Annotated in this window: 48 protein-coding genes and 1 pseudogene (2 of these 49 running past the window's edge); 29 read left to right on the top strand and 20 right to left on the bottom strand. The window is 59.8% G+C overall.

Translation table 11 applies throughout. The features are described from left to right. Positions 1-236 carry the 3' portion of an OprD family porin gene (locus tag JTJ32_RS19265; RefSeq protein ID WP_408004608.1) on the top strand. Its footprint begins 1,015 nt before the window's first position, so the window shows 236 of its 1,251 coding nt (coding positions 1,016-1,251); its start codon lies off the left edge, out of view; its stop codon occupies positions 234-236. A 69-nt stretch (positions 237-305) separates the two neighbouring features. On the opposite strand, the gene JTJ32_RS19260 is transcribed toward JTJ32_RS19265, so the two are convergent. After that, positions 306-1,757, bottom strand: coding sequence for an NCS1 family nucleobase:cation symporter-1 (locus JTJ32_RS19260; protein WP_210042968.1), 1,452 nt, complete (start codon positions 1,755-1,757; stop codon positions 306-308). Between the two features lie 346 nt (positions 1,758-2,103). Here JTJ32_RS19260 and JTJ32_RS19255 point away from each other — a divergent pair, with 346 nt between their 5' ends. Together JTJ32_RS19255 and JTJ32_RS19250 are read left to right on the top strand one after the other, a co-directional pair. Continuing rightward, positions 2,104-2,823: a GntR family transcriptional regulator gene (locus JTJ32_RS19255; RefSeq protein WP_210042967.1), complete on the top strand. Its 720-nt coding sequence runs from the start codon at positions 2,104-2,106 to the stop codon at positions 2,821-2,823. A 10-nt stretch (positions 2,824-2,833) separates the two neighbouring features. Further along, positions 2,834-3,565 carry an aspartate/glutamate racemase family protein gene (locus tag JTJ32_RS19250; RefSeq protein WP_210042966.1) on the top strand — a complete coding sequence of 244 codons (732 nt, stop codon included), beginning with the start codon at positions 2,834-2,836 and terminating at the stop codon, positions 3,563-3,565. A 129-nt stretch (positions 3,566-3,694) separates the two neighbouring features. Here the strand turns inward: JTJ32_RS19250 and JTJ32_RS19245 are convergent, their stop codons facing one another. Beyond that, positions 3,695-3,919 (bottom strand): PLD nuclease N-terminal domain-containing protein, encoded by a 225-nt coding sequence (locus JTJ32_RS19245; protein WP_210042965.1) that lies wholly within the window; start codon positions 3,917-3,919, stop codon positions 3,695-3,697. A gap of 21 nt (positions 3,920-3,940) precedes the next feature. After that, a complete protein-coding gene (locus JTJ32_RS19240; protein ID WP_099229113.1) occupies positions 3,941-5,161 on the bottom strand; it encodes a zinc-dependent alcohol dehydrogenase in 1,221 nt (406 codons plus the stop codon). Between the two features lie 262 nt (positions 5,162-5,423). On the opposite strand from JTJ32_RS19240, the gene JTJ32_RS19235 reads away from it, so the two are divergent. Beyond that, positions 5,424-5,939: a YciE/YciF ferroxidase family protein gene (locus JTJ32_RS19235; protein ID WP_099229112.1), complete on the top strand. Its 516-nt coding sequence runs from the start codon at positions 5,424-5,426 to the stop codon at positions 5,937-5,939. Between the two features lie 222 nt (positions 5,940-6,161). Here the strand turns inward: JTJ32_RS19235 and JTJ32_RS19230 are convergent, their stop codons facing one another. Continuing rightward, positions 6,162-7,067 (bottom strand): LysR family transcriptional regulator, encoded by a 906-nt coding sequence (locus JTJ32_RS19230; RefSeq protein ID WP_210042964.1) that lies wholly within the window; start codon positions 7,065-7,067, stop codon positions 6,162-6,164. 104 nt (positions 7,068-7,171) lie between these two features. On the opposite strand from JTJ32_RS19230, the gene epsC reads away from it, so the two are divergent. Genes epsC through JTJ32_RS19205 form a run of 5 tightly spaced genes read left to right on the top strand, consistent with a single transcriptional unit; the run spans position 7,172 to position 12,434 of the window. Then, a complete protein-coding gene (epsC, locus tag JTJ32_RS19225) occupies positions 7,172-7,936 on the top strand; it encodes a serine O-acetyltransferase EpsC (RefSeq protein ID WP_210042963.1) in 765 nt (254 codons plus the stop codon). A gap of 18 nt (positions 7,937-7,954) precedes the next feature. Beyond that, on the top strand, positions 7,955-8,845 hold the full coding sequence (locus JTJ32_RS19220; protein WP_210042962.1) for a VOC family protein: 891 nt from the start codon (positions 7,955-7,957) through the stop codon (positions 8,843-8,845). Positions 8,846-8,859: 14 nt separating this feature from the next. After that, positions 8,860-9,750: an NAD(P)-dependent oxidoreductase gene (locus JTJ32_RS19215; protein WP_210042961.1), complete on the top strand. Its 891-nt coding sequence runs from the start codon at positions 8,860-8,862 to the stop codon at positions 9,748-9,750. Positions 9,751-9,753: 3 nt separating this feature from the next. Next, entirely contained in the window at positions 9,754-11,271 is a 1,518-nt protein-coding gene (locus JTJ32_RS19210) for an aldehyde dehydrogenase family protein (protein ID WP_210042960.1), read from the top strand. Between the two features lie 5 nt (positions 11,272-11,276). Beyond that, a complete protein-coding gene (locus JTJ32_RS19205) occupies positions 11,277-12,434 on the top strand; it encodes a M20 aminoacylase family protein (RefSeq protein WP_099229106.1) in 1,158 nt (385 codons plus the stop codon). Between the two features lie 137 nt (positions 12,435-12,571). Here the strand turns inward: JTJ32_RS19205 and JTJ32_RS19200 are convergent, their stop codons facing one another. Then, positions 12,572-13,948 carry an L-serine ammonia-lyase gene (locus tag JTJ32_RS19200; RefSeq protein WP_025995110.1) on the bottom strand — a complete coding sequence of 459 codons (1,377 nt, stop codon included), beginning with the start codon at positions 13,946-13,948 and terminating at the stop codon, positions 12,572-12,574. Positions 13,949-14,075: 127 nt separating this feature from the next. On the opposite strand from JTJ32_RS19200, the gene JTJ32_RS19195 reads away from it, so the two are divergent. Further along, a complete protein-coding gene (locus JTJ32_RS19195; protein ID WP_099229105.1) occupies positions 14,076-14,981 on the top strand; it encodes a LysR substrate-binding domain-containing protein in 906 nt (301 codons plus the stop codon). A gap of 141 nt (positions 14,982-15,122) precedes the next feature. On the opposite strand, the gene JTJ32_RS19190 is transcribed toward JTJ32_RS19195, so the two are convergent. The 3 genes from JTJ32_RS19190 to JTJ32_RS19180 all read right to left on the bottom strand — a co-directional run bounded on the left by JTJ32_RS19190 (position 15,123) and on the right by JTJ32_RS19180 (position 19,577). Beyond that, complete coding sequence (locus JTJ32_RS19190; protein ID WP_099229104.1) at positions 15,123-16,451, bottom strand: DUF3100 domain-containing protein; 1,329 nt, start codon at positions 16,449-16,451, stop codon at positions 15,123-15,125. 419 nt (positions 16,452-16,870) lie between these two features. After that, entirely contained in the window at positions 16,871-18,283 is a 1,413-nt protein-coding gene (hglS, locus tag JTJ32_RS19185; RefSeq protein WP_210042959.1) for a 2-oxoadipate dioxygenase/decarboxylase HglS, read from the bottom strand. A 46-nt stretch (positions 18,284-18,329) separates the two neighbouring features. Beyond that, a complete protein-coding gene (locus JTJ32_RS19180) occupies positions 18,330-19,577 on the bottom strand; it encodes a 2-aminoadipate transaminase (RefSeq protein ID WP_210042958.1) in 1,248 nt (415 codons plus the stop codon). Between the two features lie 247 nt (positions 19,578-19,824). Here JTJ32_RS19180 and amaB point away from each other — a divergent pair, with 247 nt between their 5' ends. Then, the gene (gene amaB, locus JTJ32_RS19175) at positions 19,825-21,315 is read left to right on the top strand and encodes an L-piperidine-6-carboxylate dehydrogenase (protein WP_099229101.1); all 1,491 of its coding nucleotides are present in this window, start codon (positions 19,825-19,827) and stop codon (positions 21,313-21,315) included. 24 nt (positions 21,316-21,339) lie between these two features. Then, positions 21,340-22,626, top strand: a complete 1,287-nt coding sequence (amaA, locus tag JTJ32_RS19170; RefSeq protein ID WP_210042957.1) for an L-pipecolate oxidase — start codon at positions 21,340-21,342, stop codon at positions 22,624-22,626. Between the two features lie 9 nt (positions 22,627-22,635). Here the strand turns inward: amaA and JTJ32_RS19165 are convergent, their stop codons facing one another. Both JTJ32_RS19165 and JTJ32_RS19160 read right to left on the bottom strand, forming a co-directional pair. After that, on the bottom strand, positions 22,636-24,009 hold the full coding sequence (locus JTJ32_RS19165) for a sensor histidine kinase (RefSeq protein ID WP_099229099.1): 1,374 nt from the start codon (positions 24,007-24,009) through the stop codon (positions 22,636-22,638). Then, positions 24,006-24,668, bottom strand: coding sequence for a response regulator (locus JTJ32_RS19160; protein ID WP_099229098.1), 663 nt, complete (start codon positions 24,666-24,668; stop codon positions 24,006-24,008). Before JTJ32_RS19160 ends, JTJ32_RS19165 begins: the two co-directional genes overlap by 4 nt. Positions 24,669-24,838: 170 nt before the next feature. Here JTJ32_RS19160 and JTJ32_RS19155 point away from each other — a divergent pair, with 170 nt between their 5' ends. From JTJ32_RS19155 to JTJ32_RS19115, 9 genes are all read left to right on the top strand, one after another. Continuing rightward, the gene (locus JTJ32_RS19155) at positions 24,839-25,105 is read left to right on the top strand and encodes a PepSY domain-containing protein (protein ID WP_184320236.1); all 267 of its coding nucleotides are present in this window, start codon (positions 24,839-24,841) and stop codon (positions 25,103-25,105) included. Beyond that, positions 25,105-25,650, top strand: coding sequence for a cytochrome b/b6 domain-containing protein (locus tag JTJ32_RS19150; protein WP_184320233.1), 546 nt, complete (start codon positions 25,105-25,107; stop codon positions 25,648-25,650). Before JTJ32_RS19155 ends, JTJ32_RS19150 begins: the two co-directional genes overlap by 1 nt. Positions 25,651-25,717: 67 nt before the next feature. Beyond that, positions 25,718-27,016 carry a sialidase family protein gene (locus JTJ32_RS19145; protein WP_099229095.1) on the top strand — a complete coding sequence of 433 codons (1,299 nt, stop codon included), beginning with the start codon at positions 25,718-25,720 and terminating at the stop codon, positions 27,014-27,016. Further along, positions 27,013-27,633, top strand: a complete 621-nt coding sequence (locus tag JTJ32_RS19140) for a hypothetical protein (protein ID WP_099229094.1) — start codon at positions 27,013-27,015, stop codon at positions 27,631-27,633. Before JTJ32_RS19145 ends, JTJ32_RS19140 begins: the two co-directional genes overlap by 4 nt. A 10-nt stretch (positions 27,634-27,643) precedes the next feature. Continuing rightward, positions 27,644-29,677: an LTA synthase family protein gene (locus tag JTJ32_RS19135; protein WP_210042956.1), complete on the top strand. Its 2,034-nt coding sequence runs from the start codon at positions 27,644-27,646 to the stop codon at positions 29,675-29,677. A 95-nt stretch (positions 29,678-29,772) separates the two neighbouring features. Beyond that, complete coding sequence (locus JTJ32_RS19130) at positions 29,773-30,048, top strand: metal/formaldehyde-sensitive transcriptional repressor (protein ID WP_099229092.1); 276 nt, start codon at positions 29,773-29,775, stop codon at positions 30,046-30,048. 25 nt (positions 30,049-30,073) lie between these two features. Next, positions 30,074-31,021 (top strand): CDF family Co(II)/Ni(II) efflux transporter DmeF, encoded by a 948-nt coding sequence (dmeF, locus tag JTJ32_RS19125; protein WP_210042955.1) that lies wholly within the window; start codon positions 30,074-30,076, stop codon positions 31,019-31,021. Positions 31,022-31,216: 195 nt separating this feature from the next. Continuing rightward, complete coding sequence (locus JTJ32_RS19120; protein ID WP_184320222.1) at positions 31,217-31,831, top strand: biliverdin-producing heme oxygenase; 615 nt, start codon at positions 31,217-31,219, stop codon at positions 31,829-31,831. Next, positions 31,828-34,065, top strand: a complete 2,238-nt coding sequence (locus tag JTJ32_RS19115; protein WP_099229089.1) for an ATP-binding protein — start codon at positions 31,828-31,830, stop codon at positions 34,063-34,065. The genes JTJ32_RS19120 and JTJ32_RS19115 overlap by 4 nt, the downstream gene beginning before the upstream one ends. Positions 34,066-34,118: 53 nt before the next feature. On the opposite strand, the gene JTJ32_RS19110 is transcribed toward JTJ32_RS19115, so the two are convergent. The 8 genes and pseudogenes from JTJ32_RS19110 to pobA form a co-directional block, all read right to left on the bottom strand. Beyond that, positions 34,119-34,979 (bottom strand): hypothetical protein, encoded by an 861-nt coding sequence (locus tag JTJ32_RS19110; RefSeq protein ID WP_408004610.1) that lies wholly within the window; start codon positions 34,977-34,979, stop codon positions 34,119-34,121. Between the two features lie 163 nt (positions 34,980-35,142). Further along, complete coding sequence (locus JTJ32_RS19105; RefSeq protein ID WP_210042954.1) at positions 35,143-38,928, bottom strand: hypothetical protein; 3,786 nt, start codon at positions 38,926-38,928, stop codon at positions 35,143-35,145. A 248-nt stretch (positions 38,929-39,176) separates the two neighbouring features. Further along, positions 39,177-39,722: pseudogene (locus tag JTJ32_RS26625) on the bottom strand (DUF4123 domain-containing protein); the annotation flags it as partial. Next, positions 39,719-41,794 carry a type VI secretion system Vgr family protein gene (tssI, locus tag JTJ32_RS19095; protein ID WP_210042951.1) on the bottom strand — a complete coding sequence of 692 codons (2,076 nt, stop codon included), beginning with the start codon at positions 41,792-41,794 and terminating at the stop codon, positions 39,719-39,721. The pseudogene JTJ32_RS26625 and the gene tssI, both read right to left, overlap by 4 nt. A gap of 291 nt (positions 41,795-42,085) precedes the next feature. Next, positions 42,086-42,580 carry a DUF6644 family protein gene (locus JTJ32_RS19090; RefSeq protein WP_184323302.1) on the bottom strand — a complete coding sequence of 165 codons (495 nt, stop codon included), beginning with the start codon at positions 42,578-42,580 and terminating at the stop codon, positions 42,086-42,088. Then, complete coding sequence (locus JTJ32_RS19085) at positions 42,580-42,930, bottom strand: DUF6152 family protein (protein WP_099229084.1); 351 nt, start codon at positions 42,928-42,930, stop codon at positions 42,580-42,582. Before JTJ32_RS19085 ends, JTJ32_RS19090 begins: the two co-directional genes overlap by 1 nt. Positions 42,931-43,097: 167 nt before the next feature. Further along, positions 43,098-44,423, bottom strand: coding sequence for an MFS transporter (locus JTJ32_RS19080; protein ID WP_210042949.1), 1,326 nt, complete (start codon positions 44,421-44,423; stop codon positions 43,098-43,100). Positions 44,424-44,622: 199 nt separating this feature from the next. Beyond that, the gene (gene pobA / locus JTJ32_RS19075; protein WP_184323169.1) at positions 44,623-45,807 is read right to left on the bottom strand and encodes a 4-hydroxybenzoate 3-monooxygenase; all 1,185 of its coding nucleotides are present in this window, start codon (positions 45,805-45,807) and stop codon (positions 44,623-44,625) included. A gap of 151 nt (positions 45,808-45,958) precedes the next feature. Here pobA and JTJ32_RS19070 point away from each other — a divergent pair, with 151 nt between their 5' ends. Further along, positions 45,959-46,828 carry a helix-turn-helix domain-containing protein gene (locus tag JTJ32_RS19070; RefSeq protein WP_099229081.1) on the top strand — a complete coding sequence of 290 codons (870 nt, stop codon included), beginning with the start codon at positions 45,959-45,961 and terminating at the stop codon, positions 46,826-46,828. A 44-nt stretch (positions 46,829-46,872) separates the two neighbouring features. On the opposite strand, the gene ppnN is transcribed toward JTJ32_RS19070, so the two are convergent. After that, a complete protein-coding gene (gene ppnN, locus JTJ32_RS19065; protein ID WP_099229080.1) occupies positions 46,873-48,246 on the bottom strand; it encodes a nucleotide 5'-monophosphate nucleosidase PpnN in 1,374 nt (457 codons plus the stop codon). Between the two features lie 465 nt (positions 48,247-48,711). On the opposite strand from ppnN, the gene JTJ32_RS19060 reads away from it, so the two are divergent. From JTJ32_RS19060 to JTJ32_RS19030, 7 genes are all read left to right on the top strand, one after another. Beyond that, positions 48,712-49,386, top strand: a complete 675-nt coding sequence (locus JTJ32_RS19060) for a TIGR04211 family SH3 domain-containing protein (RefSeq protein ID WP_099229079.1) — start codon at positions 48,712-48,714, stop codon at positions 49,384-49,386. A 351-nt stretch (positions 49,387-49,737) separates the two neighbouring features. After that, the gene (locus JTJ32_RS19055) at positions 49,738-51,339 is read left to right on the top strand and encodes a tetratricopeptide repeat-containing response regulator (protein WP_210042946.1); all 1,602 of its coding nucleotides are present in this window, start codon (positions 49,738-49,740) and stop codon (positions 51,337-51,339) included. Next, positions 51,336-52,031: a sensor histidine kinase gene (locus JTJ32_RS19050; RefSeq protein WP_099229077.1), complete on the top strand. Its 696-nt coding sequence runs from the start codon at positions 51,336-51,338 to the stop codon at positions 52,029-52,031. The genes JTJ32_RS19055 and JTJ32_RS19050 overlap by 4 nt, the downstream gene beginning before the upstream one ends. Before the next feature lie 251 nt (positions 52,032-52,282). Next, a complete protein-coding gene (locus tag JTJ32_RS19045; RefSeq protein ID WP_210042945.1) occupies positions 52,283-52,492 on the top strand; it encodes a phosphopantetheine-binding protein in 210 nt (69 codons plus the stop codon). A 52-nt stretch (positions 52,493-52,544) separates the two neighbouring features. After that, the gene (locus tag JTJ32_RS19040; RefSeq protein WP_184323171.1) at positions 52,545-53,306 is read left to right on the top strand and encodes an SDR family NAD(P)-dependent oxidoreductase; all 762 of its coding nucleotides are present in this window, start codon (positions 52,545-52,547) and stop codon (positions 53,304-53,306) included. Then, positions 53,303-53,944: a dTDP-4-amino-4,6-dideoxy-D-glucose acetyltransferase VioB gene (gene vioB / locus JTJ32_RS19035; RefSeq protein ID WP_099229076.1), complete on the top strand. Its 642-nt coding sequence runs from the start codon at positions 53,303-53,305 to the stop codon at positions 53,942-53,944. Before JTJ32_RS19040 ends, vioB begins: the two co-directional genes overlap by 4 nt. Continuing rightward, positions 53,944-54,966 (top strand): ketoacyl-ACP synthase III, encoded by a 1,023-nt coding sequence (locus tag JTJ32_RS19030; RefSeq protein ID WP_184323172.1) that lies wholly within the window; start codon positions 53,944-53,946, stop codon positions 54,964-54,966. Before vioB ends, JTJ32_RS19030 begins: the two co-directional genes overlap by 1 nt. Before the next feature lie 89 nt (positions 54,967-55,055). Here JTJ32_RS19030 and JTJ32_RS19025 read toward each other — a convergent pair whose 3' ends face one another. After that, on the bottom strand, positions 55,056-57,671 hold the 3' portion of the coding sequence (locus JTJ32_RS19025) for a glycosyltransferase (protein WP_210042944.1). It continues 906 nt past the right edge of the window; 2,616 of the gene's 3,522 nt are visible here — the last part of the coding sequence; its start codon lies off the right edge, out of view; the stop codon is at positions 55,056-55,058.

Raw genomic sequence — 57,671 nt, 5'->3', positions numbered from 1 at the left:
GACTGGGCGCGCCGGGCCTGACGTTTTCCACGCGCTACTTGCGTGGTGACAATGAAAAGTCAGGTCCGGCGCAGTTACGTGAGTGGGAGCGTGACGCCGAGATTGCCTACGTGGTGCAAGGCGGCACTTTCAAAGGGCTGGGTGTGAAGCTGCGCAACTACGTGTACCGGTCCGATTTCGCCCGAGGGCGGGACAGCAACCGGCTGTATCTGACTTACGACGTAGCGCTCTGGTGAGCAAACCCTTGTCAGAAAAAGCACAATGCCTGGGCGAGCCAGGCATTGCTGTCTTCGTCGCAATCGTTGTCAGCCGTGGCTGGCGGTCGGGGCGAGGTTCGCAGCCTGTGCCGGTGAGCCTTTGGTCAGACCGTAATACAGCACGCCTCCCAGCATGCAGCCGGTGAACCAGGCAAAGTTGGCGATGGGCTTGAACCACGGAATGAAGGTGAAGCACAGGCCGACCAGCGCGGTCAGCACCAGGGCTTTCACGGCGACCCGGTTCACACCGTTGGTGTACCAGTAGCGCCCGCTCGGTGTGTCGTTGAACAGGGCATCGACGTCGATCTGCTGTTTCTTGATCAGGTAATAGTCCACCAACAGGATTCCGAACAACGGGCCGATGCAGGCAGCGAGTACGTCCAGGGTGTAGTGGATCACTTCCGGGTTGTTGAACAGGTTCCAGGGTGTAATGAAGATCGAGGCCACGGCGGCGATCATGCCGCCCGCACGCCAGCTGATGCGGCTCGGTGCCACGTTGGCGAAGTCGAACGCCGGGGACACGAAGTTGGCGACGATGTTGATGCCGATGGTCGCGGTGACGAACGTGAACGCACCCAGCAATACCGCGGTGGTGTTGTCGATGCGCGCCACGGTCGCAATCGGGTCGTGGATCATTTCACCGAAGATCGGCAGCGTGCCGGACACGATCACCACCGTCACCAGCGAAAATGCCAGGAAATTCACCGGCAGGCCCCAGAAGTTGCCACGGCGCACGTCCGCCATGCTGCGACAGTAGCGGCTGAAGTCGCCAAAATTCAGTGTCGGTCCGGAGAAGTACGAGACCACCAGCGCAATGGCCATGACCACCTGACCGAACGCCGCCCAGCCCGACAGTTCTTTTTCGGCCAGCGTGAAACTGATGTTGTCCCAGCCCGCGCGCCAGACGATCCAGCCCGCCAGCGCGAACATCACGGCGTACACGGCCGGGCCGGCCCAGTCGATGAAGCGTCTGATCGATTCCATGCCGGTCCAGAACACGGCGGCCTGAACCACCCACAGAGCCAGAAAGCCGAACCAGCCCAGCCATGACAGGCCGAGAAAGGTCACGTTCTGATAGGCGGCCAGTTCCGGGAAGAAACGCAGCACCACGATCACCAGTGCGCTGGATGCCAGGTAGGTCTGAATGCCATACCACGCGACCGCAATGAGGCCACGGATGATCGCCGGGATGTTGGCCCCGAAGACACCGAACGCCAGTCGGCAAATGACCGGGTAGGGCACCGCCGCCTGTTGGCTGGGCTTGGCCACCAGATTGGCGATCACCTGAATGATGCAGATGCCGACCAGCAGCGCGATCAACACCTGCCAGCTGGCCAGACCGAGGGCGAACAGGCTGGCGGCAAAGACGTAACCGCCGACGCTGTGCACGTCGCTCATCCAGAACGCCAGAATGTTGTACCAGGTCCATTTCTGCGGAACCGGTCCCAAATCATGGTTGTGCAGGCGCGGACTGTAGCCGGCCGGGCGTTGGTCTGTCATTGCGTTACTCCCTCGCTGAGTCGTGACGGGATCGGGGTACGATCGCTGATCTTTTTTGTATACGATTGTGTACGCAAGACATGTGCCATGCCTTGTTTTCGGGGTGCTGGATGGCTTGAACGCCTTGTCTTGATAAGCGTTTTTTCTGAAAAGCTGACGTAGTGGTCAACCCCGTACGGCGGATTGGCGTGCACGTAAACAGGGCGCTTTTGCGCGTTTTGGGTGCGAAGCCATTGAAGGCGGTGTGATGCCGATTCAACAGCGTCTTGCAGATAGCGCTATTCAGAACCAGGTTCATCGGGCACTATTCTTGTATACGATCTGCATGCCAAAGCGATGTGATGCCATGACCCGACCTTCCAGCGTTTCGCTGTTCATTGCTCCCGCTGCCGACGAAAAAGGCCGCGATGAGCAGATCTATCAGCACGTGCTGGAGGCCATCGTTGAGCATCGACTCGCCCCCGGCACGCGCTTGCCGGAGGACGCTCTGGCTGAGGTATTCGAGATCAGTCGTACCGGCATTCGCAAGGTGCTGCAGCGGCTGGCGCTGGAACGTCTGGTGACGTTGCGGCCCAAACGCGGCGCTGAGGTCGCCAAGCCCTCGGCGCAGGAAGCGCAGGATGTGCTGGGTGCCCGGCAACTGATTGAAACGGCCTTGATGGACAGCATTGCCTCACGCGTCAGCGGGCAGCGTCTGGAAGCACTGCGCTCGCTTTGCGACCAGGAGCACGAGGCGCAGCGTGCCGGGCGTCATAGCGAAGCCATTCAGTTGTCCGCACGCTTCCATGTGCAGCTGTGTGCGCTGGCGGGCAATCAGGTGTTGACCGAGCAGGTTGCCCAATTGACCACACGTTCGTCACTGATCCTCGCGGTGTATGGCTCGCGACGCAGTGTCGGTTGCGACTGCGGCGAGCATGCCGATCTGTTGACCTTGCTGGAGGCCGGGCAGGGTGACGAAGCTCGAAAGTGGATGGCCGAGCACCTGCGTCGCATCCGTGCCAGCCTTAAGGTGGATGAACCCGTCGGCGAGGCGGTGGACTTCCATAGCATTTTCAAACGGCGCTGAAGGAGGCCCGGTGCGTATTCAAGTCATCAATCCCAACACCAGTGAAGCCATGACCCGCAAGATGGGCCTGGCAGCTGAAGCTGTCGCGCGTCCCGGTACGCAGATCATGGCCTGTACTCCGACAGACGGCCCGGTGTCCATCGAAGGGCATTTCGACGAAGCCATCGCCACGCTGGGTGTGCTGGAAGAGGTGCGCAAGGGGCGTGAACAGCAGGTGGACGCGCACATCATCGCCTGCTTTGGCGACCCCGGTCTGCTGGCCGCCCGCGAAGCCGCGCGTGCACCGGTCATCGGCATTGCCGAGGCGGCGTTTCATGTGGCGAGCCTGATCTCGACCCGGTTTGCCGTCGTCACTACCCTCACGCGTACCCGGATCATCGCCGAGCACCTGCTTCAGCGTTACGGGTTCAGCGAATTATGCACGTCAGTGCGCTGCATCGATCTGCCGGTATTGGCACTGGAGGAGAGCGGCCCGGAGCTGGTCGAACTCATGGCTGAACAGGCGCGCAAGGCACGCGATAAAGAAGGTGCAGGCGCCATCGTGCTGGGCTGTGGCGGGATGGCCGACTTGGGCCGGCAACTGAGCGAAGCCGTGGGCCTGCCTGTGATCGATGGCGTTGCAGCGGCCGTGAAGCTCGCCGAGTCGTTGGTGGACCTTGGCCTGACCACCAGCAAACACGGCGACCTGGCGGACCCGATAGGCAAACCGTTCAAAGGGCGGTTCGGATATCTGAGTCGGTAGTTATAGCGTCGTTGCCAGTTGCTGAAGCGGACGCGGAGCGGGGGAACGATCAGACACACGTGATGATGATCGCTCACACGCTCCTGCGTGGTAACGCCGCCCGGGACGCTCTCGAATGTGGCGCGCCCATCACCCCTTGCTGTGCTCATTCGATGTCGGCGCCTCGACCACACCACGCGGGCCGGCAACACCCCAGATTCCGGCACCTACGATAGGCAGCGCCAGAATGAGCACGGTCCAGCCGACCTTGGTGCCGGAGGATTTGGTCGAACGCCAGACGCTGTAGATCAGCCAGGCATCCAGTGCCAGAACGATGACCAATGCCGCGATCCAGAACACGTTAAACGCTTCCATGATGTACCTCCTTCTTTCTCACTACGCTGGAACACCCGTCAGCGAGTCAGGCACCGCCACTGGGATGTCATTGCGGCCGGGTGTCAGGATCACCTTGCGGCAGTCTTCCTCTTTCTTGTCGAAAATCTTGTAGGCCGTGGCGGCTTCTTCCAGCGACATGTGATGAGTGATGATCGCCTCCGGCTCCAGACGGCCGGTCTCGATATAGCCCAACAGTTCAGGCATGAAACGCTGCACATGGGTCTGGCCCATCTTGAACGTCAGGCCCTTGTCGAACGCATCACCGAACATGAAGCCGTGGATGAACCCGGCGTAAACCCCCGGCACGCTCACGACGCCGCCGCGTCTGACCGTGGCGATGCACTGGCGCAGGGCCTTTCCGCTGCTGCCCTCAAGCTTGAGGGTGGCGAGCACGGTTTCGGTGGTGCTGCCCTTGGCTTCGAACCCTACGGCATCCACTACGCCGTCGACCCCACGCATGCCCGGTGTCTGACGAATAATGGTGTCGGCCGCGTCGTCATCCTCATCGAAGTTGATCGGAATGACGCCATAGGTCTGCTGTGCGTAGGCCAGGCGATAAGGATGGTGGTCGACCATGAAGATCCGCTCGGCCCCCAGCATTCGGGCGCAGGCCGCACTCAGCAGTCCGACCGGCCCCGCACCATAGATGGCGATGCTCGAACCCTGGCCGATGCCGGTGTTGGTCACGGCCTGCCAGGCGGTCGGCAGGATGTCGGAGAGAAACAGGACTTTATCGTCCGCCAGAGTACCGGGCACCTTCAGCGGGCCGACGTTGGCCTTGGGTACTCGCACGTATTCCGCCTGACCGCCTGGAACGCCGCCGTACAAATGGCTGAAACCGAACAGTGCGGCTCCCGGCGGAATGGATTTCTTGTTGAGAATGGCGCCGCGTCCGGTATTGGTGGTTTCACAGGCCGCAAACAAGTCCTGATTGCAGAAAAAGCATGAGCCGCAGGCAATCACGAAGGGGATGACGACTCGGTCGCCGCGTTGTACTGACGTTACAGCCGAGCCGGTTTCTTCAACGATGCCCATGAACTCATGGCCGAAGATATCGCCATGCTCCACCGTAGGAATCTTGCCACGATACAAGTGCAAGTCCGAACCGCAGATGGCGGTCGCCGTCACCCGCAGAATGATGTCATCGGCCTGCTGTATTTCAGGGTCCGGCACGGTGTCGACTTTGACATTGTGTGCGCCGTGATAGGTCAACGCTCTCATAGGAAGCCCTCTGTCTGATCGAAAGTCTGATCTGTTACTTGTGATGAGCGGCTTCACGGTTTTTTGGTTCAGTGGATTTGTTCAAGGCGGGACTAACGGTCCTTCTGTCACAACGATCGAGGCGAGTAGATGCTGTTCGTCGGCTTGTCGATTGCCCGGACTGAACGGCGTATCGGGCGTCAAGTCGACAGACTGACGGGCGAGAAATGAGGCCGTTCGCCTGAGTCGATCCGAATCTGGATTTACTTAAACGAGGTTTCCGATGAGCACCGCATCCAAAAAAACCACGATTGAAGACCTGTTCATTCACGAGCTTTCCGACATCTACAGCGCTGAAAAGCAGATCACCAAGGCTCTGCCCAAGCTGGCACGCGCCTCAAGCAATCCCGACCTGATCGAAGCCTTCAACTCCCATCTCGAAGAAACACAGAGACAGATCGAGCGTATTGATCAGTTGGTCGAGCAGTCCGACCTCAAGCTTAAGCGCATGAAGTGCGTTGCCATGGAAGGGTTGGTCGAAGAGAGCAAGGAACTCATCGACGCTATCGAAAAAGGGCCTGTGCTGGACGCAGGTTTGATTGCCGCCTGCCAGAAAGTGGAGCACTACGAAATTGCCGGATACGGCACCTTGATCGCGATGGCCAAGCATCTGAGCATGAAAGATGCGGCAAAACTGTTGGCTGAAACGCTTGAAGAAGAAAAATCAGCCGACGAAAAGCTGACCGCAATTGCCGAACAAGGTGGCAATCAGGCGGCAACGATGGACAGTGAAAGTTGATAAAGGACGCCTGATCCTGCATGAGAAACGCGATGTCGTGTAGGAGGCCTTACCAAGTCTTTGACATAGCGCTGTCGGGCGGCGAACGCAGTGGGTGACAGGATTTTTGATAAGAGGCGGCTTGCCGGCGATGGGGTCAGCTCAATGTCTGACATTGTGCTTGAAAAAATATCGCCGACAAGCCGACTTCCACGACCCCGTGTCTACAGCACACATTCCGGTTCAATGCCTGAACGCGGTCATATCCTGCAGCAGCATGCCCATCAATCGACTGGCTCCCACACTCAACTGACGGCCCAGTCGACTGATCAGATGCGTTTGCGGGCTGCTGAATACCTCGTGCTGTAACGGCAGGGCGCGCAGCCTGCCGCTCTTGATGTCCTCTTCCACAACGAAGGTCGGCAGCAGCGTGACGCCACCCTGCATGGCGAAATGCTTGAGCATGGCGAAGGTGTTGCAGGTCAGGGTCGGCTCAAGCGTGATGCCCAACTGGTGTTCGGCTTCGAGAAGAATCTGACGAATGCCGTATGAAACGGCGGGCAGTGCCAGGCGATATTCAGCCAATGCCTTGAGTTCGATGGGACCTGATTGCTGCGTGAGCGGATGATCCGGTGCGGTTACTACGCAGACCGGCTTGCGCTGGTGGGCGTGGGATCGAATTTTCGGGTCGGCCGCCGGGTTGAAGACAAGACCGATGTGCGCCTCGTCCTCGACCACCTGGCGGATCACTTCATTGCTGCCGCAGACATTCACGATCAGCTCGATTCGCGGATACAACGCCGAAAACTTCGCCAGCGGCTGCGCCAGGCTTTCCAGAAAACCTTCCCCGGACACCAGCGTTACCGAGCCGCTGTGCAGGCCGCGCAGTGCCTGAATCGAGTCCAGCAGGACTTCCTGCTGAGTCAGTCGCTGGCGGTAATAGGCCAGGACTTTTTCGCCCGCTTCGGTGGGCTTGACCCCGCGCCGGTGGCGTTCCAGCAGCGGCGAACCCAACTCCAGTTCCAACTGGGCGATCTGACGACTGACCGCCGACGGCGCGACGTTCAGAAAGTCTGCCGCTGCCCGCACGCTGCCCAGCCTTACCGCTTCGAAGAAATAAAGGATCCGACGATCCTGCACCAGACTCATGGCTGTCCTGTGTTGCGATCAAGGCAACATAAATGCGATTTCCGGATTATTGCTGAGAGGGGAGAACGCTGTCCATACTCGGTCATCAGCACAAGGGAACGCGTATGAAGGCTCTTTGGCAGTGTTTGCGGGAACAGGCGAAACAGTTGGGTGAGCGTAACCCGGCGCTGGGCCGTTATGCACAGGACCGGCTTTCGGCGCATGCGTCCTTCGAATCGGCGCTCGCTGCCAATCTGGCCAGTCAGTTGCAGAGCCAAGTGACAGAGGCTGACCTGACCGGCTGGTTCGGCAGCGTCCTTCGGGAGCACCCCGACATTGCCGAATCGGCAGCGGCAGACATCGAGCATCTGGTGATCGTCAACCCGGCCTGTCCCGATCACCTCACCGCCTTTCTGACCTTTCGTGGCATCCAGGCCGTGCAGACGTATCGCATCGCCCATGCAGTGTGGAACGACGGCGATATTCAAAGCGCGGTCCTGCTGCAGAACTGGGCCGCCAATACCTGGGCCATCGACATTCATCCTGCTGCACGTCTCGGCAAACGCCTGTTCGTCGACCACGGCATGGGGCTTGTGATCGGCGAAACCGCTGTGGTCGAGGATGACGTCAGTCTCTGGCATGGCGTTACGCTGGGCAGCACGCTCAGCGAGGCAGGCGACCGTCACCCCAAGATTCGTCGCGGCGCGCTGATCTGCGCAGGCGCCACGGTGCTGGGCAACATCGAAGTGGGCGAGCGCGCCATCGTTGCCGCAGGCGCGGTGGTGCTCAAGCCGGTTGAGGCCGGAGTCGTGGTGGCTGGCACGCCAGCCAGAGTCATCGGCCAGGCTCCGGATTCGCTGGCCACGTTCACCAGCAAGTCTCAAGACTGATTCAGGGAGCAATCGCATATGGCAGCCGTCGCCCAGTTTCCACAAGGTATCGATCATCCGCTGGTCACCGTTCGAGATCACGCCGCCACGCTTGAGCTGTACCGTCGGATGGGCTTCGCGCCGTCGCCGGTCAGCTATCACCCGTGGGGCAGTGTGACCTCGCTGATGATGTTCAAGAGCAACTTCATCGAATTGATCGGCATCCACGACGCTTCTCTGTTTGGCACCGGCTCGGTCAATGGCTTCTGCTTCGGTCGCCAGTTGGGCGAGTTTCTGGATCGCGGCGAAGAGGGCGTTTCGCTGGTCGCGCTGCACAGCCAGGACGCCGACGCGGATCATGCGCGACTGGTGCAGGCCGGTTTGCCAAGCCAGGGCCGGATCGACTTTCGCCGCGCCATGACCCTGCCGGACGGGCGTCCTGACGAAGCGGTGGTTTCGCTGGGCCTGTTCATCGACCCGCAACTGCCGGACGCCTCGAATTTCATCTGTCATCAGCACCGCCCCGAACTGATCTGGGTGCCGGGCTGGCAACAGCATCCCAACGCGGTGGACGGCATTGTGAGCGTGACGTATCTGGCCGACCCCGCTCAGCTTGAACCCCGCTGGCGAGCCATTTACGGCGATACGGTGAGCTGGCAGGGCGATGTGTTGGTCGCCGATACGCGATGCGGTTTGTTGCGTGCCATGGATGCGAAGACAGCCGCTCGTCATTACGCCGATACGCCGCTGCCACAGGCTCATCGCGAACGGCCACACGCCATCGCCATCGGCCTGCACACCACCAGCCTCGACACGCTGCGCGCCATTCTTGCCGAGAACAAGGTTGCGTATCAGCAGGCGCCCGGACGCGTCATGGTCGAGCCGCAGACGGCAGGCAACGTCATTCTTGAATTCGTACAAAACCTTTAATAGAGATACAGAACATGACTTTGAAAACAGGCGTTATCGGACTGGGCAACATGGGCGGCGGCATGGCCGCGACGCTGGCGGGCAAGGGCTTCGATGTCAGTGGTTTCGACCTGTCGCAGGCTGCGCTGGCGACGGCCGAGAGCAAGGGCGTAAAACCGGTTGTCGACCGCACACAGCTGATCCAGAGCGTGGACATTCTGATTCTGTCGTTGCCCAAGGCCGAGCATGTCGAGGCTGTGTGTCTGGGCGCGGGCGGCATTCGCGAAGTGGGCCGTGAAGGTTTGATCGTGGTCGATACCACCACTTCGACGCCTGAGATGAGCCGCAAGGTCGCTGCCGAATTGGCCAAGGCTGGAATCGCTTTCATCGACGCCCCGGTCTCCGGCGGCCCGAAAGGGGCGGCCACCGGCACCATGTCGATGGTGATCGGTGCTGAAGAGGTCGATCTGGCGCGGGCGATGCCGGTGCTGGAAGGCATGAGCGGTACGCGGGTCCACGTCGGTCAGTGCGGTGCGGGCAATGTGGCCAAGATCGCCAACAACATGCTCGCCGCCTGCCACCTGATCAGCACCGCCGAAGCGGTCGCGATGGCTGCGAGGGCGGGCGTCGATCCGGAAAAACTGCTGCAGGGCCTGAATGCCGGTTCCGGCCGCAGCGGCGCGACGCAAGTCATGTTTCCCACCTGGGTGCTGAACAAGGCCTACGACTCGGGCTTCACCATGGGCCTGATGCGCAAGGACGTCGGCCTGGCCAGCGATCTGGCGGACAGTCTGGACATGGAGTTGCCGCTGTCGCGCGTCGTCGCGCAACTGTGGAAGGCCAGCAGCGAGACGCTGGCCGATAACGAAGACTTCTGCGCCATCGTGCAACGCACCGATGCCAAACTTTACGGTCACGGAGAATAAGTGATGAGCACTGCAAAAATCCTCGAACTGATGCGCCCTTACTGGGGCGATCGCGGCGTCATTGCCAGCTACGTGGGCGGTGAGTTCATCGAAGGCCACGGCGCGCCGGTCGAAGTGCGCAATGCCCATGACGACAGCGTATTGCTGAGCTTTCCCGATGCCGACGAATCGCTGGTCGAAAAGGCTGACAGCGCTGCGAAAGCCGCGCAGGTTCAGTGGTGGGCATTGACGGCGCAGGCGCGTGGTCGTGCCATGTATCAGGTCGGCAACCTGATTCGTGACGAGCTGGAAAATCTCGCTCAGATCGAATCCCTGACGGCCAACAAGCCGATCCGTGACGCCCGCGTGGAAGTGCTCAAGGTCGCCGAGATGTTCGAGTACTACGCCGGCTGGGCAGACAAACTGCACGGCGAGATCATCCCCGTACCGACCACGCACCTGAACTACGTAACCTATGAGCCGCTGGGCACGGTACTGCAGATCACCCCGTGGAATGCGCCCATCTTCACCTGCGGCTGGCAGATCGCACCGGCGATTGCGGCGGGCAATGCGGTCATTCTCAAGCCGTCGGAACTGACCCCTTTGAGTTCGCTGGTGGTTGGCGTGTTGATCGAACGTGCCGGCGTGCCCAAAGGCTTGGTCAATGTGATCGCCGGTTTCGGCCATTCCATCGGGCAGTCGTTCATTGCCAGGGCTGACATCCGCAAAGTCGTGTTCGTCGGTTCACCGGCCACCGGTCGCCACATCGCCGTCGCGGCGGCACAGCGCTGCATTCCGGCGGTGCTGGAGCTGGGTGGCAAATCGGCCAATATTGTCTTTGAGGATGCCGACCTGGACGTCGCCTTGCGCGGTGCTCAGGCGGCGATTTTCTCGGGGGCAGGGCAGAGCTGCGTGTCGGGTTCGCGACTGTTGGTGCAGGCGTCGATCTTCGAAAAGTTCACCAACGCGCTGGCGACTGCTGCGACCCGGTTCAAGGTCGGCGACCCAAGCGACCCGGAAACCCAGATCGGGCCGATCAACAACGCCAAGCAGTACAACCACGTAAAGACCATGGTCGAGCGTGCCTTGAAAGACGGCGCCAGGCTGGTGGGCGAGCATGCCGATCCGGTTCCGGACACGCCGGGTTATTACATCAACCCGACCGTGCTGGCGGGCACCAACGACCTGTACTGCGCTCAGGAAGAAATCTTCGGTCCGGTGGTCGTGGCCATTCCGTTCAAGGACGAAGAAGAGGCGATCCGCATTGCCAACGACAGCCGCTTCGGCCTGGCCGGTGGCGTGTGGACGCGTGACGTGGGCCGTGCCCATCGCGTGGCAAAACAGGTGCGCGCCGGCACGTTCTGGATCAACGGCTACAAGACCATTCATGTCAGCTCGCCATTTGGTGGCTACGGTGAAAGCGGCTATGGTCGTTCTTCGGGTCTCGATGCGTTGCGCGAATACAGCGAAGTGAAAAGCGTGTGGGTCGAGACCGCCGCCAAACCCGCCGCCAGCTTTGGTTATGGCGCGAGCCTGGAGTGATCGACATGACTGTTTCCAAGACTCTGATCGAAGAAGCCACGGTCTGGCGCCGCGCCCTTCATGCGGCCCCGGAGCTGGGGTTTCAGGAGCTGAAAACCTCGGACAAGGTGGCGCAGCTGCTGACCGACTTCGGTCTCGAGGTCCATCGCGGGCTGGGCGGAACCGGCGTGGTCGGCACCCTGCGCACCGGCGATGGCCCGACCATCGGCCTGCGCGCCGACATGGACGCCTTGCCGATCCAGGAACTGGGCGACACCGCACACAAGTCCTCGCACAAAGGCTGCATGCACGCCTGCGGGCATGACGGGCATACCGCCATTCTGCTTGCCACTGCCAGGCATCTGGCCGAGACGCGGCGCTTTCGCGGGACCGTACATTTTGTCTTTCAGCCTGCCGAAGAAAACCTCGGCGGCGCACAGCGCATGATCGAGGACGGACTGTTCGAGCGTTTCCCGATGGAGGCCATCTATGGCCTGCACAACTGGCCCGGCGTGCCTGCGGGCAAGGTGGTGGTCAATCCGGGGCCGATGATGGCGTCGCTGGACACCTTCGAAATCACCCTGACCGGCAAGGGTAGCCACGCCGCCATGCCGGACAAGGGCAACGACCCGATTGTGGCCGCTGCCGAGCTGGTGCTGGGTCTGCAGACCATCGTGTCCCGGCGCCTGTCTCCGCTGGACTCCGCGGTAGTCAGCATCACCCAGTTCAATGCGGGTGAGGCCATCAACGTGCTGCCGGAAACGGCCGTGCTGCGTGGAACCGTTCGTTGTCTGCAAACCCCGGTGCGCGAGAAGGTCCAGCAATGGATCGGCGAGTTCGTCGAGCGTCTGCCGATGGCGTTCGGCGTGCGTGGCGAACTGGTCTACAACGTTGGTTATCCGGTCACCGAAAATCACGTCGAAGCCGCCGCGACGATTCGTCGTGCCGCTGTTGCCGCAGTCGGTGAAGCCAACGTGCAATGGGGCTGCAACCCGTCCATGGCCTCGGAGGACTTTGCCTTCATGCTGCACGCCTGTCCGGGCGCCTACATCTGGATGGGTGTGGACGGAGAAAAGCCTTCGGCAGCGCTGCACAACCCGTATTACGACTTCAACGATCAGGTGATCGAGCCCGGTGTGAAGGTCTGGACGTCGTTGGTGGAGCAGTGTCTGCCGGTGGCGTGACGGATGCGTGTCCAGTGGCGTTCACCGGACTGCGGGAGGCCGCTTGTCGGCGAGTGTGTCCGTTCGACATCGCCGGCAAACCGACTCCCACCATGAATGCGCTTGCTCAGCGGGTTACGGATAACCCGCCGTGCAGATCAGCACTCGATCAGGTTTACCGCCAGACCGCCGCGTGAGGTTTCCTTGTACTTGTCATGCATGTCCGCGCCGGTGTCGCGCATGGTGCGGATGGCGTGGTCGAGCGAGATGAAGTGTTCACCGTCGCCACGCAGGGCCATCTGTGCGGCGTTGATTGCCTTCACGGCGGCAATCGCGTTGCGCTCGATGCACGGCACCTGAACCAGTCCGCCGACCGGGTCGCAGGTCAGGCCCAGGTTGTGTTCCAGACCGATCTCGGCAGCGTTTTCCACCTGCTCCGGCGTTGCCCCGAGAATCTCCGCCAGACCCGCCGCAGCCATGGCGCAGGCTGAACCCACTTCGCCCTGACAACCCACTTCAGCCCCGGAGATGGAAGCGTTTTTCTTGCACAGAATGCCGACAGCGGCGGCGCTCAGGAAGAAGCGCACCACGTCGTCATCGTTGGCCGTGGGTTTGAATTTCATGAAGTAGTGCAGCACAGCGGGCACGATGCCTGCCGCGCCGTTGGTAGGTGCCGTCACCATGCGCCCACCCGCAGCGTTTTCTTCGTTGACCGCCAGCGCGAACAGGTTGACCCATTCCATGGCGCTGAGGGTCGAGCCGATCACGTTGGGGTTGTCGAGGTTCTGCAGGCTCTGGTGCAGCCGATAGGCACGACGACGCACGTTCAGGCCGCCGGGCAGAATGCCCGTCTCGAGCAGACCTTTATTTACGCAGGCCTGCATCGCGGCCCAGATGACCATGATGCGCGAGCGGATTTCTTCCTCGCTGCGCCAGACCTTTTCGTTGGCCATCATCAGTTCAGAGATGCTCAGGCCATGGGTCTTACACAGTCTCAGCAACTGCGCGCCGCTGGAAAAGTCGTAAGGCAGAACGGTGTCGTCCGCATCCAGCACGCCGCTGGCGGCCTGCGCCGCGTCGATCACGAAGCCGCCGCCTACCGAATAGTAAGTCTGCTCGTACAACTCGCCCGACTTGCCATACGCGCATAACGTCATGCCGTTGGGGTGATACGGCAGGCTTTCTTCGAGCAGGCACATGTCGCGTTCCCAGACGAAGGTGATCGGCTGTTCACCGGCCAGCAGCAGTTGGCCGTCGGCACGCAGCGCGTCGATCCGCTGATTGACCTGGCTGGGGTCGATCTGGTCAGGCCATTCGCCCATCAGGCCCATGACCGTCGCACGATCACTGCCATGACCAATGCCCGTGGCGGACAGAGAGCCGTACAATCGCACTTCAACACGTTCTACGCTGTGCAAACGATCCTGATTGCGCAGGTCGGTGACGAATAATGCTCCGGCCCGCATCGGCCCGACGGTATGGGAGCTGGACGGGCCGATGCCGATTTTGAACATGTCGAAGACGCTGATAGCCATCACGGTGGTCCTTCAAATGAGATGATGCAGAGGAGTTGAAACTCCTTCTTTCTGGCTTTCATCTTTGGCTTCAGCTGTCGAAACGACAAACGATTGTTCCTATGCAACGCTTTAGCGGAACTCTTCAATGAGCAGAATTTTCAACGCACAGATGCACGCCTGGTTGCAGGTCTTTGCCTGTGCAGCCCGACACCTCTCCTTCACGCGCTGCGCCGAGGAACTCCACGTCACGCCGGGTGCGATCAGCCAGCAGATGCGCCAGCTTGAGGAACGGTTGGGGTTTGCGCTGTTTCATCGCGTCGGTCGCGGTCTTGAGTTGACCGCTGAGGGGCAGCGCCTGGCGGTGGTCGCCAACGAAGTGCAAAGCCGCATCAGCGAAGAACTGCGCCTGCTGTATTCAGGACGGATCGGCGGGGTGTTCAAGCTGCGCTGCATCCCATCGTTTCTCAGCAAGTGGCTGATGCCGCGCCTGCCACGATTGCAGGAGGCGTTTCCGGATATTCAACTGCGGATCATTGCCGAAGACAGCAGTGGCTCGTTGCGCGATGACGACTTTGACCTGGCCATCGACCTGAATGACGGCAGCTATCCCGGCCTGTCGACCACGCCGCTGCTGGAGGAAGAGCTTTTTCCGGTCTGCTCGCCCATATTGCTGGAAGGCAAACCGCCGCTGGATACACCCAGCCAGTTGGTGCACTTTCCGTTGCTGCACGACATCACTGCCTGGCGCGGCAGTTATGAGTACGCAGAGTGGGAGTTCTACCTGACTGCGATTGGTGCCGACGGCATCGATGTGCGCCGCGGCCATACGTTCAACCGCAACCACTTGACCATCGACGCTGCGCGCATGGGCATGGGCGTGGCCATCGCCCGTAAGGCATTGATCACTGACGAGCTTGAACAGGGCTCGCTGATCGTGCCGTTCGGACAGCCGATCAAGGCCCGCAAGAAATACGTGCTGGCCTACCGCGAAGGCGCCCTCAACACCCCGGCACGCCGGGCCGTGCATGACTGGCTGGTGAATGAGGCGTGAAGAGAGCGTGCTCGGCGCGTAACCAATCTTGCCCATCGCTCCGCGTTCGCCTGCATCCCGTGATGCTCTGCGTCAGATTCGGGAGCGTCCTGAGAAGCGTTCCCACGCGGAGCATGGGAACGATCCTTTATAAGCACCCAATCAATGAAACATCTCGGCGATCATCACTGCGCCGATGAAGGTGCCGAAGTTGGCCAGGAACGACACCAGCACGATCCGCCAGCCCAGACGGCGAAACGCTGGCAGATCCTTGGCAATCGACAGGCCGGCGAAGGTCAGCATGGGCGTGATCACGGCCAGCATGTTGATCGAACTGGTGAGGCGCGCGATCTCCGCTGCCCATGGGCAGGCCGGGGAGGTCAGGAACATCGCCACCAGCGACACCATGCACACTGCCGGAATCTTGCGGCGAATCAGGCTGCATAGCGCCTCACCGACGAAGGCGCAGAAAATCATGATGCCTATGCCGGTAAAGGCATCGGCGGACAAGGTCTTGTAGCCGACATAGTTGGCGATCAATGCCAGTGCACCGGCGGCCAGCCACGCGCTGACCTTGCCCGACCAGCCCAGCTCAGGCACGTCCAGCGACACATCGCTGTGACGCAAGCCTTCATCGCTGATCGAAGCCTTGGTGGTACGGCCGATCAGCGGTTCGAGAACGCGATAGCCCCAGACCGCCAGCGGCAGCGAGATGAACAGCGTGAAATAAGTACCGATGGTGGTGGTGATCAGGTTCGACGCCGCCGCCAGGGTCATGACTTCCTTGGCCACTTCAGGGGTCTGCTGAGCCGCAATAGCGCCCGCAGCGGCCGCCATCATGCTGCCCGAACCGATGCCGGAACCCATCGCCAGCGAATTGGGATGGAAGATATTCAGGCTGGCAATGAAACCGGCCACGATGGCAATGAACAGCGCACCGAACAGTGTGCCGGTCAGATACTCGGCAAGCACGCCGCGTCCTTCCGGGGAGTCCATGCCGTAGCGTTCGCCAATGATCGCCAGGCTTGGCTCGCGTCCGACCGAGAAGGTTGCGCCAATCGCTTCACGCTTGATCCCCAGCATCAGCGCCACCGGCAAGCCCAGAATCACCGTGCCGACAAAATGCCCGAACTCCTGGAACACCAGCGCCCACCCCGAGGCGAATACGACTGGCAGTGAGCCGCCGACCACCAGCCCAAGTTTGGCGATGAAGATCAGCAGGGCCGGTTGCAGAATGGACGCGGAGCGCAGTTGCGTGCGGTGATCGATGCCGATGGTGCCCGGCATGCGGCGACTGGCGATGCCGATCATCGCGCCCAGCAATAAGGCCCAGACCATCGGCAGAAGGACCACTTTACCCGGGCCAAGTGGGATGCTGATGGCGCCAATGGATTCGGCAACGACGAGGATGACGGCGGCCCAGACATACAGCTTCACCGTCGAAGAAACGGCCTGCTTGTCGCCCACGACGGCTGCGTGTGAGTTTTGCATGATGATCCCCTTGCCTGCTGAATGACCTTTAAAGGCCTTATCAATCGTTATTCTGTTTTTTCAGGTAGGCGCAGCGACGCGCCAGGGCAGCGTTGGAAGTCCATGGAGTCATGGAGGCCGGTATCCGGCCGAGTATTTTTATAAGGTCCGAAATCAGCGGACCCAGGCTGCTTCGAGCCTTTCAAGAGGAACAATCGAGGTCCTCCCGCCATCGCAGTATGCATAGCGGGAGGTTGCACACCAATATTGCAGATTTTATTTATCGTTGCGTTAAAGAGAACACTGGAAGGGGAGATTCGAGACGTGTTTGCAGCGCAGGATGTAACGCAGGGCGTCATGGGCGGCATGCCCACGCCAAGCATGGGCACGATCATAGAGCGTGAAAAATGATCGTTCCCACGCGCCCGTGGCAACGCCTCTCAGGACGCTTGGCGTCCGCTTTTGACGGCCTGAAGACCCAGGGCCTCGTTGCATTCTGCCACCGACCTGCGCTCGGTCTCGGCATACAGCTTCAACTCATCGAGCGTCTGACGCCCCAGTGCCTGTTGGAAGTCTTCCTGATTCGAGCTGATCGCATAGTGCGTCTGCGCGTTGTCGCCCAGGTTGGACTGGAAGATGCCCGCTGCGCTGACCGGTAGAAAATCCTCGTACACCAATGGCTCGAAGCGCACGTAACCCTCCTGAATCCATTGCTCAAGGTCCGTGCCTGCCTCGACGCGTGCAGCAAGACCCTGCTCGGTCGGAAAGTAGCGAAAGTACGCCAGGCCTTCAGCACGCATCTCGCTGTAGCTGTCCGGGAACGCTTCAAAGGCTTTCTCCATCAGCGCCGAATAGCTCACAGCATTGGCCTCATTGGGAAACTCGCCCAGCGCTTCGCGTGCCGCGTTCAGCAACCGGTCGTACAGCGCGCGCCCCTTGGGCGTCAGCGCCGCGCCGCGCTGTTCGATTTCACCGAAGCGGGCCGAGTGACTGCCGGACTCATTGGCGTTTTGGCCGACAAAAGTAATCGGCTCTTGCAGCGCCTTGAAGCTGGTCTGGCGCAGCAGGATCGGACAGCGACGGCGCGGCGGGCCTTCGACCACGGCCTTGGGCGTGATGCCTTTACCGGGCATGCCTGCCTGCACCGCGTCGATGTCCAGCGTGCGCGGCGTGAGGTGGTTGATGTGCGGACCCCGAAACGCGACCACATCGGCGATCAGGCGATGCTGGGCGTTGAGCTGTTGGTAATCTTCCAGCGAAACCGTGGCCGTGTTGTGCCAACGAAAGGTTTCCAGCGCCTGCTGAATGAATTCCGCGGCGTCCGCTTCATCCAGACCGCCGTTCTGCTCGTGCTTTTGTATGAGCTCAAGCGCCTTCGCAGTGAAGATCTGACGGCTGGCGAGCACCTGACCGGCGAACTCACGCAGGCTGTCGCTCTCGATCAATTCCAGACGCAGCAGCGAAGTGAACACGCGAAACGGGCTGACCTGCAGCGCGCTTTCATGCACGGCGCGAAAGGCCGTCGAATGCACCGGCACGCCCGCAGGCGTCAGGTCGTAATAACCCACCGGCTCCATCCCCATCACAGCGAACAGGCGGGCGAGGGTGGCCAGTTCCAGCGCCGTGCCAACCCGGATCGCGCCGTGGCGCTCCATGTCCAGACGCTGGATTTCACCGGTTTGCCTGAGGCTGTCCAGCACGCGCTGGTCATGGCTCATGACTTGGTCGTTGACCTCGCTCACCAGCTCCATCAACGTGCCGTACAGCGGGACTTCTTCCTTGTACATCTGCGACATGGCGCGGGAAAAGCCAGCGCGAATATCGTCAGGACTGGCAAAGCGTGCGGTGCTCATCAGGGTTGTTTCTCCGTGCTCTTCCCGGTTTCTATCAGTCATCAAGTCAGGCCAGCGCCGCCAGGCAGCGCTCGAAAATATCCAGCCCTTCGTTCAACACCTCGGGCTCGATGGTCAGTGGAATCAGCAGTCGAATGATATGCCGCGACTTGCCGCTGGGCATCAAGAGTAGCCCGGCTTCTCTGGCCGAGGTCAGCAGGTCGGCGAGTTGTCGGGAGGCTGGCGCGCCGTCCGGTGTCATCAGCTCAATGCCGCGCATGCAGCCCACGCCGGTCAATCTGCCCAGATACGGCGAGAGCTTGTTCGCCTGCCAGGCGTTGTAGCGCGACACAATGGCGTTTTCCTGCTGCTCGCCCCAGGTCGACAGGTTTTCATCGGTCATCTGCGCCAGCGAGGCCAGGCCCGCTGCGCAGCCAATCGGATTACCCGAATAAGTGCCGCCCAGCCCGCCTTTGGGCAAATTGTCGAGCAGCGCCTTGCGTCCGACCACGGCACCCAGCGGAATACCACCGGCGATGCTTTTGCCCAGCAGAATCAAATCCGGTTCGATGCCCAGGCGACTGAAGGCAAAACGCTGTCCGGTGCGGCCGAAGCCCGACTGGATTTCATCGGCGATCAGCACGATGCCTTTTTCGGTACAGAACGCGCGTAACGCCTGAGCGAATTCCGGCTCCATGGCCAGAAAACCGCCTTCACCCTGCACCGGTTCAAACATGAAACAGGCCACATCATTGACGTCGATCTCGACGCTGAACAGGCGGTCCATGGCCTTGAGCGCCTGGTCGGTGGTGACACCGTTGTCCTTGCTGGGAAACGGGATATGAAACACCGGCCCTGGCAAAACGCCGACTTTCTGTTTGTAGGGCGCAACCTTGCCGTTGAGGTTCAGCGTGGCCAATGTACGACCATGAAAGCCACCGTCGAACGCGATCACCGCCGTGCGACCTGTCGCGCCACGGACGATTTTCAGCGCGTTTTCCGCCGCTTCCGCGCCACTGTTCGTGAGCATGCCGCTCAATGGATAACTCACCGGCACGAACTGCGTGAGTTGCTCCATGAACCGCAGATAAGGCTCGTGCGGCGTGGCGTTGAAGCAATAGTGGGTCAGTTTTGCCGCCTGTTCCTGAATCGCCTTGACCACTTGAGGGTTGCAGTGCCCCAGATTGAGCACCCCGATGCCGCCGACGAAGTCGATGTAGCGCTTGCCGGTGGTGTCCCACACTTCTGCATTGCGGCCATGGGACAGCGTCATGCTGTGGACGAAGGCAATGGATTCGCTGATATGTTCGCTCATGGACAGGCTCTGCGACGATGGCGTGATGGCCTATCCAAACGCACAAGGGGGACTCGCCACAAACGAAATAAAATCACCGAGTCATTCCAATAATTCAGGAAGTTGAGGCTTTTAATGTCTGGATGAGCCAATAGTTCATTCCTGAAAGGAATCATGTCGTTCAAAAACGTCGTTTGTGAGCAGCCCTTGAACGGGTCGATACTGGGTCATCATTGATTTCAACCCTTGTCATGACAGGAGAATCAGCATGGTTGCCGAGTTGTTAGCCAATCTGGGCGTGGCGAAAAGTGCCTGCACCGACGGAAATTATCCCGTCCATACCCCGATCGATGGCAGTCAGATCGCTTCAGTCACGCTGGAAGGCAGCGCTCAGGTGCAGGCGCGGATCGACACGGCGCACGAAGCCTTTCTGAAATGGCGCACTGTGCCGGCCCCACGTCGTGGCGAGCTGGTGCGGATCTTTGGCGAAGTATTGCGCGAGCATAAAGCTCAACTGGGCGAGCTGGTCTCGGTCGAAGCGGGAAAGATCACTCAGGAAGGTCTGGGTGAGGTGCAGGAAATGATCGACATCTGCGACTTCGCCGTGGGCCTGTCGCGCCAGTTGTACGGCCTGACTATCGCTTCCGAGCGTCCGGGTCACCACATGCGTGAAACCTGGCATCCGCTGGGCGTGGTCGGTGTGATCAGTGCGTTCAACTTCCCCGTTGCGGTCTGGGCCTGGAACACCACGCTGGCGCTGGTCTGCGGCAACCCGGTGATCTGGAAGCCGTCGGAGAAAACGCCCCTGACTGCGATGGCCTGCCAGGCATTGTTCGACAAGGCGCTGAAGATTTTTGGCGACGCGCCACAGGGCCTCGCGCAACTGGTGATTGGTGATCGCGACGCAGGTGAAGCATTGGTCGACGACCCGCGCGTGCCGTTGATCAGCGCCACCGGCAGTACCCGCATGGGCCGTGAAGTGGGGCCGCGTGTCGCGGCACGATTCGGCCGCAGCATTCTGGAACTGGGCGGCAATAACGCCATGATCCTTGCCCCGAGCGCCGATCTCGATCTGGCCGTGCGCGGAATTCTGTTCAGCGCCGTGGGCACGGCCGGGCAGCGCTGTACAACGTTGCGCCGTCTGATCGTGCACCGTTCCATCAAGGATGAAGTGGTTGCGCGAGTCAAGGCCGCCTACGCCAAGGTGCGCGTCGGCGATCCACGCGAAGGCAATCTGATCGGTCCGCTGATCGACCAACAGGCATTCTCGGCCATGCAGGATGCGCTGACCAAAGCACGTGACGAGGGCGGCCAGGTGTTCGGCGGCGAACGTCAACTGCAGGACAGATACCCGAACGGTTACTACGTCACCCCGGCCATCGCAGAAATGCCCGGCCAGAGCGAGGTGGTCCGTCACGAGACCTTCGCGCCGATCCTGTACGTGCTGGCCTACGACGACTTCGAAGAAGCGCTGCGCCTGAACAATGAAGTGCCACAAGGCCTGTCGTCGTGCATTTTCACCACCGACCTGCGTGAAGCCGAGGCTTTCCAGAGTGCGGCGGGCAGCGACTGTGGTATCGCCAACGTCAATATCGGCACCAGCGGTGCGGAGATTGGTGGGGCGTTCGGTGGCGAGAAGGAAACCGGCGGCGGTCGTGAGTCGGGTTCCGATTCGTGGCGCGCCTACATGCGCCGACAGACCAATACCGTGAACTACTCCCGCGAGCTGCCCTTGGCTCAGGGCATCGTCTTTGATTGATTCGGGCATGGCTGGAGTTGTTCGATGGCGCACTTGCATGAAGGGTGTCTTTGGGAGCAGTTGACGCCGCAGCGTCCGGTCAGCCCTGCGCTGTTCGGCGAATGCAGCGCGGATGTGTGCATCATCGGCGCAGGTTTTACCGGCCTGTCGGCCGCCCTGCAGTTGCTGGAGGGCGGCAAGTCGGTGTGCGTGGTCGAAGCCCATCAGGTAGGTCACGGCGGGTCCGGGCGCAACGTCGGTCTGGTGAACGCCGGAACCTGGGTCGCGCCCGACGAGCTGGAAAAGACGCTGGGCGCGGTCGAGGCCTCGCGGCTCAATACCGCGTTGGGCGCGGCGCCTGCGCTGGTGTTCGCGACCATCGACACATACAACATCGAGTGCCAGGAGACCCGCACAGGCAACCTGCACATGGCACACAACGCCAAGGGGCTGGCAGACCTGCGCAGTCGCGCCGAGCAGTGGCAGCGTCGGGGTGCCAACGTTGAATTGCTGACCGGCAAGACCTGCGAAGACGCCTGCGGCACTGACAAGGTCGCCGGCGCGTTGCTGGACCATCGTGCGGGCACCGTCAACCCGATGGCTTATGTATCGGGCATGGCGCTCAACGTGGTGGCGCGGGGCGGGCAGTTGTTCGGTGGCTCGTCAGTGACCGGACTGCAACGCACCTCCGATGGCTGGAAGGTGTCGACCGCAGCCGGGAGCGTGCGCGCAGAAAAAGTGATCATTGCGTCCAATGCCTATACCGAAGGCGAGTGGACCGACATCAAGGATCACATCTTCGCCGGCTACTACTATCAGGTCGCCTCGCAACCGCTCAGCGGTGATGAACAGGCCGGAATTCTGCGCGGCGGACAGGGTTCGTGGGACACGCGCACGGTCCTCAGCAGCATCCGTCGCGATGCGCAGGGGCGTCTGGTACTGGGCAGTCTGGGCAATGCTGGCAATTATCCGCTGTGGTTCATTCGCCGATGGGCCGACCGCATCCAGCAGCATTACTTTCCTCAGTTGGGCAAGGTTGAGTGGGAAAGTACCTGGACCGGCCGCATCGGTTTCACGCCGGACCACCTACTGCGATTGTTCGAACCTGCGCCGGGACTGTTGGCGGCGACGGGCTTCAATGGACGGGGTGTCACCACCGGCACGCTGGTGGGCAAGTGTTTTGCCGACTACCTGCTGACCAACGACGCTCAGGCTCTTCCGGTGAGTTTCTCCAGCAGCGGGAAAGTCTCTGCAAGCTCGATAAGGACCCTGGCCTACGACGCCGGGTTCACCCTGTATCACGCAGGCCAGTGTCTGCGCGTGGTGCTCTGAAACGGCGTCTCAACCGGGTCTGCTCTTGAGCCTCAGTTCCGCACACAGTCCGCCTTGCGCCGAGTTGCGCAAGTGCAGGCTGCTTTCCAGTTTGCGCACGATCATGTCGACAATCGCCAGACCCAACCCTGCGCCGTTGCTGTTGCCCTGACTGTAAAAACGTTCGAACAGACGCGCCCTCTGTTGCTCGTCGATGCCGGGACCTGCGTCCTCGACCGACAGGTATGCGCTGCCATCCGGCTGCGGGTGCAGCACCACGCGGATTTCGCTGGTGGGCGGTGCGAAGTTCAGCGCGTTGGTCAGCAGGTTCTGCAGAGCAATGGTGATGGCCGCCGGGTCGCTGTGGATAACACAGTCCTCTCCCGCTTCGAACACCAGGTCGACCCGTTTTTCCAGAGCCAGCGGCGTCAGCTCGGCCATCTCTTCACGCACCAGCGTGTTCAGTTCGAAGCGGGTCAACTGACTGTCGCTCAAGCGAGGTTCCAGACGCGCCATGGTCAACAACTGGCTGGCCAGACGTGCCGCGCGATCCACTCCATGGACCAAAAAATCCAGGGCTTCGAGCCGCTGCTCCGGGGTTTCGGCCTGTCGGGCGTTCTGTGCATGGATGCGCAGGATGGTCAACGGTGTGCGCAGTTCGTGGGCCGCATCCGCGATGAAGCGGCGCTCGCGTTCCAGCACGTTTTCGATCTGGGTCAGCAGGCTGTTGAGCGCGTGCTGCATGGGTTCCAGTTCTTTGGCCAGCGGCGAGACGTCGAGCGGTTCCAGACTCTCGGCGTCACGTCGGCTGATCAGTCGTGCCATGCTTTGCAACGGACGCAGGCCCCAGCCAATCGCCAGCCAGATGGCCACGATCAGCAGCGGCACGCCGATCAACGCGGGCCAGAGGGTATGGCTGACGATCCGCTGGATCAGGTCCTGACGCACGTCGTCGCGCTCGCCCACCCAGATCAGAAACCCCTGTTGCGGGTCTGCCAACAGAAAGCCGCACCACTCGTGGCCATTCTCAATCAGGTCATGGGAGCCTTCTTCGCCGGGCGGCGCAGCGAGCAACGGCGCTTCAGCCGAACGCACCAGCAGTTCGCCCGAGGTGCGCCATACCTGGAAGGTCAGGCGGGTTTCGTAAGGGTGTGCCACGCCACTGGTGCCGACCCGGCTCATGGCCTGATCGAACGCTTGATAGAGCTTGTCCAGATCCTGCTCGCCAGCCGCACGTTGACGCAGCACGCCTTGCAGCAGGCGAGCGCTCTGGGCGAGCTGTGCATCGTAGACTTCTTCGATTTCGTGATGGCTGTCGCGCAGGGCGAGCAGGCTGATGGTCAGGTCGCCCAGCAGCAACAGCAGCAGGACCGGGACCAGAATGCGAGCGCGTACCGAGGTCATGCCTTGAGCTCCAGCAGGTAACCGACGCCGCGAACGGTGCGGATCAGTTCGGTGGACAGTTTCTTGCGCAGGTTATGAATCAGCACTTCCAGGGTGTTGCTTTCGACCTTGTCCTGCCAGCCATACAGCGTGTTGGACAGGCGCTCGCGGGTCACGACCTTGCCGGGGCGGATCATCAATTGATGCAGCAACTGATACTCCATCGGCGTCATCGACACTTCATTGCCCTGATAGCTGACCTGCTGCGAAGCCGGGTCGAGGCTGATGCCTGCATGTTCCAGCAGTGGTTGTGCACGCCCCTGACTGCGGCGCAGCAAGGCACGGACACGGGCCTTCAGCTCTTCGACATCGAAGGGTTTGATCAGGTAATCATCGGCTCCGGCATCCAGCCCGGCGATGCGGTCGGCGGTGCCGTCGCGGGCGGTCATGATCAGCACTGGAAGCGTGATGTCTTCTGCGCGCAACTGGCGCAACAGGTCAAAGCCGTCCATGCGTGGCAGGCCGAGGTCGAGCAGCAGCAGGTCGAACGGCTCGCTGCGCAGGGCATGCAGCGCACTCAGCCCGTCTTCGAGCCAGTCGAGCGTGTAGCCCTCGGTATTCAGGGCGACCCGGATACCCTGGCCGATGGCTCGATCATCCTCGACAAGAAGCAGGCGCATAAGGTTTCGACCCGTGAGTGTGGGAGGAGAAGGGCGCCATCATGCAGTGAGCGAGTGGTCTCGCGAAGCGCCGGGTGTGCGGGAAGATGTTACCAGCTGTTGCACATTAAGCTTTTCCTAAGACTCGTTTCGCACAGTGGGCGCTCCTTAACTGCCTGCGAGTATTTGCCATGCGTAAAGTCCTGCTGATTCCCCTGTTGTTGGCCAGCCCGTTGGCGCTGGCAGGTCCGCAATGCACCACGGCTGAAAAGTCCCAGTGGCAGGATCAGACCAAATTTCAGGAGCAGCTCAAGGCTCAGGGTTACGAGATCAGCAAATTCAAGGTTACTGACGGCAACTGCTACGAGATCTATGGCTTTGACAAGGAAAAGCGCAAGGTGGAGATCTACCACGATCCGGTCACCGGCAAAGCCGTGAAGACCGAGATCAAGGGCTGATGAGGCAGGCGTCCCTGCGCCTTTGGGACCCGCTGGTCAGACTGTTTCATGTCTCGATCGCGGGTGTCTTCATCGCCAATTACTTCTTCAACGAAGCGGGTGATGACTGGCACGTCTGGCTGGGCTACTACGCGGTGGCCTGGCTGGCGGTGCGGGTGGTGTGGGGATTCGTCGGGCCGCAGAGTGCGCGCTGGCATGATTTCTGGCCGACTCCGGCCCGGTTGCGCACGCACGTGCGCTCGCTGATCAATCGCCGACCTGTGCACCGACTCGGCCATTCGCCGCTCGGTGCGCTGGTCATGATTCTGATGATGGCGCTGATCTTCGGCATGGGCCTGACCGGCTTTTTGATGGAAGAAGTCGATGCGCTCTGGGGCGCCGACTGGCCACTGCAGATCCACGAGACACTGGCCAATACGCTTTGCGCGCTGGTGGTGCTGCACATGGCGGCGGCCCTGTTCGAGAGTTTTCAAGTGCGCGACAACCTGCCCTTGTCGATGCTGACAGGAAAACGACGTCCGTTGCCTGAAGATAGACGTTCATGAAAACCCGCCAACCCTGAATCCAGACCAGACGGTTACTTCCTTACCTCCACCACAGTGATGCCCCTTCATGCGTGTAATTTCCCGAAACCTGGTCGCATGGAGCGCAGGCCTGATCGTTGTGTCGATTTTTATCAGCGCGTGGCTCAGCCATCCGCTGCACCGGATTTCCGGCTTTGCGGTAAGCACGCCTACCGCCAACACGGAAAGCATTCCCCCCAAGGCTTCCTACAGCTCGCGTTTCGCCTCGTCCGATCTCGATGACTTCGTGCATTCCTCGGCAGTGACGGCGTTGCCCGGCGGCGACCTGATGTCGGTATGGTTCGCAGGCTCTCGTGAAGGCGCTGGCGATGTCGAAATACGCACCTCACGCTTCGACGCCGCAACCGAGGAATGGGGAAGCGAGCATGTTCTGGCCACCCGCGAATCGACCCAGTCCGGCACCGGGAAGTACATCCGCAAGCTGGGCAATCCGGTGATCGCACTGGCCCCCGACAACCGACTCTGGCTGTTCTATGTGTCGGTATCGGTGGGCGGCTGGGCGGGCAGTACGGTCAATGCGATGGTCTCCAGCGACATGGGGACGACCTGGTCGCCGCCACGCCAGTTGGTGACGTCGCCGTTTCTCAATATCAGCACCCTGGTACGCGCCGCGCCGGTGTTCCATGCCGACGGCTCGATCGGGTTGCCGGTGTACCACGAGTTTCTCGGCAAGTTTGCCGAGTACTTGTACCTGAGCCCGGACGGTGATGTGATCGACAAGTTTCGCATCAGCCGTGGCAAGAACTCGTTGCAGCCGACCGTGGTGCCGCTGGACGGGCAGCGCGCTGTGGCACTGCTGCGTTATGCCGGTGAGACCCATCACCGCGTACTGGCCAGCCGCACAGAAGATGGCGGACAGACCTGGAGCGAGCCACACCCGTTGTCGCCCAGCAACCCCAACTCGTCGCTGGCCGCGGTCGGCGTACCCGGCAAAGGTTTGCTGGTGGCCTTGAACGACCTGCGAGAAGGGCGCTTCAAACTCAGCCTGTATGGCACCGACGAGCAGATGGACATCTGGCGGCCGGTGATCGATCTGGACAAATCCCCCGATCCGCTGGGCACGCCGTTCTCGCTGGAGGCCTACAAAGAGGTGATCGGAGAAGGCTTCAGAAGCTCCAGCGGCGCGCGTCGCCAGCCAATGGAAGCGGAGTTTCTGAGCAACCTTGACCAGCGCGTCTGTTCGCCGCAGGGCTGTGATTTCGAATACGAATATCCGTACTTCATCCGCAGTCCCGAGGGCCTGTATCACCTGGTCTACTCGTGGAATAACACCTTCATCAAACATGTCAGCTTCAATGAGGCCTGGCTGGCGGAGCACCTCCTATGATCGCGCTTGGACTGGCCCATCTGGCGTTTGCGTGGACGCTGTTCATTCTGCTGGCACCTCTGACGTCATCGCTCTGGTGGCGTTGCGGTCTGTTGACGGCAACGTCGCTGCTCAGCGTGATTTCCGTGAATGACCTGACGATGGCGGCCTACGCCCGCAGCCTGACCGATGACCTGGCGATCAGCAGTCTGGTGGTGCTGGCCTGGCTGACGTTGAACCGACTGGGTGTCATCAAACCGATGGCTGCCTCGCATCGTCTGGTGGTGCTGTCGGTGTTCGCTGCGATGGCGCTCGCGCTGTATCCGGCCACGCTGGGGCTGACCTATTTCGATCCGTACCGCTGGGGCTACAACCCCAGGACCATGATCATCATTGTGGCGGTGATTGCGCTGGGGCTGGTTTGCCTGCGCAACGTGCCGGGCGTGTTGATGCTGAGCGTCGCCACGCTGGCGTTTACCTTCCGGATCAAACCGTCGGAAAACTATTGGGACTACCTGATCGATCCGCTGCTGGCGCTGTATTGCTGCGTGGCGCTGGTGTGTCTGGCCGTTCGTTATGTCTATCGCAGGGCCATGGGGCGCAATCGCCCGACCGGCTTGTCTGCCAGCGCTGTCTAGAGGGAAGAGAATGAGTGGGTTGCAATCACGACGCCTGAGTTACTGGCTGGGCGCGATCGGGCTGGTGTTTGTCTTGCTGGCCGTGTTGCGGATGGTGTTCTTCTACGGTTTTTCAGGCCTGGAGCCGGGCACGCTGTTCACCCGCGGTGACGTGCTGCAGACACTGGGGATCGGTTTGCGCTTCGACCTGCGTCTGGCGTTGTTGCTGATGCTGCCGGTGGCGGTGCTGCTCTGGCTGCCACGCGTGAACCTGATCCGTCTGCCTGCGCTGCGCTGGGTGGTGAGGGTTTATCTGATACTGGCGCTGGCCGTTCTGACGATGGTCTACATCGTCGATTTTGGTCATTACGCTTATCTCGGCGTGAGGCTGAACGCCAGTGTGCTGCGTTATCTGGAAGACGCGCAGATCTCCCGGGACATGCTCTGGCAGACCTATCCGGTGCTATGGATCACCTTTGGCTGGCTGCTGATCGTTGCGCTGATGGGCTGGGCACTTATCAGACTGGAGCGGGTGACGCTGGCGCGTGCCGCCAGGCCGATGACGCGCGTATCGGTTGTGGCGGTCTCGGCCGTGATGGTGTGCGCGACGTTTCTGGGGCTGCTGGGCCGGGTCGAAAACCTCAATCTGGAAAACCCGGTGCCGTTGCGCTGGAGCGATGCATTTTTCTCTGGCAACAGTCAGGTGGCGGCGCTGGGGCTCAACCCGGCGCTGTTTCTCTACGACACGCTTAAAGTCGCTCAATCGCGCTACGACGAAAAACAGGTACGCGAGCACTACGACGTCGTCGCTCGCTATCTGGGTGTAGACAAGCCTGATGTAAGCGTTCCCGATTTCACCCGCCAGCAGCCGGTGCAGCCGTATCGGCTGCCGGGTGATCGGCCGCCGAACGTGATATTCGTGATGCTGGAATCGCTGGGTACCAGTGCCGTCGGTGCGTACGGTAATCCTCTGAACCCGACGCCGAATCTGGATCATCTGGCAACCCAGAGCTGGTTCTTCAAGCACTTTTACGTGCCGGTGACCGGCACGGCGAAAACAGTGTGGGCGAGCATTACCGGTGTTCCCGACGTGACCCGTCAGGAGACCGCCACGCGCCATCCGCTGCTCACCCGTCAGCGCACGATCATCAATGACTTCAAAGGCTACGAGAAGCTGTACATGATTGGCGGCAACTCGGGCTGGGCCAACATGAACGCGTTGATAAGGCGCAGTATCGATGACGTGCGGCTGTACGATGAGCGCGACTGGAAATCACCTCAAGTGGACGTCTGGGGTATTTCCGATCTGGACCTGTTCAAGGAAAGCGACCGCATTCTGCGCGCCTTGCCCGCTGACAAACCGTTTTTCGCCTACGTGCAGACGGCGGGCAATCACCGGCCGTTCACCATTCCCAAAGACAACGACGGTTTCAAAGTCAGCGACAAGACGCTGGAGCAGGTTCAGGCCGCCGGTTCGCGCAGCGTCGAGCAGTACAACGCGGTACGTCTGCTGGACTTCAACATCGGTCGACTGATGGAGCTGGCCAAGGCGGGCGGGTATTACGAAAACACCATCTTCGTGCTGTTCGGCGATCACAACACGCGCATCAGTCAGATCCCTCACATGGCGCCTGCCTTCGAGCAACTGGGGCTGGAGAGCAATAACGTGCCTATGCTGATCCACGCGCCGGGCCTGCTCGGCACGCGTGTAATCAACGAAGCGGTAGGGCTTGCCGATTTGCTGCCGACGCTGGCGGGCATAGCCGGCATGCCGTTCAGCAACGGCGCAATGGGGCGCGACATTCAACAGCCTGCGCCGGAAGGCGAGCGGGTCGTGCCGTTGGTGCTGCGCGAAGGCACCTTCCCGTTGATCGGCGGTGTGACGCAGCATTACCTGCTGCAGATGGAACATGACGGCAGTTCTCCAACGCTGCACGATCTGGCTTCGCCGACACCGCTGGACAACGTCGCCGAGCAGAACCCTGAAGAGTTCGAGCGCCTGCGCGACCTGACCCGCGGGTTGCACGAGACAGCGCGAATGATGCTGTACCAGAACGTGCGTTGATCCTGTTTACGCCAGCCTTTCGGTTGCAGGCTGGCGTTTGCCTCTCGCGTCCGATGCGTCTACCCTTCATCTCTGGATAGGTAGGGGGGTATGGTATGGCGCACATGATCGATAACAAGGCTGATCTGCTCAAGCGTGTCCGGCGCATTGCCGGACAGGTACAGGCCATCGAGCGCCATCTGGAAGGCGATGCCGAGTGTGGCAAGACGCTGCATCTGGTTGCGGCCACCCGTGGTGCCCTCAACGGCTTGCTGGACCAGATCATCGAAGCCCATGCCCGCGAGCATGTGGCGCATCCCGATTTGAGTGACGAGTCGCGGGCGCAAGGCCTGGAAGAATTACTTGAAGCCATCCGCCGGTATTCCAAATGACACCCGTCGTGCAAGGAGCCTTTCGATGAGCAACGCCCATCACGGCCATGCGGCCGCTCAGCCCCATCACCACGTATTTCTCGGCACCGCCCATGACCGCAACGCACGCCGCACGCTCTGGGTCGTGGCGCTGACGTTCGCCATGATGGTGGTCGAGATCGTGGCAGGTTACGTCACCGGCTCCATGGCACTGCTGGCCGATGGTCTGCACATGGCAACTCACGCCGGAGCGCTGGGCATCGCAGCAGGTGCTTACGCCTTTGCGAGACGTAATGCCCACAACCGCAGTTTCAGCTTCGGCACAGGCAAGGTCGGCGACCTTGCCGGGTTCGCATCGGCGCTCATTCTGGCCATGGTGTCGTTGGGCATCGGCGTGGAGTCGCTGGTCCGGCTGTTTCAGCCGACCACCGTTGCGTTTGGTGAGGCCACCGTGATCGCGATCATCGGGCTGGCGGTCAATGTGCTGAGTGCCGTTTTGCTGTCCGGCGGACACGGCCACGCGCATGACCATCATGGGTATTCTCAGGACCCTGATCACGACCACCATCACGGGGACAACAACTTCCGTTCGGCATACCTGCACGTTATGGCCGACGCTTTGACGTCAGTGCTTGCCATCGTGGCGCTGCTGGCCGGGCGCTATCTGGGTTGGGTCTGGCTGGATCCGCTGATGGGCATCGTTGGCGCGTGTGTCATCGCGAAGTGGGCGTATGGCCTTATCAAGGACAGTTCCCGAGTTCTGCTGGACGTGACTGACGAGCACCTGGCCGGTGAAATCCGCGAGGTTGTGGAAACCATCGGAGACGTGAGCATCATTGATCTGCATGTCTGGCGGGTCGGACCCCAGGCTCATGCAGCGATTGTCAGCGTGCTGGCTGATATTAAAGTGCCCGCTGATGTGATCCGTGGCAGACTCGGTCACGTACATGAGATCTCGCATCTGACGGTCGAATATCAGACCCGAAACGTCTGAGTTTCAACAGGCAATGCGTGCCGGTGTTACAAGTAACAGGCACGCATTGACTTATGGCCGTCATTTCAAGCTTTTGTATTTCATCGCCCAGTCGGAAAAAGACTGTTCGCTTGCGCATTCAGTCTGTATTTTGTCCGTCAATTTTCGCTCGGACGCGCTTTTTCTGACTTATCGAACCACCGAGAGCCTTACTGGATGCCGGCAAAGTTTTCCTGCTTGAAACCTTCGAAGTTGCTTGATGCACTTCGCTCTGAAACCAGTCAATTACACCTTCAACTCGAAAAACGTATGCCGTTTTTCTCTTCCAGTCTGGATGCCGCTCTTTACCTTCGTTTGATGCAGGCTTATTACGGGTTTTATTTGCCGCTCGAAGCGGCTCTGCGAACCAGTGCGCTTGTTCCGTCAGAACTCGTGCCGCACGAGCGGGTCAAAACCCCGGTGCTGATTGAAGACCTGCAGGCACTGGGCATGACTGATCAGAACATCGAGCGCCTTGCGCTCTGTTCCCGGTTACCTGTGGTCGATTCTCCTGCCGCGTGTCTGGGCGTGCTGTATGTGCTCGAAGGTGCGACACTTGGAGGGCAGGTGCTGCGACGCGAGGTCGACAAACGACTCGGGCTGGACGAACAAAACGGTGCTGCATTTCTGGATGTGTATGGTGCGGATACCGGTCCGCGCTGGAAGGTGTTTTTGAATTATCTGGACACTGTGCCGGACGACAGTGTTTTCAATGCAGCTGCAGCGCAGGCGGCGCATTCCACATTTGCATGTTTCGAGCGCTGGCTCGACGGTCAAGAGGTACTTTTATGAGCCAACTCGACAAGGACGCTTTTGAAGCGCTCCTGGCCAATTGTGCTGATGAACCCATCCAGTTCCCGGGCGCCATTCAGCCCCATGGCCTGTTGTTCACTCTGACAGAACCTGCCCTGACCGTGCTTCAGGTAAGCGCCAACGTTCACACCGTATTGGGTCTTGAACCACAGCAGGTGATCGGCCAATCGTTGGAAAAGGCTTTGGGTGCCGGCTGGACTGATGTCATCAGAAGCGCCAGCGCCCATGAATCCTTCGTCGACGCGCCGCGTCTGCTCATCAACGTCAATGGCGTCGAATTCGAAGCCATGATGCATCGCAGCCAGGACGCGCTTGTTCTGGAGCTCGAAATCCAGGACAAGGACGCTCAGGCCGTCAGTTACCTTGAACGTACGGGTAATCTGGGCCGCATGCTGCGTCAGTTGCATGCCGCCAAGGACCTGCAGACGCTTTACGAAATCAGCGTTCGTGAAGTTCAGAAAATGACCGGTTACGACCGCGTTCTGATTTACCGCTTCGAGGACGAAGGGCACGGCCAGGTGATCGCTGAGGCTTCTTCCCCGGCGATGGAGTTGTTCAACGGTCTGTTCTTCCCTGCTTCGGACATTCCCGAGCAAGCGCGTGAACTGTATCGCCGCAACTGGCTGCGCATCATTCCCGATGCCGATTACACGCCCGTACCGCTGGTGCCGCAATTGCGTCCGGACACCGACCAGCAGCTTGACCTGAGCTTTTCGACGCTGCGCAGCGTTTCTCCGATTCACTGTCAGTATATGAGGAACATGGGCGTGCTGTCCTCGATGAGCGTTTCGCTGATCAAGGGTGACAAGCTGTGGGGCCTGATCAGCTGCGGTCACCGCACCCCCCTGTACGTTTCCCACGAACTGCGCAGCGCGTGTCAGGCACTCGGTCAGGTTCTGTCCCTGCAGATCAGTGCCATGGAGGCGCTTGACGTCAGCCGCCAGCGCGAGGCCAAACTGCTGACACTCGGCCGCCTGCATCAGTCGATGATCGCTTCGGAAGAAAACGTTTTCGACGGACTGTCTCAACAGCCACAGTTGTTGATGGACCTGGTGGGCGCCACTGGTGTGGCAATCATCGAAGACCGTCAGATGCAGTGCTACGGGGTTTGCCCAGAACCTGCTGATATCCGTGCGCTGCACACATGGATGATGTCGGGCAGCGAGCCTGTGTTCTCCAGCCATCAGCTGTCCAGTGTCTATCCGCCTGCCGAAGCCTATCAGTCCATCGCCAGCGGTGTTCTGGCAATGAGTCTGCCCAAGCCGGTCGACAATGGCGTGATCTGGTTCCGCCCCGAAGTCAAGGAAAGCATTCAGTGGAGCGGCGACCCGACCAAACCCCTGAATCTGGAAAGCTCCGATGTCGGCATGCACCTCAGGCCTCGTACCTCGTTCGAGATATGGAAGGTCGAGATGACCGGCATCGCGACCAAGTGGAGCCACGGCGACCTTTTTGCGGCCAACGACCTGCGTCGTTCGGCGCTGGAAGACGACCTGGCCCGTCAGGTCACCCGTGAACAGCAAGCCGTGCGCGCCCGCGACGAACTGGTGGCCGTCGTGTCCCACGACCTGCGCAATCCCATGACCGTCATCTCGATGCTGTGCGGCATGATGCAGAAATCCTTCAGTTCCGACGGCCCGCATACATCACGTCGCATCTCCTCGGCCATCGACACCATGCAGCAAGCTGCCAGTCGCATGAACGTGCTGCTTGAGGATCTGCTCGATACTTCGAAGATCGAAGCGGGTCGCTACACCATCACGCCGCAGACCCTTGAGGTGAGCCAGATCTTCGAAGAAGCCTACTCGCTGCTCGCGCCGCTGGCGATGGACAAGTCCATCGAGATTTCCTTCAACGCCGAGCCGGAACTCAAGGTCAAGGCTGACCCGGAACGCCTGTTCCAGGTGCTGTCGAACCTGATCGGCAACGCCATCAAGTTCACCCCCAAGCTGGGCAAAATTGGTATAGCGGCGATGTCCAACGGCGAAGAAATCGTCTTCACCGTTCGCGACTCCGGCGAAGGTATCCCGCCTGATCAACTGCCGCACATCTTCGAACGCTACTGGACCGTCAAGGAAGGCAACCCGAGCGGCACCGGGTTGGGCCTTTACATTTCCCAAGGCATCATCAAGGCCCATGGCGGCGTATTGGCGGCTGAGAGCGAAGCAGGCAAGGGCAGTGAGTTCCGGTTTACGGTGCCGCGGGCGGATTGATCCTGCCGGGAGCGAGAAACACTCGCTCCCGACCGCTGTTTTGCCGGCGTCTTTCAGTCGTTGTAACTGACATAGCGCTCCATCAGATTGGGCCGTGTAAACGTGTCGATGGCACACGCGCGCTGCCACATTGCATCCACTCGCTGTTTGAATGTGTCGTCGTCCATGTCAATCCAGTAACGTGGGTTGCGACCGTTTTCCTTGTCGTATTTTGCTGTTACAGGATCCAGATGCCGGTAGGCTTCGAACAGCGGGATATCCGGGATCGGTCGGCTGACATCCATGTAATTCTGCAGAAAATCCCAGAGCGCACAGGGCCGATGCTTGAAATCGTCGGGACCAAGCAATGAATGAAAGTTGATCTGCCTGTCTTCATAACGATGGCGGAGCAGCAATCCATAGTTGGAGCCGAAACGATCCCGAGTGGTGAGCATGTAGGCATCGAACTCGTAGAACGGTGCGATGAACTCGCCTATCACGCCTTCCTTTCGGTGGCGTTTGTAGTCGAAGATTGTTACCAGTCCTGTTCGGCGGTTCAGCTCCCAGAGTGGGCCTTTGGGGGGACGGAACCAGATTTTGGGGAAATGGTTGATGACGATGTGGCCGATGAGCCAGCATACTAACCAAGGTGACATAATTATGGGAAATGTATCAAATACATTCATGAGGTAATTTATAATTGCGGAGTCAGTAGTGTTTTCGATGCCGAGCAGCGAGGTCAGAAGAAAAATAGGCAGGAGTATTATAAATGACCACTTTCCTCCTGCATGCATGAATAGCCAGAAGTGTGAGCGGAAAGGCAGTTGTGCAAAACGTATACGCTCTTGGTCATAGACCTGATGAAGTTCGATGTCACGAAATGGAATGGGTGCGTTATGGGTGCGGGTATTATTTTGCTTTTCCCACATTCGCATTTCATTTGGGGTAGGCTCGGCCACGAATCCATCGGGAATGATGTTCGAGGTCGTTCCCCACGGTAACCGTACGCCATTAACGTTCTGCCGAGAAGGAGAAGCCTGTCTGGGTATCTTGTTTTTTTTGTATGTAAAGCTACCGTAGTAGGACGTAGATTTCGACTTATTCATGAGAACGTGCCTTGAATGTTTCTTCATCTGCCCAGAACGGCTGATTAACCTTACTGAAGTCTGGTTTGGCGTAGGTAAGGTTGTATTGAATTGGGTCGCTGGGGGAAGGTGCTGGAAAAACGCGTTTTTCATCGCCACGACTCATTACAAATTGGGCTCTGACTACCCAAGTTAAATGAGAGGTTTTAGTGTCGCCAATTGATATTGTCGGGTTTGTTGGGGTTCTGAAAAATAACTCCAACCCGTCAGGATGCAGGCGTTGTGCCTTTGGGAGTTCTTTTTTTTCGGCTGCTTGAATTTCGGTTTGGTAAGGTATTCCTTCTCGGCTGGAACGTGTGATAACACTGCCTAACCTGCATTCAGTATTTATATCGAGACTTTCAAGGCGGCTGATTAATCCTGGTAAATAACTTTGAATACGAATGATCGTGTCGGCACTTCTGATTGCGTGGGGGGTTTCAGTGAAAAAGTTGTACTTTGCACATGGTTCGTAGGCTGGATTTTTTTCTATTTTTATCGTTATGCCAGCGAGTAGGCTGGTGAGTCGATAAAATGCCTCCTGTGGGTCTTTCAAAAAATAATCACTGACATCTCCTTTTCCGAATGGACCACTTTTTAGCCATGTTTCCAGTGGTGTTGAGCTAAAGAGTAATATTACTCCGACTCCTGTGCCGATTAACAGTAAAGCGATCCAGCCCAAGGGACTCAGTCCGAGGAAAGTATTTGCTCCTGCGAATGCTGTGCCCAACGTGCCAGCTATTCCACCCATGGCAATAAGGATATGTCCGTATGCCGCATCATCGTTTCGCCGCCAGGCGTACCAAGCGTCCCAGAGGTTCAATACTGTCAGCGCTATCCCTGAAATGAGCTGGGCAAGCATCCGAGCAGTTACTTCCTTGGCAAGTGCACGGCTTAAAAAAGGACCAAGCCAGCGCTTGGAACCGGCATCAGTAATCCTCAATAGTGTCTGTCTAGTGGGTTGTAGTGAAGCTTTTGTTCCGGACATTTTTACGATTAAGGCTTCTAAAGCAATAGCTAGGTCTAGTCCCGCAGCCGTGCTCCCTAATGACGCCCGATATTTATTCTTCTCTCTGGTTGTTTGATTGAATGCATCACTCTCCGAACTCACATTCCAAACCTCCAACATCAAAACCGCCACACAAAACCGTGTCGATGCCAGAAATTGGTAAACAGGCCCACGCTTCGTCGCATCCAGATTTTCGATGGCCTGACTCAGCCCGCTTCTCGCCCGAACATAGGCACTTTCCGCTTTGCCAGTCGCATGCCCCGCTTCTTGGGCGGCTTTCAGTTTGCGGTTGATGTCGCCGACCAGTTGCGCGGTTTTGTGGCTGCGCGGGATGACCAGCACGTGGTGATCGCCGGACGTCAGGGGGCCGTGTGGGTTGAACGGAGGATCGATGTCGCGGAACGGGTTGCCGTTCGGGTCCAGGTATTCACCGTAGCGGGCGTTGGGCATGGTGCTTCGGGTCGGCAGGTCTTCCAGGCCAAATACGTAGTGCTGCGCAGTAACCCGGTTTCGTTTCAAGAGGAACGCGGCGCCGAAGTGCTCCGGCATCATGCTGCGCAGTTGCTGAACGCCCCGGCCCTGGCGGTTGATGTTGATCCTGCGTGCGTTGGAACCGGGCTGTTCGCGGGCTTTGGCCAGTTGATCGATGGCCGACTGGCTTTTGATGTCGGCGGCAGCGACGTTGGCTTTACTGGAGGACAGCGTCTGCTCGGCCCGTCCGACAGCATTTTCGGCAGCATCGACTGCGCCTTGCAGATTCTCGAAGATACCGACCAGTGCAGCGGTTGTGGCTTTGCCGTTGTTGATGAGGAAGAAGTTCTGCAGGCTGTCACCTGCCAGAAGATTGGCCAGCAGCGTCGCGTCCAGCGTGACCTGAGTCGCGGGGTCGGGTGCGGGAGAGTGTTCGAAACGTGCCAGTTGCGTCGCGCGAAAGCGACCGTCGCCCAGGTTCTTGTCTTCGTCGAGTGGCACCTCATAAGGCTTGCAGACCGTTTCCAGATCGCTTTCAGGCCAGAGCATGAGGTGCAGTGGATGCGCGCTGTCGTTGGTTATCTGCGACAGCAGTGTCTGGCCCTGACTGACCCTGGCCTCCACGAAACCGACTTGCGTGACCGCGTCCACGATAGTGCCACCAGGCGCCAGCGGATCCACGTTTGAGGGTGAGAGTGCGAGTGTCGTCAGTGTGCGGCTCAGGTCATACAGTGCCGCTACGTACTCGAAGCCATCCTGGCTAAGGTGGTCGGCGACGGTCTGGAGTGTGATGCGGTGTTGAAGGCTTTCAACCAACAGGCCCTGAACGGCGATCATGTTGCGCCACGCCAGCGCTCGCTGGACGGTGGCGGTGCACTGGTTGACGGCTTGTCGGCCCGTGTCCGAGAGCGAGGCGATCACTTCATTGAGCGGGTTTTTCGCGCCGGCTATCGTTGGCGGAACGATCAACTGGTGCACCAGCAAGGCGCTGGCGTGATGAGGGTGCCGGATGGCGTACCTGGCGCACACACCGAGCAGTTGCTGATGGGTATCGAGCCGCTGTCGTAAATGGCGTATTCGGTGATAGGAGTCCTCAAGCAACACACCCCAGACCTGACGCTGGCGAGCTTTGCTCAGTACGTCAGACACATTCGGATGAGCTTCCCAGAGGACAAGGTTGTCTGTGGAATCTTCTTCACCGGCAGGCAAGCTGGCCTGCATGGCATCGGCAAGCGCCGACAGCTCCAGATAGTGTGTGTCCTTGATCGCGCTGCCTTTGTCAGCTTCGGCAAGAAAGGCGTTTGCCTGTTCGAGCGCCTTGGCTGGAAACTGGCCTGACAGATCACACAGATAAAGGGCAGGGTGTTCCAGCAGCCGTTCGTAACCGGGCTGGCGTGCACGTTGTGGCGCTGCGAGGCTGACGGGAAATGCTGACTGCTCCAGATTCAGGCGTGCGGCCGTGATTGGCGCCAGGGTGAGTTGCTGAACCTTGTCGAGCGTGTTGAAACCTGAAAACGCCTTGAGCATGGCTTCGCCATCAGGCTTGCCCTTGTAAAGACGGGTGAAACGCTCTTTCGAGTAACTGAGGTCAGGCCTTTTGCAACGCTGGGTTCTCAACGCTGCATCGCGCTCCAGACGCTGCAGCCGGGGGGCGCTGAGCTGTATCTCGGAAAAGCACAACTCCACATCCAGCACACGCTGGTTGTTCCACATTCCGGGCAGCCAGATGTCGTCAAGCGCCACGCCGATGGCGGTGCGTTCGCCCGGTGTAAAGCCCTCACCCTGACGAAACCGGGCGACATCAATGTCATGGTAGGTGGTACCGGTATCGCTGATCCGCACTTCAAGTTCACGCCAGAGCTTTTGCCGGTAGAACACATACACATAGCCAGCACGGGCCAATACTGGCGTGCCCAGGTCGTAGGGGCTTTTCGAACCCGGCAGGGTGACGAAGGGCAGCACCGGAAGGATCTGGTTGAACTGTGCGTCAGACTGCCGTGGAGTGACGTGTGTGTCACCGAGCAGTGGCAGACATATCGGTTCGCCTTCGGTGGTCGCAATTTCGAGCGCCAGTTGCGTCTCGGCAACGTGATCCCACACCTCCAGCATGCAGCTGTACTGCGCTCTTTCCAGCGTCTCGGGACGGGAAGGATAGGTGCAAGCACCGTCCTTGCTGTTCAGCACCAATTGTTGACTGGACGCGTGATCCTTGCCCATGACCTGAACGATCAATTTGCCGGTTTCACAGCATGGACCGGTACTCAGACTGCCGATGGTCATTAGACAGATTCCTTGTGTCGCGCAGACTGCTGCAGCAGGTCTCGCAGTGCGTTCAAGCGTGCTTCGCCAGTGGCGCCGTACTGGCGCGGCGGCGCTTCCTGGTCAGGGTGTTGTGCGCGCAACGAGAGGTAGCGGTTCATGAGCGTCGGGTCTGTTGCGAAGCCATGGGCCATGCCTTCGTCCAGATAGTCGAGTGCCTTTGAAAAGGCGACGCCGGATTGTTTCTTCCACCAGTCATAGGCAAAACGCTCGCGCTCCTGGTGACGAAAGGCGTGCTCATGTGCGTCGCTCAGTCTCGGCGTGGCTGGCTGGGTCGCAGGTGTCCATCGAGAGGCACGAGGATTGTCGAGGCTCATCCAGCGCTGGTTGCCTTGCGCAAGGTCTGGCCAGGTTCCGCCGTACCACGACAATCGGGAAATGGGCCCAAACCACGGCGCGTTCTCTTCGGTGGTCCCGGTTGTGAAGAAGTAGCTGGCCGTTACAGGATTCGAATAGCGCAGGACGCCCCGGCGGATTCCCTCAAAGTTGACAATTGACAGGTGTCTGAGATGCGCGAGCAGGATGTCGTTGTGAAACGGACTCTCGATAATCAGCCCCGGCCATTTTTCAGGATCGTCGTGGACCGCCCGTAAAACGTTATCGTCGTCGGTCGCAGCCAGCCACAGAGGGCTTTTATCCCGACAGGGTGCCAGTTCTGTTCTGTCGAACAGCATGTGTGGCTTGGGATCAGGCAGCAGGTGGTAAAGCTTTTCCAGCAGGTCGTCGGTACGCTCCAGCAGCAGGGAGATCCTCATGGTCTGCCTTCCTCCTGCAACGCCTTGCGACAGCCGCAATCGGGCAACGGACAGTCCATCGGGGTTCCGCCTTCAGGCTTTTGACAGAGCTGGGCAAGTGGAACCGGATCTGCCAGCTTCTGCATCAACAGCTCGCCTGCGTTTTCTGTCAGAACCGCTTTGACAAGGCCCGGCAGGTTCGGCAGAGCGCCGCTGCCGCTGGCAGGCGCACCTCCCGAGTTCAGCTTCACCAATGGCCCGCTGACCGTCACCCCGCCCGGATCGATCTTGATAAAGCTGCCACCCACCTTGAGGGTGATTTCCAGCCCGGCCTCGATCACCACCTGGTCGCCCGCCTCGAAATGAATCTCATGGCCGACATCGGCCAGCAGGGCTTCACCGACCTTGATGTGTTGTTTGCCGCTCACGGTCAGGTGATCGTCCGTGCGCACTTCGGTCAGGCGGCTGCCGTCGACCGCGCAGTGTTCCTCGGCCTTGAATTCGCTGTAGCTGTTGGCCTCGACCCGGTCGTGCCGCTCGTGGCCGACGCGAATCTTCTGGTCATGTTGAATGTTCTGGTCCCAGTCGCGCTGGGCGTGGACGTAGATCTGTTCCTGACCGGCGCGGTCCTCGATGCGCAGTTCGTTGGAGCCTTTGCCGCCGGGACTGCTCAGGGTCTTGAACACGCTGCGGGTCTGGTGAGCAGGCAGCGGGTAGGGCGGGGTGTGTTCGGCGTGGTACAGGCAGCCGCTGATCAAGGGGCGGTCGGGGTCGCCCTCGATGAAAGTCACCAGCACTTCCATGCCGACCCTTGGGATGACCATGCCACCGTAGCGGTCACCCGCCCAGCTCGACGACACGCGCAGCCAGCAACTGCTCTGGTCCGTGACCTGACCTTCGCGATCCCAGTGGAACTGGACCTTGACCCGTCCGTGCCTGTCGCAATGAATCTCTTCGCCCGCAGGTCCGGTCACGACGGCTGTCTGGCTGCCGGCAATGCGCGGTTTGGGATGGCGCAGGGATGGACGAAACGGGACTGAACCGGGTATGGCCCTGAACGTGTTGCGATAGCCTTCGCGCAACTCGCCAACACCCGAAGGTTCGGTCGATGCGGCTTCTTCCAGCACCTGCGGCTGACGACCTTCATGCCGGATCTCGGTCAGCAGCCAGAGGGCGTTCCATGCCGCCTGAGGGTGCTCGCTCAGGGGCAGGAAATGTCCGCTGACCAGTCGTGGCTGATCGCTGTGCCCTTCGGCGAGCCGGTAATCATGGCGATGGCGTTCCAGAGCGCGGGCGGCCAGATGGGTGCCGCGGTCGCGGTGGGTAAACAGGCCGGGGTAATCGTAATCCTCTAGGTCCGGCCGGGCGTCGCCGGGTACCGCGCCCTGCATGGTCAGGCGCGGCTTTTCGAAATGGTAATCGCGGCGCGTGGTGCGAGTCGGCCGGGTTTCAAGCCGCAGGTTGAAGCGCTGGACGACGGGCGTTTCGGCGACCATCGCGCTGTCTTGTCGATACACCACGGGCGCCAGTTTGGGAAACACTGCCTGATCCTCGCCGAACACCAGCAGGTGGGCAGCGGGGCTGTGTTCGAAGTGATAATGCAGGCCTTCTTCCTCGCACAGACGCTGAATGAAGTGCAGGTCCGATTCGTGGTACTGCACGCAGTACTCACGCTCGGGATAGACGCTGGCGAGCTGGAAACGATAAGTGGTGGCAAGCAGGCCATGCTCTTCCAGTATCAGGGCAATGATCTGCGGCACCGTACGGTGCTGAAAGATGCGTTGATTGATGCGGAGGCCGAGGCGGGCCAGATGCGGGCGCAAGGTGATCGAGTAACGGGTCAGACGTTGCCCCGAATCGCCTTGGGCGATGCGGTCGATCAAACCGTGAATGCCCCCGTTGTCCGGTGCGAACTGCAAAAAGGCAGGACGGTTCAGCAGGCTTTCCAGATCCAGGCAGGATGACTCGCTGAGCAGATCCAGGGTAAAGGTGAACGGCTGACTGATGGCTTCCCGGCCGTTGAAGGCGAGCACCTGAAAGTCGTGATCGACGCCATCAAGGTTGAGCTTGAAAAAAGTCTGGTGGGCAGGCATCCCGAATCCCTCTGTATCAACAGGCAACTGCGCCCGTCGAGTCAGGTACCTATAACAAGATGCATGCCTGATATTTTTTTTATATAAAAAACAAAGAGTTAGTGTTTTATTTTCGCAGATTTGATCGTTTTTTGATCATTTTGGCCGTCAATACCGTGCAAGGTATTGCGCACGTGCGCAAATGTCTGCGAATCGAACCTAGACGTTGGCCTGCAAGGTCAGGAACAGGTCTTGTGGGCAGCGCCTGTGCAATAAGTTGCGCATCACGATGATCCGAGCGTTACGGTATTTTCAGGTGTAAGCCAGCAGTCGTCCGCAGGTCACGACGCCGATCCAGAGGGCGATTGAAAGCACGGCATGGCATCTGGCGAGGCACGGTGAAGTCTGCCGGACGTTCCAGTGCGTCACTGAGCGATAGACGCCCACATGAAAGAGCGCAGCGTTGGCACCGGCAGCTGCGATCAGACACAGTTTGAGAATGAAGAGGCCGTTGCTGGCGAAGTCGTCGGGGTGGGCGGCAAACATCATCAGCCCGGCCGGTACGATCAGCAGCAGTGCCGCCAGGGCCCAGATCAGCAGATGACGCGCAAGCGCCGTAATCGGGATGTCTTTCGACCACCCCAGCAGGCGCAGGTCGAACAGGATCACCGAACCGACCAGCACGGCAAAACCGATGATGTGCACCACCTCGACGATCGGGTACAACCAGACCTCGCCACGCATGGACTGACCGAGCGGTGAAGCTTGCAGCCAGATGAGCCATGAGCCGTCGTCGACGACCGCCATCATCTCAGCTCGACAGTCTTGCCGTTGATGGTGATGCGTTCGGCTCTCAGCTCTTCAGACCGGGTTCGATTTTGATAACCCACGACGGTTGCCTGCGTATCGTTTGCCAGCATCTGCTGAGTCAGGCCACGGTTTTCCATACGTGAGGGCGGTGCCAGCACCACGGTCCAAGTCTTGTCGGCGGTTTTGAGGTGGATGAAACCGTGGGGATTGGCGTATCCGCTTTGCGAAATGGTGCCAGTCAGGGTGAGCGGATTGTCGGCGTTGTATTCGCTCCAGCCGTGGTGGGCAAAGGCGACGCTAGCAACCATCAGTAGTGATGCACCGAGGCTCTTGTGCATGAGGTTCATGGCACGGATGCTCCTGCAAGGATCATGGGGGGATATCAAGTCGATGCAGACAAGTGAATCAGCTGAAACGAAAAGAGCGACGCGTCAGGCTATCTCTCCGACGGATGGAAATCCGAGACCTCCACGGTAGCCGGTTACCGTGGAAGTTGTGATCGGTTGGAAGAGACTCAGGCCGTCGCGCGGACCTTGACTGCCGACTGACGGCTGATGCGCAAGGCAACCACACTGCCGACGATGGTCAGTGCAGCCAGGGAATACAACGCCATGGTGGTCGAGCCCGTCTGGTCCTTGATCCAGCCCACCAGATAAGGGCTGAGGAAGCCTGCCATTTGCCCGATCGAGTTGATCAGGGCCAGGCCGCCCGCCGCAACGCTGGCGCTGAGAAGGGCGGTCGGCAGCGGCCAGAACATTGGCAGACTGGTCAATGCGCCCATGGTGGCGACGGTCAGGCCGAGGATGGCCACGAGCGGCACGGTGGCGAAGTTGGCAGCGATGATCAACCCTGTTGCGCCCATCAGCATCGGCACCACCAGATGCCAGCGGCGCTCATTGCGCAGGTCTGCGGAGCGGCCCACCAGCAGCATGAACACGCCCGCCATCAGGTACGGCACGGCGCTGATCCAGCCGATCACCAGCGCATCGCTGAAGCCCAGATTCTTGATGATCGACGGCAACCAGAAGTTGATCGCGTAAACGCCACTCTGAATACAGAAATAGATGAAGCCCAGAATCCAGATGACAGGCATCGTCAGTACCGAGGTCACCGAGCGCTTGCCTTGCACCGGGCGATTGAGTTCGTCCCGGGTGATATCGGCCTTGACCCGCCGACGCTGCTCGGGCGTCAGCCAGCGTGCATCTTCGACCTTGTCGCAGAGCAGGAAGAACGCCAGCACGCCCAGCGCAACGGTCGGCAGGCCCTGAATCAGGAACATCCACTGCCAGCCCGCCATCCCGCCTTGACCGGCGGCGAAGTGGTTGAGGATCCAGCCGGAGAACGGTCCACCCAGTAGCCCGGACACCGGAATCGCCGACATGAACAAGGCCATGATCCGGCCGCGTCGCTGGTTCGGGTACCAGCGCGAAAGGTAGAGGACGATGCCGGGGAAAAAGCCTGCTTCGGCCATGCCGGTCAGAAAGCGCAGCACATAGAACTCGGCTGGCGTGGTGACGAACAGCAGGCAGGTGGAGAACGTGCCCCAGGTGATCATCATCAACCCGATCCAGCGCCGTGGACCGAAGCGGTTGAGCGCCAGATTGCTGGGCAGGCCGCACAGCACGTAGCCAATGAAGAAGATACCGGCACCCAGTCCGTAGACGGTTTCGCTGAAACTCAGGGCATCAAGCATCTGCAGCTTGGCGAAGCCGACGTTCACGCGGTCCAGGTAGTTGAACAGGTAGCAGATAAAGATGAAAGGGATAAGGCGCAGGGTGATGCGACGATAGACATGATTGCCGTCAGCGTCGCCAACCTCGCGAACCGGAGAGTTGGGCATGGCGTCAGTTCCTCAGAGCTTGTTATTTTTATGCAGCTTGCCGGGGGCTTTCCGATCATAGGGAGGCTGCAGAAAAAACGCTTTGGGGTTTTGCACGGCTGAGGCGGGGGTGCGTTGTGAGATTGCACAAAGGCGGGCACTGTCCAGGGCCCTGACAGAGAGACGGCGCATGATCGTTGATCATGCGCCCGACAATACCTTATTCGATAGCTTCGTAAGGCAAGCCCACATAGTTCTCGGCAATGGTCCGGCGTCCTGCCTCGGAGCCGACGTAGTAGTCCAGTTCGGTCTGCTGGATGCGCTGGCTGAAGGCGTCGGTGTCGGGAAAGTTGTGCAAAACAGAGGTCATCCACCAGGAAAATCGCTCGGCTTTCCAGACTCTGCGCAAACAGATCTGCGAGTATTTTTCCAGCAGGTCGGTGCGTCCATCCCGATAGACCTTGAGCAGGATGCGGTATAGCGTGCTGACGTCGCTGGCGGCCAGGTTCAGGCCCTTGGCGCCAGTGGGCGGGACGATGTGCGCCGCGTCGCCGAGCAGGAACAGTCGGCCGTACTGCATGGGTTCGACCACGAAACTGCGCAGCGGGGCGATGCTTTTTTCGATGGACGGGCCGGTCACCAAACGCCCCGCCAGATGAGCAGGCAGCCGCGATTTGAGTTCGTCCCAGAAACGCTCGTCGGACCAGTCCTCGACACGTTCGTTCGAGCTGACCTGCACGTAATAACGCGTACGAATCGCCGAACGCATGCTGCACAGGGCAAAGCCGCGCGGATGGTTGGCGTAAACCAGTTCTTCGTTGACCGGCGGGGTATCGGCCAGCACGCCGAGCCAGCCGAACGGATAGACGCGTTCGAATACCTTCAGTGCCTCGGCCGGGATCGCCTGCCGGGACACGCCATGAAAGCCGTCGCACCCGGCAATGTAGTCGCAGTCCAGACGCACGGTTTCGCCATTTTTGACGAACGTCAGGTAAGGGCGGTCAGTCTTGAGGTCATGAGGCTGGACGTCTTCGGCGTCGTAGACCGTCATGGCACCGCACGCGGAGCGGGCCTGCATCAGGTCGCGGGTCACTTCGGTCTGGCCGTAGACCATTACGGTTCGGCCATTGGCGAGGCCTTTGAGGTCAATGCGCTCGCAGCGCCCGCCGAAGGCCAACTCGAAACCGTCGTGGATCAGACCTTCAGCATCCATGCGCTCGCTGACGCCTGCTTCGCGCAGCAGGTCGACCATGCCTTGTTCAAGCACGCCGGCACGAATGCGGGAAAGGATGTAGTCGGGGTCTTTGCGTTCAACGATGACGTTGTCGATACCGGCACGTTGCAGCAACTGGCCCAGCAGCAGTCCGGACGGGCCTGAGCCGATGATCGCGACTTGGGTTTTCATGGGTGTCGTCCTGTTTTGTAATCCCTGCCAGCCGAGGCGTGCGGGATGTATTTGTTTTTGTCTCCTGCATTTTTAATGGATGACGACGAGATAAGAAGGCAATATCCAGCGCATTATCTGGACTTTTCAAGGGTCTGGTGAGGAATGATCGATGCCAAGAACAGCGCCCGTTTCCGTTCCCGTCTTCAAGCTTTACGGCGAAACCACGGCGTGGCCGACGCCTGACCTGATCCACTGCGAGTCGATTCCTGAGCGCAGCAAAATGCATGAATGGGAGATCAAGCCCCATCGGCATGGTGATCTGGTCCAGTTGCTGTATGTGCAGTCCGGTCAGGCGATATTGAAAGTCGAGGACCGGGTGCATCAGGTCGATACGCCGTCGCTGCAAGTGGTCCCCGCATTGAGCGTGCACACGTTCAAATTCGCCGAGGACATTCAGGGGCACATCCTCAGCCTGGCGCGGCCGCTGGTGGAGCAATTGGAAGCTGCGCTGGATATTTCGGCCATCGGCACGGCGCGTTGTCATGCGTTGGGCGAGGACAGCATCTACGTGGACACGCTGTTCAGTGCGATTGCCCGCGAGTATCGCCAGCGCAAGCCGGGTCGTGACCTGATGCTGCAGTCGTTGATCAATGTGCTGATGGTCTGGCTCAGTCGACGGGGCAGCGAGCAGCGGGGTGATGACAGTCCGGTGCAGGAGCGCGGTCGGGAGCATTTGCAGGTGTTCATGCATCAACTGGAGTCGAGCTTCCGCGAACACTGGTCCATCGAGCAGCACGCGCAGCGCATGGGGCTCAGCGCGGCGCATCTGAATGCGCTGTGTCGGCGGCTGTGCGATCAATCGGCGCTGCAGATCATCAATCAGCGTCTGCTCCTGGAGGCCAAGCGCAATCTGGTCTATACGACCATGACGGTGAATCAGGTATCCGACAGCCTGGGGTTTTCCGAGCCGGCGTATTTTTCCCGATTCTTCAAGCGGGCTACCGGGCAGTCACCCAGCCAGTTCCGTCAGCAGAAATGAAAACGGGGCGCTGTTCAGCGCCCCGTTTTTCTGCGGTCCTGCTATCAGGTCACAACCTGGTAGCACGGCACATAAGCTGCGCCACCCGGCAGCTTCATGCGGTGCTGATCGACGAAGGCCTTGAGCAGTTTGTCCAGCGGCTGCATGATCGATGGATCGCCATGGATCTGGTATGGGCCATGTTCTTCGATCAGGCGAATGCCCTTGTCCTTGACGTTGCCCGCCACGATGCCGGAGAACGCCCGACGCAGGTTCGCCGCCAGTTCATGAGGCGGAATGTCGTGGTTGAGCTGCAATCTGGCCATGTTTTCGTGGGTCGGATCGAATGGGTGCTGGAAGCTTTCTTCGATCTTCAGCAGCCAGTTGAAGTGGAACGCGTCGTTGCGCTCGCGACGGAACTGACGCACATCCTTCAGGCCCTTGGCCATGTGACGGGCGACTTCTGCCGGATTGTCGATGATGATCTGGTAATGACGCTGCGCCTCTTCGCCCAGTGTGGCGCCGACGAACGCATGCAGTTGTTGCAGGTAGGGTTCGGTGTTCTTCGGGCCGGTCAGCACGACCGGGAACGGCACATCCTTGTTGTCCGGGTGCATCAGGATGCCCAGCAGGTACAGGAATTCTTCGGCCGTGCCTGCACCGCCCGGAAAGATGATGATGCCGTGGCCGACGCGCACGAAGGCTTCGAGACGCTTTTCGATGTCCGGCAGGATCACCAGTTCGTTGACGATGGGGTTGGGCGCTTCGGCGGCGATGATGCCCGGCTCGGTCAAACCCAGGTAGCGGCCCCCGACGATGCGTTGCTTGGCGTGCGCGATGGTCGCACCTTTCATCGGGCCTTTCATGACGCCGGGGCCGCAGCCGGTGCAGATGTCCAGGCTGCGCAGGCCCAGCTCGTGGCCGACCTTTTTGGTGTATTTGTATTCTTCGGTATTGATCGAATGGCCGCCCCAGCACACCACCATCCTGGGTTCGACACCGGCGCGCAGCGTGCGGGCGTTGCGAAGCAGGTGGAACACGTAATCGGTGATGCCCTGAGAGTTGCTCAGGTCGATGCGCTGGCTGTCCAGCTCGCTTTCGGTGTAAACGATGTCGCGCAGGGCGCTGAACAGCATTTCACGGGTGCTGGCGATCATCTCGCCGTCGACGAAGGCATCGGCCGGAGCATTGAGCAGCTCCAGTCGCACGCCGCGGTCCTGCTGGTGAATGCGGACCTCGAAGTTCTCGTAGGCCTCAAGGATGGTCTTGGCGTTGTCGACATGCGCGCCAGTATTGAGAATGGCCAGGGCGCACTGGCGGAACAGGGTGTAAGTGCTGCCTGAGCCGGCAGCGCTGAGCTGCTGGACTTCACGTTGGGACAGGGTTTCAAGGCTGCCTTTTGGGCTTACCGTGGCGTTAATCACTTGTCTTGGGATCATTCTATTTTCCATTAGAGCGATGCAGTCGAGGCGGCAGGGCCTGCGCATCAGGATGGTGAGCATCGAAGACGTTCACGCCTGACGGGTATTTTCTACAGCACTTGGGCGCGAATGCAAACGCCGGGCCTTACCTGCTGCGTGTTCGAGGGTGTGGGCGTCGTCTGAAGGACTGAAATTGGATAAAGCAGGCACTTGATCGAAACGCCACGCGGCTGAATTTTGACGCGCAAGCGGGCCTATAGTGAACCTGACCCATTTAACAGGGTCTGTTAGCTGATGGACTCTCTGGACAGCCCGTGGAAGTGGCTGCCGATATAAAGGATTGCAGGCGTTTTTCAGCTCGCCTGATAGGCAGACACCCCGTCCAGACAGGAGTTGCAATTGATTGGCCTCCTGCCAGAGCCATCGTTAGCCGGCCCGTACGTCGGGGCTTTATTTTCATTCCAGACAAAGATAATCATTGCCATGTCTCGTCATCTTTCAGCACTGCGTTCTCGTGCCCCTGGCCTGTTCACTGCTTCGCGTCATCTCCTCGGCACCGGTCTGCTGGGCGCCGTTCTTTGTGTTATTACTCCGGTAACCGCTCAAGCAGCGGACAATGACCGCTGGGTGAGTGACAGCCTGACCACCTACGTGCGCAGCGGTCCTACTGACGGACATCGCATCGTCGGAACGCTCAAGTCCGGGCAGAAAGTGGAGCTGCTCAGCACCTCGGGCAATTTCAGTCAGGTGCGCGGTGAGGGCGGCAGTACCGTATGGATTCCCAGCAGTGATCTGCAGGAAGTCCCCGGTCAGGCGGAGCGTGTGCCGCAGTTGACCCAACAGGTCGCAGAACTCACCGAGCAATTGAACGGCATCGACAACACCTGGAAAACCCGCGTGCAAGGCATGCAGGAAACGCTGGACGCGCGCAAGAAGCTGGTCGATGAACTGGAAGCGCGCACCAAGACCCTCAATGATCAGCTGGCTGACTCACAGGCCGAGTTGCGTTCCACACAGGCGCGGCTGGGTGACGAGAACAAGCAGGTGATGATGCGCTACATGGTCTACGGCGGGAGCATTGCCGGGGCCGGGCTGCTGGTCGGTCTGATCCTGCCGGCCCTGACCCGTGGCCGCAAGAAGAACGACGGCTGGGTGTAACGCTCGATCCGCATGCCGCAGCCCCCGCGTGTCGGGGCGCTGCGGTGCAGGGCCATCCTGTATGTGACTCGCATCTCCGTAGCAGCCTTCTCATTCCCGCATTTTCGATCTGCCTCGCAAAAAATCCTGCCTGTCCTGGATGCAATCAGTCGCGAAGTCGATGTTCGCTCTATAGTTTCTGCCTGCGTGGTCGAAAAACTGGCTGTTGCCCTGAATTGAACCTCACGATAGAGCGATCGGGGCTATATGTGGCATGTGGCCATTAGTTAACATGCGCATCGATGCTGGACCTGGAAAAGTCGTTCAGGCCATGGGTCTTATATTTTCACCCTCTCCTGTGTAGGAATCCGGATGCTGGCGTACAACCAAAAAAGCTTTCTTATCGTTGATGACTTCTCCGACTTTCGCAGTTCGGTGCGGTCGATGCTGCGTGAGCTGGGCGTCAAGGAAGTGGACACGGCCGACACCGGCGAGCAGGCCCTGCGCATGTGCTCGCAAAAGCGTTATGACTTTGTGCTGCACGATTTCAACCTCGGCGATGGCCGCAAGAACGGTCAGCAAGTGCTGGAAGACCTGATGGTCGAGCGGCTGCTGAGCTACGAAAGCGTGTTTATCATGGTCACTGCCGAGAACAGTCAGGCGATGGTCATGAGCGCGCTGGAGTGGGAGCCCGATGGCTACCTGACCAAACCGTTCAACCGCGCAGGACTGGCCCAGCGTCTGGAGAAGCTCGTGCAGCGCAAGAACCTGCTCAAGCCGATTCTGCAAGCGCTGGACCGTCGCAAACCCGCTGAAGTGCTGGCCGCGTGCAACAAACTGATCGAACAGGACCCGCGTTTCGCGCCGTTGTGCCTGCGCTACAAGGCCGACGCATTGCGTGACCTGAAACAGAACGAGCCGCTGGAAGCTTTTCTCAGAACCATCCTTGCCGACCGCGCCACGCCCTGGGCGTATGCCGCGCTGGGCAGCCTGCTGCTCAAGCGCGGCAAGGTCATCGAAGCTCAGGCTGTTTACGAGCAGGCGATCAAGGCGTTTCCGACCATGCCGGCTTTGTACGATGGCCTGGCCGATGTGCTGGTGGTCAGCGGCGATGCCAAGCGTGCGCAGAGTGCGCTGGAAAACGCCGTGCGCCTTTCGCCTCTGGCAGTACGCCGCCAGAAAATGCTGGGCAAGCTGGCGATGGACAACGAAGATTTCGAAAGCGCTTCCAAGGCCTTTCGTCAGGCGGTGTCTCAAGGCGCGCATTCACGTTTCAAGGACCCTGAAACCAACCTGGGTCTGGCCCATGCCCTGATCAGCAAGGGGGGTGACCAGGGGCTGGATGCGCGTACCCGTGTCGAGATCAATAACGCGCTGGGTGATGTGGCCAAGGAGCACACCAACGACGAAGGCCTGCAAGTGCGCACGCGCCTGATGAAGGCCGCCAGCCTGCAACACTCGGACCCGGAAACCGCCGCCAAACTCACCGAGCAGGCGATGGCCAGGCTTGAGGGCATGCAGCAGTTCCTCAGTGCTGATGCAGCCCTGCTGGTGGCTTCACAGCTCAAGCAACTGGGTCAGGAAGAAGCGGGTGCGGGCGTGCTGAAAAACTGCGCGGAAGTCTACGGTGACGACCCGGCCGTGATGAAGAGCGTGGCCAGCATGACCGACGACCCAGCCATTCTGGGCGCCAACAAAGCCGCCGTCGATTTCAACCTGCAGGGCGTGCGCAGCTACAAGGCGGGTAACCTGCCGGAGGCGCAGGAGCATTTCCGTCGTGCGCTGGCCTTGCAGCCCAAGAACATCAGTATCGCGCTGAACATGGCGCAGTCGCTGCTGCATCCGGGGCAGAATCTCGGACAAGCCGGGCTTGAAGAGTGCCGCGCCAGCCTGAAAATGGTCGGCATGATCCCGGACAGCGATCCACGTTATGAGCGTTATCAGAAACTCAGGGAAAGGGCGTTTGGCGCATGAGCGAAGAGCAGCAACAGGGACTCGATTTTTCCATGGTGATTGCTTCCACCGTGCACGACATGAAGAACTCGCTGGCGACGCTGACCCAGGCCCACAACGAGTGGTTGGCGAAGCTCTCCGTCCAGCAGCGCGACACCCCGGAGCATGGGGTGATCGAGTACGAGTTCGCCAACCTTAACGGCATGCTCGTGCAACTGCTGGGGCTTTACAAACTCGGGGTCAACCAGCTGCCGTTGCGCCCTGATTATCACGAACTGGACGATTTCATCGAGGCCCAGCTGGCGCATCATCAGGACGTGCTGGCCAGTCGCGGTATCGCCGCACGTGTGGATATCACCGATGCAAGCCCGCTGGGGTTTTTCGACCGCGAGCTGGTCGGTTCGGTAGTGGGCAATATCATCGTCAACGCGATCGGTTTTGCCCGCGAGCAACTGGCGATCAGCATCGGCGATCAGGATGGCCAGCTGAAAATCACGATCAATGACGACGGTCCCGGTTATCCGGGGTACCTGATCGAGCGTCAGACCGAGTATGTGCAGGGCATCAATCAGGGCACTGGCAGCACCGGCCTGGGTCTGTACTTTGCCGCACATATCGCCCGTTTGCATGTGCGCAACGGCATACAGGGACGAATCGAGATCGCCAACGGCGGCGTGCTGGGCGGGGCGATGTTCAGCATCTACCTGCCCTGAATGAAAGAGGCCGTCGCGTCTCTTCGTTATATTGACGCGGCGCGGGATGCCCGCGCCTGATCACTGAGGCCTTGAGCGTCATCTTTTTGGCTTTCAAACCCCTGTGCGTCGTGCTTTCTCTCCTGAAACCCTGTAATCACGGCACCTCCCCATGTTCGTCGGCTTGGTTCGATTATTGCTATATCGCTTTCAGGCGTCGGCTTTGGTCTGCGCAGAATCAATCCAATAGCAGGCTGTCCGGGAGCATAGAGATGGAAGACAAAGTACTCAGGCTGATCGAAGAAGCGATGGAAGCAGACGAAGGCAGTCTGAGCAGGGGCCAGAACCTTGACTGGGACTCCATTGCGGTCCTTACATTCATGTCGCTTGCCGACGAACACTTGGGCAAGACCCTGGCGGCCAATCGTCTCAATGGTTGCAAGACTGCGGATGATGTCATCGATCTCGTCACCGAGAAGTAATTCGCCAGTATCTGTTCAACTCGTATGAATCGACCCTCAAGGGGAACGTTGGGTGGTAAGTAGTCCTTTTTCACTGAGCGGCAAAGTGGTGATGGTGACAGGTGCCTCTTCCGGTATCGGCAGCCAGGTCGCGATCTGGTTGAGTCAACAGGGCGCGCGCGTGGTGCTGGTTGCCAGAAATACCGAGCGCCTTGAAGCGACACGGCTTCAGCTCCATGGCGAAGGTCATGGGGTCGAGCCGTTCGATCTGCTGGACGGGGCTGCTGTTCCAGGCTGGATGCGCAATCTGGCCAAGGCTTACGCGCCCTTCGACGGGCTGGTTCATGCCGCCGGCGTGCAGATGCCTATGCCGATTCGAGCGTTGGGACTCGATCAGTGGGAAACGGTATTCGCCACCAACGTGACCTCCGGCTTTTCGCTGGTCAAGGCCTTCAGGCAGAAAGGGGTGTTCGTTCAGGGTGCCAGCATCGTTCTGCTCTCGTCGGTGATGGCTCAGGCTGCCCAGCCCTCCCTGATGGCTTACTGCGCCAGCAAAGGCGCGGTTGAATCGATGGTCCGCGCTGCGGCGCTGGAGCTGGCCCGCGACGGGATCAGGGTCAATGCAATTGCACCGGGTGTGGTGAGAACCGAAATGACCCGCACGCTCGAAGACCTGGTGGGCGCCGACTCCATGAAGGCCGTGGAGCAGAAACATCCACTGGGGTTCGGTGAACCGCTGGATATTGCCTACGCGGTGAATTATCTGCTGTCTGAGGCGGCTCGCTGGGTGACCGGCACGTCGATGGTTGTGGATGGGGGGTATCTGGCTCAATGACTGTCAAGAACCTGCTCATCGTCGGTGCGGGTGCGTTCGGGCGTGAAGTACATGCCTGGTTGACCGACTGGGTGGCGAACAACCCAGGCTGGCACATCGCCGGGTTCATCAACGATGGCCCGGGCTCCACCGAGCGTTTCGACCATTACCCGCCTGTCGTGTCAACCGTGGACGGTTACGAGCCCAAGCCTGACGAGTATCTGGTCTGCGCGATTGGCGCGCCTCAGGGGAAGCGCGCCGTCGTTGAAAAGCTGCTCGCCAAGGGCAGCCGTTTTTTCACGCTGATCCACCCTTCGGTCATCATGGGCGAAAATGTCGTGGTAGGTCAGGGCACGGTCATCTGTCCTTCAACGGTACTGACGGTGGACCTTCGGATCGGCGCATTCGTGACCCTCAACATAGGCTGCCTGATCGGGCATGACGCAGACATCGGTGATTTCTCCACCTTGAGTGGACATTGCGACATCACCGGTGGGGTCGTGCTGGAAGAGGGCGTTTTCATGGGCACGCACGCCAGCGTGCTGCCCAGGGTCAGAATCGGCAAACAGGCTGTAGTCGGAGCGGGCAGTGTTGCAATACGCAATGTGGCCGCAGGCACTACGGTGTTCGGTGTACCCGCCAAACGTATATCGGGGTAATGCTCATGAAGTCCCATGCCAGAATCGTCGACATAGAATATGAATTGCCTGCTCATTCACTGGACAACGAAACGCTGGCCCGGGAATTTCCCGAGTGGGACGTCGAGAAAATCTTCGCCAAGACCGGTATCGGTGAGCGGCATATCATCGACAAGGATGAAACCGCGTCCGACCTTGCCTTTCGGGCCTGCGAGAAGTTGTTCCTCAAAGGGGACATTCAGCGCAGCCAGATAGATGCGTTGATTTACTGCACGCAAAGTCCCGATTACGTGCTGCCTGCCACTGCCTGCATCCTGCAGCATCGCCTGCAACTGCCGACCCACTGCGCCGCCTTCGATTTCAATCAGGGGTGTTCAGGGTTCATCTATGGGCTTGGCATCGCCAAGGGGTTGATCGAGTCGGGCCAGTGCCGCAACGTCTTGCTGGTCACGGCGGAAACCTACAGTCGCTACATTCACCCGCAGGACAAGAGTGTTCGCACCCTGTTCGGCGATGCAGCGGCCGTCACACTGATCAGTGCCACCGAGGGTGGGCCGTTCATGGAGCGCTTTCGTTATGGCAGTGATGGCTCCGGGGCCGAGAACCTGATTGTGCCCATTGGCGGAGCACGCAGACCTTCGGCGCAGAATCCGCAGCCTGAAACCCGCGAGGATGACAACGGCAACGTGCGGACCGACGCCAATCTATACATGAATGGCCCGGCAATCTTCGAGTTTTCCATGACACGCGTGCCGCAGCTGTTCGCTTCACTGTTCGACGACGAACTGGCAGTGACCGATATCGATCTGTTCGTGTTCCATCAGGCCAACCACTTCATGCTGGATGCCTTGCGCCGACGTCTGAAACTGCCTGCCGACAAGTTCGTTTCCGCCTTCCAGCACTGCGGCAATACGGTGTCCTGCACCATTCCCATCGCGCTGAAAGAGTCGCTGGACAAGGGGGCGCTCAAACCCGGTGATCGGGTCGCTGCGGTCGGGTTCGGAGTCGGGTATTCGTGGGGGGCGTGCGTCATACACTGGTAACCGTCACAGGTTGCCCCTGTATCACGGCTGACTCAAGGCTCTGCGTCATACCTCTGACGCAGAGCCCTTTTTAATTGAGCCTTTTGCGATCAGCTGTCCACCCAGGCAGTGCGCCAGGAGTGCAGGTGCCCGGCGTCAAGCATCCAGCGTTCGATGACTGTCTGCTTCAAGGCGTCGCCTCTCTGCGCGCAGGTATCCATCCGCCCGATGTGCTCTTCGATGGCACTTATCCAGGCGTGGGTGTCGTTGCCAACCCGCGTGACGGGCAGGCCTTCAGGAACGCTCAGCACATCGCTGCAAATGACCGGAAAGCCACAGGCACCTAACTGCAGCAAGGCCACCGGACTTTTACTCTGGTTGACCAGGTTCGACTCGGCGGGGGCCAACACGAGATCAAGGTTCAGACCGGCCAGCATCCCGGGGAGCAATGCTCCTTCCACCGATGAGCGCAGTTCGTGGATAAAGGGTCGCAGCCAGCGCGTGCAAGGCCCCATGACGACCCATTCCACCCGGTCCGCCAGCGCCTTGATGACTTCCGACAGGATCAGCAGATCACCCAGCTCGCCCGCTGTGCCGACCCAACCGACGCGGGGTTTCCTACGCGTCTGGCGCTGGCTTTGCAGGTTCAGCCAAGGCTCGGAGGCCAGCCGGGTTTCGATGACCTGAACGTTGGGATGCGAATCACCCAGCAGATCTGCCAGCGCCCGAGTAGGGACGGTGATCAGGTCTGCACGTTCCAGCCCATGGCGCAGAGAGGCTTCAATCGCAGCGAGTGGTGCTGCGGTCTTGTCGATCTCTGCGTAGACCGGATATTGCGGCAAATCGTAGATGACTCGAGCATGGGTGTGATCCTTGATTGCATTGATGCTGGCGATCAGGCGGTCGTTGACCGGGCCTTGCATGACGACAGTGTCAGGGCTGAGTCTGGCGATCTCCACGAGTGGCAATGGTATGTGGCTGAGGATGCCATCCACTTCAAGTCCGGCACGCAGACTGTGAAGTACCGAGCCGACTCGATCACCGGCACTTGCTCGATCACCAGGCTGCACGAGGACCACCGGCAGTGGGCGATGCGTCAATGGTCGCCAGCTCAATTCCGGATTGGGCTGGGTGACAAAACGTTCTGTCAGGGACAGGTTCGTGCTGTAGGCCGGGTCCCAGGCCATGTAATGCAGCCAGCGATGGGCGAGGGCGCGTGTCGCGAAATCTATCGCTTCGGCATCGACCTGTGGCTCGTCGGGACGCAGGGCAACGATGGCATGCGGCGTCCAGACGACCAGATGCCCGGCGCTACGCGCCCTCAGACAGAGGTCTACATCACGAAAGTGCAGGGGGAAAAGGTGTTCGTCCAGGCCTTCGATTTCGGTGTGGACTGACTTGCGAATCATCAGACACGAACCGCTGACGGCACTGTAGTTTTGATCGTTTTCCAGACGCTGCGCGAAGCTCGCGCAGTTCGCCGCGTCATTGGCGGTGATCGCACAAGCGGTGCCATCCAGTCCCATGATGATCCCGGCGTCCACGATTTTGCTGTCTGGTGAAATGATGTTGGCGCCCACGATGCCCACTTCGGGGCGCAGTGCGTGATTGAGGAGCTGTTCGAGCCAGTCCTGCTGAACGATCAGGGCGTTGCTGTCGAGCATCAGCAGGTAGTCGCCCTGAGCGTGCCGTGCAGCGGCATTGAACAGAGCCGAGGGGCTCACCGTCTGCTCATGGCGAAGGACGCGGATGCGCTCCGATTGCATCGACTCCAGCGTGGTCAACCATTCGGTGGTCTGCGCCGACTGGCTGTTGTTGTCGCAGATCAGAATTTCGTAGAACGGGTACGTCGTGTTTTCCAGAATGCTTTCGACGCAAGGAAGCAGCGTCTGTAACTGATCCTGTGAGGTCACAAGGATGGAAATCAGCGGCTGATCGGCATGGCCGTATTCGATCCGGTAACGTCCCGCCTCCAGCGCATGCACCTGGCCGTCCACATAGCCGCGCGCGTGCAAGTGGCGTTGAAGCGTGCGCGCCTCGTCGTAATTATTCTGGGCTTGCCAGAGTGGCGAGATGGCAATCGGCTCGGTGACATGCACAAATTCGGTAAAGCTTGAGTCTTCGATCAGGCGCAGTATCAGATCGAGCTCAATGGCTTGAGCGTGGCCTGGATCGAAGCTGCCCACCGCCAGGGCTTTCTCGCGGTTGAACAGCCAGTTGCGACTGGTGGCCGACGGACAGGCCAGCAGGTAATCCAGACTGAAACCTGGTTGAAAGATCAGGCGAGCCCCTGCGTGAGCATGCAGGGTCACTTCATCGCCGAAGACCGCGCAGGCGTGTGGCGCTTCGATCATCTTCATGACGGCGCATAGCAGGCCGCTCGGGGTGAACGTCGTGCCTGCGTCGACCAGCATCCACCAGTCGTGATTGTTATCCTGCATCAGCTCGTTGATGACCGTAGCACGGTTTTCCAGGGTCGCGTCCCGCCAGGGTAACTGGGCCTGAAGCGGTGTTTGCTGCTCCCTGTCGTAGTCGGCCAGCACGAAAACCTTGAGCTTGTCGAGCAGAGGCGCATCGGACGCCATGCTTTGCAGCGTGCTCAGTACTCGCTCGGCCTGCTGATCGAAATCGGAAACGACCAGTGCAATCGACGGCCCGCCATCGTGCTGCTGCAAGTGCTCACGCAGCAAGGTGTGCTGAGCGGGCGTAGGTCTGCGCTGTCCAAG

Origin of the sequence: Pseudomonas alliivorans, from assembly GCF_017826695.1 — a bacterium.
GTDB lineage: Bacteria > Pseudomonadota > Gammaproteobacteria > Pseudomonadales > Pseudomonadaceae > Aquipseudomonas > Aquipseudomonas alliivorans.
This window is presented reverse-complemented; position numbering and strand designations above follow the sequence as displayed.

Coding starts and splice junctions, on each gene's coding strand:
- JTJ32_RS19260 (WP_210042968.1), bottom strand. CDS start 1,757: ATGACAGACCAACGCCCGGCCGGCTACAGTCCGCGCCTGCACAACCAT.
- JTJ32_RS19255 (WP_210042967.1), top strand. CDS start 2,104: ATGACCCGACCTTCCAGCGTTTCGCTGTTCATTGCTCCCGCTGCCGAC.
- JTJ32_RS19245 (WP_210042965.1), bottom strand. CDS start 3,919: ATGGAAGCGTTTAACGTGTTCTGGATCGCGGCATTGGTCATCGTTCTG.
- JTJ32_RS19240 (WP_099229113.1), bottom strand. CDS start 5,161: ATGAGAGCGTTGACCTATCACGGCGCACACAATGTCAAAGTCGACACC.
- JTJ32_RS19235 (WP_099229112.1), top strand. CDS start 5,424: ATGAGCACCGCATCCAAAAAAACCACGATTGAAGACCTGTTCATTCAC.
- JTJ32_RS19230 (WP_210042964.1), bottom strand. CDS start 7,067: ATGAGTCTGGTGCAGGATCGTCGGATCCTTTATTTCTTCGAAGCGGTA.
- epsC (WP_210042963.1), top strand. CDS start 7,172: ATGAAGGCTCTTTGGCAGTGTTTGCGGGAACAGGCGAAACAGTTGGGT.
- JTJ32_RS19220 (WP_210042962.1), top strand. CDS start 7,955: ATGGCAGCCGTCGCCCAGTTTCCACAAGGTATCGATCATCCGCTGGTC.
- JTJ32_RS19215 (WP_210042961.1), top strand. CDS start 8,860: ATGACTTTGAAAACAGGCGTTATCGGACTGGGCAACATGGGCGGCGGC.
- JTJ32_RS19210 (WP_210042960.1), top strand. CDS start 9,754: ATGAGCACTGCAAAAATCCTCGAACTGATGCGCCCTTACTGGGGCGAT.
- JTJ32_RS19205 (WP_099229106.1), top strand. CDS start 11,277: ATGACTGTTTCCAAGACTCTGATCGAAGAAGCCACGGTCTGGCGCCGC.
- JTJ32_RS19200 (WP_025995110.1), bottom strand. CDS start 13,948: ATGGCTATCAGCGTCTTCGACATGTTCAAAATCGGCATCGGCCCGTCC.
- JTJ32_RS19195 (WP_099229105.1), top strand. CDS start 14,076: ATGAGCAGAATTTTCAACGCACAGATGCACGCCTGGTTGCAGGTCTTT.
- JTJ32_RS19190 (WP_099229104.1), bottom strand. CDS start 16,451: ATGCAAAACTCACACGCAGCCGTCGTGGGCGACAAGCAGGCCGTTTCT.
- hglS (WP_210042959.1), bottom strand. CDS start 18,283: ATGAGCACCGCACGCTTTGCCAGTCCTGACGATATTCGCGCTGGCTTT.
- JTJ32_RS19180 (WP_210042958.1), bottom strand. CDS start 19,577: ATGAGCGAACATATCAGCGAATCCATTGCCTTCGTCCACAGCATGACG.
- amaB (WP_099229101.1), top strand. CDS start 19,825: ATGGTTGCCGAGTTGTTAGCCAATCTGGGCGTGGCGAAAAGTGCCTGC.
- amaA (WP_210042957.1), top strand. CDS start 21,340: ATGGCGCACTTGCATGAAGGGTGTCTTTGGGAGCAGTTGACGCCGCAG.
- JTJ32_RS19165 (WP_099229099.1), bottom strand. CDS start 24,009: ATGACCTCGGTACGCGCTCGCATTCTGGTCCCGGTCCTGCTGCTGTTG.
- JTJ32_RS19160 (WP_099229098.1), bottom strand. CDS start 24,668: ATGCGCCTGCTTCTTGTCGAGGATGATCGAGCCATCGGCCAGGGTATC.
- JTJ32_RS19155 (WP_184320236.1), top strand. CDS start 24,839: ATGCGTAAAGTCCTGCTGATTCCCCTGTTGTTGGCCAGCCCGTTGGCG.
- JTJ32_RS19150 (WP_184320233.1), top strand. CDS start 25,105: ATGAGGCAGGCGTCCCTGCGCCTTTGGGACCCGCTGGTCAGACTGTTT.
- JTJ32_RS19145 (WP_099229095.1), top strand. CDS start 25,718: ATGCGTGTAATTTCCCGAAACCTGGTCGCATGGAGCGCAGGCCTGATC.
- JTJ32_RS19140 (WP_099229094.1), top strand. CDS start 27,013: ATGATCGCGCTTGGACTGGCCCATCTGGCGTTTGCGTGGACGCTGTTC.
- JTJ32_RS19135 (WP_210042956.1), top strand. CDS start 27,644: ATGAGTGGGTTGCAATCACGACGCCTGAGTTACTGGCTGGGCGCGATC.
- JTJ32_RS19130 (WP_099229092.1), top strand. CDS start 29,773: ATGGCGCACATGATCGATAACAAGGCTGATCTGCTCAAGCGTGTCCGG.
- dmeF (WP_210042955.1), top strand. CDS start 30,074: ATGAGCAACGCCCATCACGGCCATGCGGCCGCTCAGCCCCATCACCAC.
- JTJ32_RS19120 (WP_184320222.1), top strand. CDS start 31,217: ATGCCGGCAAAGTTTTCCTGCTTGAAACCTTCGAAGTTGCTTGATGCA.
- JTJ32_RS19115 (WP_099229089.1), top strand. CDS start 31,828: ATGAGCCAACTCGACAAGGACGCTTTTGAAGCGCTCCTGGCCAATTGT.
- JTJ32_RS19110 (WP_408004610.1), bottom strand. CDS start 34,979: ATGCGAATGTGGGAAAAGCAAAATAATACCCGCACCCATAACGCACCC.
- JTJ32_RS19105 (WP_210042954.1), bottom strand. CDS start 38,928: ATGACCATCGGCAGTCTGAGTACCGGTCCATGCTGTGAAACCGGCAAA.
- tssI (WP_210042951.1), bottom strand. CDS start 41,794: ATGCCTGCCCACCAGACTTTTTTCAAGCTCAACCTTGATGGCGTCGAT.
- JTJ32_RS19090 (WP_184323302.1), bottom strand. CDS start 42,580: ATGGCGGTCGTCGACGACGGCTCATGGCTCATCTGGCTGCAAGCTTCA.
- JTJ32_RS19085 (WP_099229084.1), bottom strand. CDS start 42,930: ATGAACCTCATGCACAAGAGCCTCGGTGCATCACTACTGATGGTTGCT.
- JTJ32_RS19080 (WP_210042949.1), bottom strand. CDS start 44,423: ATGCCCAACTCTCCGGTTCGCGAGGTTGGCGACGCTGACGGCAATCAT.
- pobA (WP_184323169.1), bottom strand. CDS start 45,807: ATGAAAACCCAAGTCGCGATCATCGGCTCAGGCCCGTCCGGACTGCTG.
- JTJ32_RS19070 (WP_099229081.1), top strand. CDS start 45,959: ATGCCAAGAACAGCGCCCGTTTCCGTTCCCGTCTTCAAGCTTTACGGC.
- ppnN (WP_099229080.1), bottom strand. CDS start 48,246: ATGATCCCAAGACAAGTGATTAACGCCACGGTAAGCCCAAAAGGCAGC.
- JTJ32_RS19060 (WP_099229079.1), top strand. CDS start 48,712: ATGTCTCGTCATCTTTCAGCACTGCGTTCTCGTGCCCCTGGCCTGTTC.
- JTJ32_RS19055 (WP_210042946.1), top strand. CDS start 49,738: ATGCTGGCGTACAACCAAAAAAGCTTTCTTATCGTTGATGACTTCTCC.
- JTJ32_RS19050 (WP_099229077.1), top strand. CDS start 51,336: ATGAGCGAAGAGCAGCAACAGGGACTCGATTTTTCCATGGTGATTGCT.
- JTJ32_RS19045 (WP_210042945.1), top strand. CDS start 52,283: ATGGAAGACAAAGTACTCAGGCTGATCGAAGAAGCGATGGAAGCAGAC.
- vioB (WP_099229076.1), top strand. CDS start 53,303: ATGACTGTCAAGAACCTGCTCATCGTCGGTGCGGGTGCGTTCGGGCGT.
- JTJ32_RS19030 (WP_184323172.1), top strand. CDS start 53,944: ATGCTCATGAAGTCCCATGCCAGAATCGTCGACATAGAATATGAATTG.